This window comes from Arcobacter sp. YIC-80 (assembly GCF_044841725.1).
GTDB lineage: Bacteria > Campylobacterota > Campylobacteria > Campylobacterales > Arcobacteraceae > Arcobacter_B.
Genome location: NZ_JBJBSI010000009.1, coordinates 1 through 57,671, shown reverse-complemented (window position 1 = coordinate 57,671; position 57,671 = coordinate 1). Strand labels below are relative to the sequence as shown.

The window sequence follows — 57,671 nt, the reverse complement described above, 5'->3', positions numbered from 1 at the left end:
GTATAAACTAGATAAACCAATAGATGAAATACTTGATAATGTACATAGTGCATGGTTTGAAGATGGAAATACAATGGAAGTAAAAGTAAAGGTTTTACCAAAAGCAGCTTTCAATTTTAAGTTAAAAAAGCTATTGCCTTCTCAAGAAATACTAAAAGAGTATGATGATAAATCTTTATTAGTAAAGTTTACAGTATCAACACAAGAAGATATAGATAATATCATAAAAGCGTGGTTACCAGATATCCAAATAATAGAACCACAAAGTTATAAAGAAAAGTTTATAAAAGAGTTGCAGCAGTATCTAAAAGCTTATGAAGCTTAAGTCTAGTCTTTGAGACTAGACTGGATACTTATGACATTTTTTTTAGTTTTGAATAACCTGCTTTGATTAGTTTTAAAAGAGGTTTTCTATAAGAGCTAAATACATACTTTTTGATTTCGTAAGCAAGTCTTCCTTTTACATGGAATAAATCAGCAATATTACCAGCTGCGTATTTCCCACCTAGGGCAATTAGAATACCATCTAGTTTTGGATCACATTTTACTAATCTTTTTTTCTCGATCATTCTTAAAATATTTTTACCTGCATTTGTTCCACTGATTCTAGCAATAGTAACATTTGGAGGCATAATTTCGCCTTTTTTATTTTTGATTTCAGCTGCATCACCAATAGCAAAGATTTTAGGGTCTTTATCACTTTGCATAAACTCATTTACTATTATTTGTCCTTTAGGGTTTTTAGCTACATCAAGTTCTTCTGTGATTTTATTGGCTTCAACTCCCCCTGTAAAGATTAAAAATGAGTTATAGATTTTTGTTCCATTTGAAAGATAAGCAAATCCATCTTCACACTTTTGAAGTTTTGTATTAGTAATTACATTAATACCAAGAGATTTAAGTCTTTTATGAGAAATACTAACTAATTCAGGAGTAAGACCTGGAAGAATAGTATCAGAACTACTTACAAGGGAGATTTTTAGGTTATCACAAGAGAAATTACCTCTTTGAAAAAACATCTTTGAGTTATATGCCATCTCTGCTGCGATTTCTACCCCTGATAAACCAGCTCCAACAACTACGATGTGAGTATCATCACATTTTTTTGCTTCATCTTGGATTTTTTTGAAAAGTTGGTTTTCAAAACTTTGTTTAAAGAACATAGCCCAGTGAAGTTTTTTGATATCGTGGGCATTATTTAATCCAGGAATTTGTGGTGGGAAAAATGTTCTAGTACCTGCTGCCATGATTAAATAATCATACTCAACTATTTCTTGTTCTTCTGTGAATATTTTTTTTGATTCTTGGTCTATTTTTCTTACTTTTAAGTTTTTATACTCTAAATAGTTGTGATTAAATCCTAAACATAAAGTAGTTAAATCAATAGTAACATCAGCAATATTTGATTTGTTTGCGATAAGATCATAAACTTCTGGTTGAAGATTATGAAATGTATGTTTATCAATCAATGTGATTTTTATATTTTTATTTTTAACTAATTCTCTTAATGCATAAATACCCGCATAACCACCACCAATTATTACAACTTTTTCCATCAAATAAACCTTTTTTTCACTATTTTATTTGTAAGATAAACTTTTACAAATATATGTTTGAAATGTTACTAAATTTTTATAGCCCATATATAGCGAGCCTCAAACTTAAAATATTCAGTAATTCTATACTTAGCCATTTTAGGATATGATAAAAACTTAATAAAGATTGTAAATTTCTTAACTGGTGTTAATAAATGACACTTTATATAAGCTTATAATAATTCAAAAATCATGAAACAAAAATCACTTATTAAATTAAGCTTATATTATAAATCTAATAAGTGTAAATAATATTAAATTAATAGGACAAATATATGAAATACGTAGGAGCTCATGTAAGTGCAACTGGTGGAGTATTTAATGCCCCAATAAACGCAAGAGAAATAGGCTGTAAGGCCTTTGCTCTTTTTGTAAAAAATCAAAGACAATGGAGAGCAAAAGACTTTGAAACAAAGGTTTTAGATAAGTGGTTTAAAGAGATGGAAGAAACAGGAATTGAAGCAAAACATATCTTGCCACATGATTCATACTTAATCAACTTAGGTCACCCAGAAGAAGAGAAAAGACAAAAGTCACTTGATGGGTTTTTACATGAGATTGAAAGATGTGAAATTTTAAAGCTTGATAGACTTAACTTTCACCCAGGTTCGCATCTAAGAAAGATAAGTGAAGAAGAGTGTTTAGATAGAATCGCACTATCTCTAAACCAAGCAATTGATGCTACAAATGACATAAAACTAGTTATTGAAAATACAGCAGGTCAAGGAAGTAACTTAGGTTATAAGTTCGAGCATTTAGCATACTTAATTGATAAAGTAGAAGATAAATCAAGAATTGGTGTATGTATAGATACCTGTCACATGTTTACAGCAGGTTATGACATCAGAACAAGAGAAGCTTATGATAAAACATGGAAAGAGTTTGATGAGGTAGTAGGACGTGAGTATCTTATGGGAATGCATATAAATGACTCAAAACCAGAACTTGGAAGTAGAGTAGATAGACACCATAGTTTAGGTATGGGACAGATTGGATGGGATGCATTTAAGTTCATCATGAATGATGATAGAATGGATGATATTCCATTAGTACTAGAAACAATCGATGAAACTATCTGGGCTGATGAAATCCAAGCCTTATATGATTTAGTAGAGAAGTAGTTTTACTTCTTTGCTAGTGCTTTGGAGACTTTTTTTATAGTCACATCTCCATTTTCACAAACTTCCACTTGAACATCTTTTATCTTTGTAAAAATAAAATATAAATCAACTAACTCTTTTACTTCAATTGATGAGGGACATTTACTTAAAGATTTTTTCACAATAATAATGTCTTCTTTGAGTTCATAGCTTGTATAACAACAGTTTAAAGGAATAACTTTTATTTTTAAAATTGAAAGAATCTCTTGCATAATATAAACCTTATTATTTCATTTCTTCAAAATTTTTTGAATTATTGGGGTAAAAACAATATAGTTTCCCTATAGGGAGTGTTTTAATAATTCTATCTCTTATAAACTTATAATAAACTTCACTATAGGGAAAAGATGTTATTACATTTAGATGTTGATGAAAAAGAGATAGAAGAGTTTCACAGAAGAATTGCAGATAATGTTAAACAAATAAGAAAAGAAAAAAAGTTATCACAAACGGATTTAGCTTTGAGTATAGGTCATAAGTCTGTAAGTATGGTAAGTAAGATTGAAGCAGGTTTAGAAGATAAACACTATAATATTGAACAACTATATAAAATTGCCAAAGTATTAGAAGTAGACATAAAAGAATTCTTTAACTAACAAGTAAATAACAAACAATACGATAAAATAAAATCTAATTTTATAGATAAATAGAGAGTATATGACAGACTTCAATGACAAGATAAATTTAATATGGCAAATAGCTGAGAGTTTAAGAGGGGTTTATAAACCTGAAAAATATGGTGATGTGATATTGCCAATGTGTGTAATAAAAAGATTTGATGAAATAATAAGTGAAAAGAAAGAGGATATACAAAAAGCTTATTCTTTATATAAAGACATTCCACAAGAATCACAAGAAGAACTTATAAAAACTGAACTTGATGGTTTAGACTTTTACAATATTTCAGTATTTTCTTTTGATAACTTATGTGATGACCAAGATAATCTAAAAGAAAACTTTATAAATTACCTACAAGGTTTTTCTTCAAATATCAAAGATATTATAGCTCACTTTGATTTCAATAAAGAGATAGATAAACTAGCAAAAAACAATCAACTTTATCATGTAATAGAAGAGTTTAATAACGTAGATTTACACCCAAATAGAGTAGATAATCAAACTATGGGTTATATCTTTGAAGAGTTAATTAGAAAATTTAAAGAAAATGCAGAAGCAGGAGATCACTATACACCAAGAGAAGTGATTGAGCTTTGTATGAAAATGCTTTTTATGGGAAAAGAAAAACAAATCAAAACAAAAGGTAAAGTTATCTCAATAGCTGACTTTTGTTGTGGTACAGGTGGTATGCTTTCTGTTGGACACAAAGATATACTTAAGAAAAATCCAAATGCAAAAGTAGAGCTATACGGTCAAGAGATAAATGACGAATCTTACGCTATTTGTAAAGCTGATATGCTTATCAAAGGACAAGATACAAACAATATAGCCTTTGGAAACACACTTACAGATGATGGACATAAAGGTAAAAACTATAGATTTCTTATCTCAAATCCACCTTTTGGAGTGCAGTGGAAAAAAGAACAAGCTTATGTAAAAGCAGAACATGAGTCTTATGGTTTTGAAGGAAGATTTGGTGCAGGTGTTCCAAGAGTAAGTGATGGTTCTCTTCTTTTCTTACAAAATATGATAAGTAAGATGTATAAAGATGAAGAGGGAAGCCGTCTTGCTATCATCTTCAATGGCTCACCACTTTTTACAGGTGATGCAGGTAGTGGTGAGAGTCAGATAAGACGATGGATTATTGAAAAAGATATGTTAGAAGGAATTATATCTTTACCAACTGACCTTTTTTATAATACGGGAATATCTACATATATTTGGGTTCTTACTACATCAAAAAGTGATGAGAGAAAAGGCAAAATACAGCTTGTAAATGGAAGTGAGTTTTCAAAGCCTATGAGAAAATCACTTGGAAGTAAAAGAAAGTTTATAAGTGATGATCAAATAGAAGAGTTAGAAGCATACTATAAAGAGTTTGATAACTATAAAGATTCTAAATACTCTAAAGTTTTTGATAATAGTGATTTTGGCTTTACAAAAGTTACAGTTGAGCGACCAAAGAATCTAGCTGAAATACTTGATGATGAAAAAGACAAAGATAAGTTTTATACTATTGCTCCAACTGTAAGAGAAGTTGTAGAAAAAAAGTTATTGGAAATAGAAGAAAAAAGATTAGAGTTTAAATCTAAAAAAGAGTTTCTTTCTTTTCTTGGGGTGACTTTAACTGCTTCAAGGCAAAATGTACTAATAGCAAAAGATAGTGAGTCAATACCACTTAAAAAAGATATACAAGAGTACTATGAGCAAGAAGTAAAACCTCACTTAGTTTCGTCTTGGCTTGATGAAAGTACCTTTGATAACATAGGTTATGAAATACCTTTTACAAGACATTTTTATGAGTATAAAAAGCTAGATAGTTTTGAAAATATCATGGCAGATATTAAAGAGCTAGAGAAAAGTATAAATGATGATTTAAAAGAGTTATTAGCCTAATGCAATATAGAATAAGAGAACAAAGTGAGCTAACTTCTAGTAAGTTATATTGGATAGAGGACTATCCAAAGGCTTGGAAGAAAATGAGTTTAAAATATTTATTAAAGTATATTGTTGGTTCAACTCCTTCTACTTCAAAAGATAAATATTTTGAAGGAAAAAATATTTGGGTTTCCATTTCAGATATTAAAAATAAATATATTAGTGATTCTAAGCAAAGGTTATCTGACGAAGCTATAGTTGATTATAGTATGCAAAAAGTGCCAAAAGGTTCACTGTTATATACATTTAAGTTATCTGTAGGCCAAGTTAGCTTTAATGAAAAAGATTTATATACAAATGAAGCTATAGCCTCATTTTTAAAAAATAAAAATGTAAATCTAAATTTTTGGTATTATGCTTTGTCTAAGTATTTAGTATTTTATGCTAATGAAAATATTTATGGAGCAAAGTTATTAAACCAAGACTTAATTAAAAATGCAAAATTATTAGTCCCCTCAACAAATGAACAACAAAAAATAGCAAACTTTTTAGATGAAAAATCAAAAGTATTTGATACTGCTATCTCAAAAAAAGAAGAGCTTATCACTAAGCTAGAAATAGCAAAACAGTCTTTGATAAGTGAAGTAGTGACAGGAAAACTAAAAGTTATCAAAAAAGATGGGAAACTACAAACTATAAAAAGACAAAAAGAAGAATTAGAATCAAGTAAGGTTGATTGGCTTGGGGATATTCCAAAAAATTGGGAAATTAAGAAGTTAAAGTATGCTACTAAATTTAATACTTTAAAGTCTAATAAGTCTGATTTTAAAATTGCTTTAGAAAATATTGAAAGTAAAACAACTAACTATATTAGGACAAAAAATAATGTTTTTAATGATATGGGTATTGTTTTTAAATCTGGAGATATTTTATTTGGTAAGTTAAGACCTTATTTAGCAAAAGTATATATTCCGAATAAAAATGGAATTTGTGTTGGAGATTTCTTTGTATTAACATCAATATTGAATATTTCTATAAATAAATTTGTCAAATATCTTATGGTATCTGACTTATTTATTGATATTGTAAATGGCTCGACTTATGGAACTAAAATGCCAAGAGCAAGTTGGGATTTTGTTGGAAATTTAAAGTGTTATTTCCCAAATGTTGAAGAACAAAAACAAATATCAAAATACTTAGACGAAAAAATAAAAACTTTCGATAACACAATTGAAAAAACAAAACAAAGTATAACAAAACTAAAAGAAGCCAAAGAAACACTTATAAGTGAAGCAGTGACGGGAAAGATAGAAATTTTATAAAACATATTAAGGAAGCAGTTTATGAGCCAGATTTTAGAAAAAGATATAGAAAAACTTATAGAAGATTCACTTATTGATAATGGATATAGACAAACAAAAAGTGAAGAGTTTGATAAAAAATACTGTTTAAATAAAACTGATATGATAAAATTTTTAGAGAAAACTCAAAGTGAACTATTAGAAGAGTTTAAAAGTTCTCGTCCTCAAAACTGGCAAGATAAACTACTTGATTTAATAAGTTCTGATATTAAAAGAAAAGGTTTGATAAAAGTATTAAGAGAAGGAGTTGAGGACTTTTGTCTATCAACAAACCTAAAGCTTGTATATTTTAAACCAAATAACAAAAAAAATAAAGAGACAGTAGAAAAATATGAGAAGAATAGATTTTCTATCACTAGACAACTTTACTTTGAAAAAACTGCCAAAACTTCTATAGATTTAGTACTATTTTTAAATGGACTTCCAATAGTTATAATGGAGCTAAAAAACAAATACACAGGTCAAAATACAAAAGAAGCAGAAAAACAATTTAGACTTGATAGAAGTTATAAAAATACACTAACGCAGTTTAATCAAAGAGCCTTGATATATTTTGCTTTAGATAATGATGAGGTATCAATGGCTACAGAACTTAAAGGAAAAGATACTTTCTTTTTACCTTTCAATAAAGGTTTTGAAAATGGAGCAGGAAATCCAATAGTTGAGGGTAAGTTAAAAACACATTATTTATGGGAAGAAATACTTTTAAAAGACTCTTTACTTGATATTTTTAGAAACTTTTATTTTATTCAAGAAGATACAAAAACAGATAAAAAAATAGCAATATTTCCAAGGTTTCACCAACTAGATGTGGTAAAAAGCTTAGAGAAAACAGTAAAAGAAGAAAAATCAGGACATAAGTATCTTATACAACATAGTGCAGGAAGTGGAAAAACAAATTCTATTTCATGGCTGGCTCATAGACTTTCAAAACTACACGATGAAGAAGAAAATCCTATTTTTGATAGTGTCTTAGTTTTAACTGATAGAAAGGTTTTAGATAAACAGCTTCAAGACGCTATTTATCAACTTGATAAAACAAGAGGAATAGTAGTAAAAATAGATAAAAACAAAACCTCAAAAGATTTGGCAAGAGCTTTAAAAAAAGGCTCAAAGATTATTATTACAACTATTCAGAAGTTTTCACATGCATATAAAGAACTTGATAAATTAGATAAGAAAAAGTATGCCATTATCATAGATGAAGCACACTCTAGTACAAGTGGTGAAAACATGAACTATCTAAAGCTTTCACTTGCTGGAAAAACACTAAAAGAAGCAAAAGAGTTAGAAAAACAGTATGATGAGACAAGTGAAGATAGACTAAATAAAATCATAGATGCTATTACAAATACAGGGCATTTAAGTTTCTTTGCTTTTACTGCAACTCCAAAAGATAAAACTATGCAAATCTTTGGAAAAAAGGGTGAAGATGGCAAACCTCACGAGTTTCATCTTTATTCTATGAGACAAGCAATTGAAGAAGGCTTTATTTTAGACCCACTTAGAAACTATATGGTAAGTGATACCTATTTTAAAATAGGTAAAAAAATTAAAGATAATCCAGAGTTTGAAAAAACAGCAGCAAATAAAGCAATAGGAGCTTTTGTAAATTTACATGAATATAATATTGACCAAAAAGTTGAAACTATAGTTGAAGATTTTATGGCAAATAGACAAACTTGGTTAAAAGGGAAAGCTAAGGCTATGATAGTTACAAGCTCTAGACTTCATGCTTTAAAATATAAACTATCAATGGATAAGTATTTAGCTTCGAACTATCCTAATATCAAATCGCTTATAGCTTTTTCTGGTGAACTTGAGATAGATGAAGAAAAATACACAGAAGAGAGCGTAAATCATATAAAAGAGAGTGAATTACCTGAGGTTTTTGATGGTGTAAATGAAGTAAAGTTTTTAATAGTTGCTGATAAATATCAAACAGGGTTTGATCAACCTAAACTTTGTGCTATGTATGTTGATAAAATGTTAAATGGAGTAACAGCAGTACAAACTTTGTCAAGACTAAATAGAGTTACAAAAGGTAAAGATAATACTTTTGTATTAGATTTTGTAAATGAAGTAGATACTATAAGAGACTCATTTGCTAGATATTATACAGCTTCAAATATTCAAAAAGTAACAGATCCAAATATTGTATTTGAGTTTTATCATAAAATTGATGAGTTTCATATTTGTTATCAAGAGCAGATAAGTGAGTATTGTAAACTTTATTTTAAAGAGGATAGAGATTCCTTAGCTATAGCAAATATGGATAATCTTATAAACATTGCAATTGAGAGGTTTTTAAAGATTGAAGATGAAAATAAACAAGAAGAGTTTAAAACTTATGTTATTAAATATTTTAGGTCTTATAACTTCTTAATGCAAATTTACCCATTTAGAAAGATAAGTTTATATGAAATGTATATTTATTTAGGTTCACTAATCAAAAAGTTTCCTAAGGATAATACCTTTACAAAATTAGAATTAGATGAGTTACTTAGTCTTGATTTTTATAAACTAAAAAGAATGAATGGAACAAAAACTAAAGGTGAAGATATATCTCTTGAAAAAGGTGATGAAAAAGATTTAAAAGGTTTTTCTGATGGAGGAACTAGAAAAAAAGAAAAAGTTGAAGAGGATTTAGATTCACTTATTCAAAGAATAAATGATTTATTTGGATATGATTTGAGTGAAGAGGATAGACTAGCTTTCTATGACCAACCATTACAAGCACTTATGGCAAATGAAGAGTTAAAAGATATTGCAACTGTGAATAATTACGATGAGTTTGAAACACAAGTTAGAAAAGATTTTTTCTTAAAAACAATTGTTAGTAAGAAAAGTGTAAATGAAGAGATGTTCCATAAGATATTCACAGATAGTAGTTTTAAATCATATTTGATTGAGACAATGTCTAAAGAACTTTATCATCATTTTAACGCGTAGGAAAGTAAAGAAAATGAAAACATTAAAACAAATGGTTATAGATATATTAGTAGAAAGTGACAGTTCTTTAATTATAAAAGATTTGACAACAAAACTAATAAAAAAGTATCCTGAGAAATTAGAAGCAAAAATACTTCAGAAAGATGGTGATAAAAAGCAGGCTATTTCACAGTTAAAAGCTGAAATATCTTCATTAACAGTAGATAATGATAGTTTATTTTTTAGGGATAAAAGCTCAAAGCCTGTAAAAGTTGGATTAATAGAAGAAAATGAAGAAAGACTTGAGATCGAGTCTCAAGATGAGAATTTTGAAAGTGATTTGGGGATAGTCTATATCTTAGGTACAAACACATTTACAAAAGATGGATGTGAACTAGTAAAGATAGGACTTACTACTTTAAAAATACAAGAGAGAATAAAATCTCTTTATACAAGTGGTGTACCTTTTGAATTTACTGTTCTAAGAGAGTATAAAACACCACATTATGAAGAATTAGAAAAAGCAATGCATAAGTTATTAAATAGTTTTAGACCAAATCCATCAAGAGAATTTTTTATAAAAGAGTGTTTACTTTTTGCAGATGAGGTATATGAACTACATAAAAAAATAGAAAATCTTTAAACAAGTGATTTAAATTCTTATATAAATTTTATTGAAAGAGAAAACATGCAAAATATACTACTAGCACTAATACCAATTTTTTTACTTATATCTTTAGGATATTTTCTAAAGCGAATAAAGTTCCCTGATGAGCAGTTTTGGCAGTATGCTGATAAGTTTACTTATTATGTGCTGTTTCCTGCACTTTTGATTTATAAGCTTTCTACTGCTTCATTGGATGGTATAGATGGGGTAAACTTTGTTTTTTCAGCTCTTTTAACTATTGGAATTATCACAGTTTTACTTATGATAGCTGATAAAATTATGTTCTTTTTTGATGGCCCTTCTTTTACTTCTGTTTATCAAGGCTCGATTAGGTTTAACACTTATGTATTTTTAGCTTTAACAGATGCTATTTATGGAGATAGTGGCTTAGTTTTAGCAGCACTTTTAATGACTTTTTTAATACCAAGTATAAATGTATTTTGTATAGGAATTTTTTCTATTTATGCTTCAAGTGATAAGATTACATTTATATCTTTTATAAAGTCAATTTTTAAAAATCCTTTGATTGTAGGATGTATAATTGGAGGAGGTTTAAACTTTTTAGGTATTTCTTTAGTTTCTCCTCTTGAAAAAACACTTAGTATTTTAAGTGCTGCTGCACTTCCATTGGGTCTTTTATCTGTTGGGGTTGGTTTGCATATTACTCACTTAAAAGAAGTGAAATTTGAGCTATTTTCATCGGTGTTTATAAAACTTGCACTTTTCCCTGTGCTTATTTTCTTTGTGGCTATAAACTTAGGAGTTACAGGACTTCCATTGTTGGTACTTGTTCTTTTTGGAGCTATGCCTACAGCTTCTAGTGCTTATATTTTAGCAAGGGAACTTGGAGGAGATTTAAAGCTAATGTCTGCGATTATTACTATGCAGACACTGCTTTCGATATTTTCTATTTCAGCGATACTTATGTTACTTGAAAACTATCAAATACCGTAAATTTTCATCATAAAACTATTTGTTTTATTTTCAAATTTTTCTAGCCAAAAGATACTCTTTTGAGTATCTGGTTTTACTATTTTACCATTTGCGTAGATTTTTGATAGTTCTAGTTGAGCATTTTTTACATTGTTATTTGCTGCAAAAGTTAAAAGTTCAAGAGCATCATCATAATCTTTTTCATTAATATAATAAAAAGATAATTTATAAGCTGCCATTGGGTCAACTTTTTTTGTATCTTTAAGTAAATCAATTCCTAGTTTTTGATTTTGCTTAACACCTCTTCCTTTTAAATATAGTTCCGAAAGTAAAGCATTTGCATAAAAGTTACCTCTTTTTTGTGCTAAATCATAAAGTGTAAAAGCGTCTTGATATTTTCCTTCTGAATATTTTTTGATACCAAGTCTTAGAAGAGCGATAGTATTTTTATAAGAGATTAAATCGTAGCAATTCTCTTCAAACTCTTTATCTTGACTGATACATTGATTTGCTTGTGCTAATTCAGTTGGTAAAACTTTTAGTGACTGCTCATAGTTATTACATCCTGTTAAAAGTATAGAAGCTATTGCAGAAGTCACTAAAAGTTTTGTAGTGCTTTTTAACATATTTTTTCCTTGTAGATACAACTTGTAATTTTTGAATAATATTTTATCTAATTTTAGATAATTATATGAAGTTAAGAGTTATTCTTGTAATATTTATTTAGATTTACTTAGGAGATTTTATATGATTTTTATAGCTTTCTTTTTATTTATTGCACTTATTGCAGTATCTTTAAATATGATGAATTCTTCAAATTTAGAGCAAATACAAGAGCATTTAAAATCACAAAATTGTAATTCAATACTTTATTCAAAAGGTTCATATAAAGCCTTGTGTAGTGACAAAGTTTTGGAGATATCAAATAGTTTTACTATTGATTTAGAGAAAAACTCAAAAGAGTATAAATATAGTGATATTAAAAATCTAAGTGTTGAAAACTTGGATATTATAATAAATGACAATCAAAAGTTACAATTTAAGAAAAAAGATGAAGTGTATAAATTTTATGAGGCTTTAAAAAAGCAAATAAAGAAGTAAAATTACTTCTTTATTTTAAAAGTTTTAATTGCTTTTTAGAATCTTTTATATTAGCTTTTTCATACCATTGTTTAGCTAGTTTTTTATCTTTTTTTATACCACCTTTTCCATAATGGTATACAAGACCTATATTATAAGCAGCTACTTTATCATCATATTTATTGTATGCTTCTTTATAGTATTCTAAAGCTTTTTGAATATCAACTTTCCCTAAAACACCTCTTTCATACATAATTCCAAGTTTTACAATAGATCCTTTATGTCCTCTTTTTCTAGCTTTCTTATAAAGTTCTAAAGCTTTTTCGTACTCTTTTATATCATAATAATATTGCCCTAAATGATGTGCAGCAAACATATCATATTTATAAGCTTGTTTATAATATTCTACAGCTTTTTCTCTATCTTTTTTAACACCATAACCTTTTTCATAGAAAACTCCAATAAGATTAGTTGCTCTATAGTCTCTTTTTTTGTGACCTTTTTTTAAGTATTCTAAAGCTTTTTTGTAGTTAAGCTCTAATAGTGAATCCTTAGGTGATTCCTCATCTTGATAATATAACCATGCAAGATAATAATTAGCTGTGTTGTACCCTTTTTGAGCGGCTTCTTCGTATAACTCTTTTGCTTTTAATAAGTCTCTTTCTACGCCTTCTCCATATTGATATAACCAACCAAGACTAGCAATATCATAAGAGTAACCTCTTTTTACTAGTTTTTCAAGATAGTATTTTGCTTTTTTGTGATTAAGTTTTTTGTTTTCACATTTTCCACAAAGATAAATATCTACTAATTTTCTTGAAGCTCTAAAGTCATCTTGTTCTGCAAGTTTTTCATAAAGTTTTAATGCTTTATCTTTATCTTTGTATTCTTTAAATCCATAAGGAGGATTATAATATAAATCTGCAAGTTCTTTAGTAGCTTTTTTTTCACCTCTTTGCTCTAATGATTCTAAAAGTTCAACGGCTTTTTTAAAGTCTTTATTTTTTCTATCTCTTTTATAATAATTTATTAAAGAATAAGTACTTTTTACATCTCCAAAATTATGGGCTTTAGTTAAAGCTTCTAGTGCTAGTTTTTTATCTTTGTATTTGTATGCTCTATAGATTTCTCTTAGTTCAATGATATTGTTTGTATCAAGTTTATTTACTGAGTATTTTTTAAGCTCTTCTTTATAGTATCTTTTTGTATATGGTGAAGAGATTTTATCAATATATTTTTTCTTTAGTTCTTTATCTTTTGACTTATAGATATAATCTTGCCATTTTTTTGTTTGATTATGAATTTCAGGATTAAATCTATATGAAGAAGCTCTATTCATTGCTAACTCAATGATAGCTTCATGGTTACCTTCTTGTGCTACTTCTTCAAATAACTTATAAGCTTGAGGATATTGTCTTTGTTTTTTATAAAACTTCGCAAGGATTAGTTTTCCATCTTTTGAATCATTTAACTTTTGTTTTAATGAAAAGTATTTATCTAAATATTTCTTGTCAGATGAATAAATACTAAGAAGTGATTGTGTAGCTTCACTATTATCTAACTTTGAAGCTTTTTCAAAATACACTGCAGCTTTATCTTTATTCTTTTTAAGTTTTTCTCTATAGTTACCTTTATTATAAATAGCTCCAAGTTCAAGTATCGCGTTTATATTTTTAGGATCAAGTTCAAGAACTTTTTCATAATAAGGAATAGCTTTTTCAAATTTATATTTTTTATAATAAAGATTAGCTAGTTTGTAGATATCTTCACTTTTATTTTTTTCTAAAATCTTATTGATTAGTTCATTAAGTTTTTCTTCATCACTTTTTCTATAGCTATATTTTCTAATATTTTTTATAATAGCTTCTGTAGGTAGTTCAATACCTTTTTTTTCCATAATCTTTTCAAGATTTTTAGCTTGTCTTGAGTAATAGTTTTTATTATAGAATGAATACAATTCTTGCATTTCTTCATTGTTTAAACTATTAATTATTTTTTCTTCTAAAGCTTTAGCTTCATCTCTTTGATAGCTTTTTAAATATGATTTGATTAAAGCTATATTTGCACTATTATCACCTAAACTTGAAGCTAGTTTATAAAGTTTTTGTGCTTTTTGATTTTCATTGATAAACATTTTTGAATATTCATCATAAACTTTAGCAATTGCAGTTATATCTTTTGGATCATGTTGCTTATTTATATTTGTATACCATTTATTAAAATAGTATAAACCTTCTTTTGTTTCGGGAAACTTATAATGCTCATGTAGTTGAAGCATTGCTTTTATGTCACCAGTTTGTGAAGCTTTTATTAACTCTTCTTTTGAGCTTACACTGTTTTGGTTTAAATTAGAAACCGAACAAGCTGTAAAAAAAATTAAAGTGAATAAAGCCACTATTAAATTTCTCATCTGCATTCCTTATAATTATTATAATTTTAAAAAATAACATAATAGGGAAAACTATCTTAATAAATAATTTATGTGAAACAATTTTATAACTAATAGGTAATTTCATCGGCTCATTAATAGTTAAGAGAATTTAATGTATTATCAAAGATTACACATATATAATATAGGATATTTTAAATAAATGAAAGAATTAGTTAATTTTATAAAAGCTTCGGATATAACAAAAACAAATTTTTATAAAAGATTAAAATGTAAAAAAGAAGAAGGACATATTCTTCAATATTTAACAAAAGAGTATGTAAAAGGTAGAGACACTCTAGTTGTAATAGATGTTTTAGCAGAATTTTGTGATATTAAAGAGTATGAACACTTAGATAAATTAGATTTAATTAAATCTCTTTTAGAGTGTGGTTGGTTAGTTCAAGTTGCCTTTGATCAAATAAAATTAAATGAAGTTTCAAAACTTGAATTATTAAATTCAAATATTGCACTTTCAAGTTCATATTTAAAACTATTTGAAAATATTTCAGGTGATTTTGTTCTTCCTGAAATCAAAAGTTATAGTGATCATTTGGAGTATTTACAAGATCAATTTTTTAAAATAGATTTAGTACAACAGCTAAATGTAGTTAGAAAAAACTTTGATATAAATTCACCTAGTTCAAATAGACTAAAATCAAAATTAGTGATGTTGGAAAATAGAATTAAAGAAAGAGTAAAAGTTACAAACAGCTCTATTATGCTTGAAGATTTTTTTAAAGAAAATGATTTAGCTGACCAAGAACAAACACTATTTTTAGCATTATTAAAAGAAGAGTATTCAGGTGGAGATGGTTCAATAAGAGATATGAATGCCTTAATAGAACTTATTTCTTCAGATGATTATGAGAAAATTAAGTATAGAAGCTTACTTGAAGAAAGTTCAAATTTAGTGTCAAAATCTTTAGTTGATTATGATGAAGTATTAACTGCTTTTGGTGGAATAAATAGAAACTTTTATATTCCAGATGAAATTTTATATAAAATTTCTCATCCTACAAAAAAGAAAACTAGAAGAACAAAAATCAAACTTGATTCTGTTATAAAAGAACAAGATATGTTTGAACTTATAAATACTTCAAAAACTTTAGATGATGTGGTTTTAAATGATAAAACAAAAGAGACTTTAGATGCCCTTTTACAACAAGTTGATAAAACTGTAGCAAATAGACTTAAACAGTGGGGAATAAAAGATAAAAAAAGAGGAATAGATGCAAAGATAATTTTTTATGGGGTTGCAGGAACAGGTAAAACTTTAACAGCTTTAGCTATGGCAAAATCTCTTAAAAAAGAAGTTCTTAGTTTTGATTGTTCAAAAATTCTTTCTATGTATGTAGGTGAGAGTGAAAAAAATGTAAGAGCTATTTTTGATAAGTATTACGAGCTTAGAGAAATTTCAAAATCTGAGCCTATTTTACTTTTAAATGAAGCCGATCAATTTTTAAGTTCAAGAACTACAGGAGCAGGAAGTGGAAGTGATAAAATGCACAACCAAATGCAAAATATTTTCTTAGAACAAATTGAGAGATTTGATGGAATTTTAATAGCTACAACAAACTTGCTTGAAAATCTTGATAAGGCATTTTCAAGAAGATTTAACTATAAAATTGAGTTTATGAAACCAAATAAAGAACAAAGAATAACTTTATGGCAAAAGTTAATACCAGAAGCCTTACCTTTAGATGAAAACTTTGATGTTGAAGAATTAGCTAAATATGAATTAACAGGTGGACAAATAGAACTTATTATAAAAAATACTGCATATAAATTAGCAGTAAGCCAAGAGCCAATATTTAAAATAGAAGATTTTAAAGAACAGATTCAAAAAGAGCAAAAAGGGCAGTTTGATTCAGAAAATAAAGTTGGCTTTTTCTAGGAAGTATTTTACTTCTTAGAAATTATTATTTATACACTAAGTTCTCTCAATATAAAAAAATCCAATAAATAAAAAAAATAAATTAATCTAAAAATTTAATAAAGATATAAAGTTAGAAAAAAAACTAAATATGTGAAGTTTTGAAACACTAAGAATTTGAAAGGTAAAAAGTTCACTTTTCATGTTAATTAATTGTAAGTTTATCATACCAATTTTAGATACTTCTTTTATAATAATATTAAAAGCCTATAAAAAATTGGCATAACTATATAGTGTTTCATTTTGTGTCAATTTGTATAGTGAGGTAGCAAAAAAATAGCTAATAAGCTCTTTTTTATAGCGATAGAAATATCATTGCATAACTGTTAAAGTGGCTATTTATTACTATTTAGGTACTATATTTAAGCTTCAAATAAACTTTTTAAAGTTTTATAAAGGATATACGATATGACACATATGGATTTTGCACATCCTTATTTCGGTGCATTTGTTATGTTTGTGGTAACATTTGCTGCATTTGGTGCTACTGTATGGCTATCAAGATTTATTAGTAGAAAAATCGCAAGACTTGATACTGAAAAACTTAAAACAACACTTTATGAGTGTGGGCCAGAGGTTACAAAACAACCAAACACAATCTCAACACAATTTTACTTAGTTGCATTAATCTTCATTCTTTTCGATGTAGAAATTATTTTTATGTTCCCTTGGGCTATCAACTTTCAATTATTAGGTTGGTTTGGGTTTGTAGCAATGATTTTATTTATTACAATTCTATCAATCGGATTCTTATATGAGTGGAAGAAAGGAGCCTTAGAATGGCACAGCATAAAGTAAACTATTTACAAGATGGTGGAGCGCCAATAAAGCTAACTACTATTGATAAGCTTGTAAATTTTGGTAGATCAAACTCAATTTGGCCAATGACTTATGGTTTAGCCTGTTGTGCTATTGAAATGATGGCTACTGGTGCATCAAGATATGACTTTGATAGATTTGGTACTATTTTTAGAGCCAGTCCAAGGCAATCTGACTGTATCGTGATAGCAGGAACTCTTACTAAAAAACACGCAGAGTTCATGCGAAGATTATATGATCAAATGCCTGATCCAAAATGGGTAATCTCAATGGGATCATGTGCTAATACAGGTGGTATGTTTAATACTTATGCAACTGTTCAAGGTGCAGATAGAATAGTACCTGTTGATATTTACTTACCAGGTTGTGCCCCAAGACCTGAAACATTACAATATGCGTTAATGACTCTACAAAAGAAAATCAGAAGAGAATCGATTTTTAGAGCTAAGAAGAAAAAAAGGTTAGTTTAATGAGACAGTATAAACCAAAACATGACGTACAAAAAAAATCATACTTCTCAGATAGATTTTATGTAACACCAAGTTTAGCAAGACTTGATGTAAATAAAGATGAGCAGTTTGAAAAAGATTTTGAAGTATTTTCTTCAAAAATTGATGTAAAAGAAGCTTATATTGAGCATACTCATTTAGTAATACATATTGATAAAAACTCTATTGTTGAAGCTATGACTTTATTAAGAGAAGAATTAGAATATGATATGTTGATGGAACTATCAGCTATTGATTATTTAGCTAAAAAAGATGGCTATGAGTTATTTTATGAAATGTTGTCATTATCAAAACACAAAAGATTAAGAATCAAATGTTTCTTAGGAAAAGATGAAGCTATTGAGTCTGTAACATCTGTATTCAAATCAGCAAACTGGTCTGAGAGAGAAATGTATGATATGTTAGGAGTAAAAGTATTAAATCATCCTAATATGAAAAGAATTATTATGCCAGATGATTGGTATGATCACCCACTTAGAAAAACATATCCTTTACAAGGTGATGAAGCTGCATCTTGGTATGAAGTTGACAAAATTTTTGGAAAAGAAGCAAGAGATATCATAGGACCTGAACAAAGAGATCCAGCTGCAATTGATAGATATGATACTACAAGATTTGCTAGACTTGGTCATGAAGTACCTTATGATACTGATATTTCACAGTTTGAGCCTGAAACTGCAATTAACTATCAAGAAGATAATGCCACTCCAATTATGAAAAAATTAAAACCTGAAGATTCAGTTGTTTTAAAAAGAAGAAGGTAGTAAAGTATGCAAACACAACAACCAAATAGATTAAAACCTTTTTTTGAAAATATAAACTTCGAGAGAGAAGATAACACAATGATGGTGAACTTTGGGCCACAACACCCATCAGCTCACGGTCAATTAAGATTAGCTTTAGAGCTTCAAGGTGAGGAAGTTGTAAAATCAAGACCATTAATAGGATACCTTCACAGAGGTATGGAAAAAATGGCTGAAAATATGATTTATAACGAATTCTTACCAACTACAGATAGAATGGATTATATCGCTGCAACTTCAAATAACTATGGTTATGCTTTAGCTATTGAAAAGTTACTTGGTATTGAAGCACCAAGAAGAGCAGAGATTATTAGAACTATGCTTTTAGAATTAAATAGAATTACTTCTCATCTTTTCTGGTTAGCAACTCACGCACTTGATGTTGGTGCTATGTCTATGTTCTTATACTGTTTTAGAGAAAGAGAATACGCAATGGACTTAATTGAGGACTATTGTGGTGCAAGACTTACACATTCAGCAGTTAGAATTGGTGGAGTTCCTTTAGACTTACCTGCTAACTGGATTGATGATTGTGAGTCATTCTTAAAAATCTTACATGAAGAATTAGAAAAATATGAAGGTTTATTAACAGAAAATAGAATCTGGAAAATGAGACTTGAAAATGTAGGTGTTATTACACCACAAATGGCAAAAGACTGGGGATGTTCAGGTATTGCTTTAAGAGGTGCTGGTATTAAATGGGACTTAAGAAAAGAGATGCCTTATGGAATTTATGATGAGTTAGATTTTGATGTTCCTATTTCAGAAACTTGTGATTCTTATGGTAGATATAAACTATGTATCGCTGAGATTAGAGAGTCTGCAAAAATTTTAAGACAATTATTTCCTATGTATATGGAAAGTGAATCTCAACTTATGGCTCACGCTCCTGAGTATATCTCAGCTCCAAAAGAGCAAATCATGACTCAAAATTACTCTTTAATGCAACACTTTGTACTTGTTACACAAGGGATGAGACCACCAAAGGGTGAAGTTTATGTAGCGACTGAATCACCAAAAGGTGAGTTAGGATACTTTGTAGTAAGTGATGGAAGTCCTTATGCTTATAGACTTAAAATGAGAACACCAAGTTTCCAACATACAGCGATTTTAGAAGAAATTTTAGTTGGAACACAATTAGCTGACGTTGTTACTATTATTGGTAATTTAAATATTGTATTTGGTGAAATTGATAGATAGGGGAATAGAAGTATGAAAAGATTTGATTTAAGACCACTAAAAAATGACTTCTATGACAGAATGTTAGAGCTTATGGATACTCAAATTGCTGATGGTGAAACAGCTATTATAATGTTTGAAATTGGTGATTTTGAAAATATTCAAAAAAGTGCTGATGTTGTTTATGAGGCAGGTTATACTTTAATGAACTCTATTAAATTCAATGAAGTAGATTGGACTTTAGTTATAAAAAAAGTTAAACCTGAACCAAGAGAAGTTGAAGAAGCTTCACAGGATGCTGAATAATGAATAAACATGAGATTATTGCTAAAAGTGATTTTGTAATTACTTTAGGAACAATGCTTTCTAATAATAAGGAAGAATATAGAGATTCTATTATTGAATCAATTGCTAAAACAAATGCAAAGTTTGTTTATATGCACCCAATTGATAATATAGATATCAAACTTTACTATACTCAATTTATTAAATATGAAGTGGGAAGTGAAGAAGGAATTTGTGCTTTATTACTTGATTCATTTGTTAAGAATAGTGACGAAAAAATCCAAAGTTTTATAAATGATTTAGACTTAGGATATATTTCAGCTGAAAGTAGTGCTGGGGAAGAAGAGTTTGAAGAAGCTTATGAAGAATCAAAAGAGTGTTCTTTTAAAACTCTAATTATTGGAGATGATATCATTGAGCATGATAGAGTTGAAAATATCATTAAACTTTTAGCAGTAATAAAAAAATATTCTGATTTAAATGTTGTTGTATTAAATGATGAATTAGAAAATAAGATTAACTCTTGCGAAACTTTAGATTTAGAAGATATAGAAGAGTTGAAATCTTATAACGGGACTTTATTATATAGACTAATTGATGATGAGCAAAATGATATTTTATCTTGTAGTCAAACATTTGCAAATATTGCTAAGGTTCAAGATAATGATGAAATATATATTAACTTTGCAGGTGAAAAAATCAAAAGAGTATTAATAGTTGATGATAAGTTAAATGGTACTGTATCTGTAGCAAAAGTTTCTAACTGCGAGAGCGAACTTTTTAAAGGTTATAGATATAAGCAAGTAAAAATAGAAAAGGTTGATGCATAATGAGTGATATGATTACATTAACAATTGATGGAAAGTCTGTAGAGGCAAAAGAGGGTGAAACTATCTTAAACACAGCAAGAGCAAATGATATTTTTGTTCCAGCTGTTTGTTATTTAACTAGATGTTCACCAACTTTAGCATGTAGACTTTGTCTTGTTGAGGCAGATGGTAAGCAAGTTTATGGGTGTAATACTAAGATTAAAGAGGGGATGGAAATCTCAACTGTTACTCCTAATATTGCTAAAGAAAGACGAGCAATTATGGAAGTTTATGATGTAAATCATCCATTACAATGTGGTGTTTGTGATCAAAGTGGAGAGTGTGAATTACAAAACTATTCTTTATATATGAATGTAGACTCTCAAAGTTATAGTATTAAAGATATTCATAAACCTACACAACACTGGGGTGTAATGAACTATGACCCAGCACTTTGTATTGTTTGTGAAAGATGTGTGACTGTATGTAAAGATATGGTTGGTTCGAATGCACTTTCTACTGTAAAAAGAGGTGCTGATGCAATTGATAAGACATTTAAAGCTGAGATGCCAAAAGATGCTTATGCAATGTGGAACAAATTAAATAAATCTTTAATTGGTTATGATGCTGATGCCTGTACAAACTGTGGAGAGTGTATCTCTGCATGTCCAGTTGGAGCTTTAGTTTCTCATGATTTCCAATATACTTCAAATGCTTGGGAATTAAAGAAAATCCCAGCTGCAAACCCACACTCACCTGACTGTGCATTTATGTATTATGAAATTAAACAAGAATCTATTGATAATCATGCACAAAAGAAAATTTATAGAGTAACAAATGAACCTCATTTCTCAACTGTAAATGGTGCAGGAAGATTTGCTTATGATTTTGAAAACAAAGTTGAAGCAAAAGATGAAGTAGCATTTAATAAAGCTATTGAAGCTTTCAGTAAAGCTGATACAATTAAGTTTAACTCATATATCACAAATGAAGAAGCTTTAATCTTACAAAAACTTGCTAAACAAAGAGGTGCAAAACTTGTAAATGAAGATGCAAGAAGATACCAAGAGTTCTTAAAAAATTATGCTTTAACATCAGGAAGATCATTATATTCATCAACTTTAACACAAGTTCATGATTCAAACTTTGTAATTTCTGTTGGGTCTTACTTAAAATCTGATTTACCAAATGCAAGATATGCTTTTAATAACTCAGTTATTATGAATAAAGGTTCTGCTTTATATTTCCATCCTGTTGCAGATCCTGTGATGGAGAAAATTGGTAAAAAAGGTAAAACAACAGACTTTATTTATCATGATGCAATGGCTCAAGAAGCTATTTTATACTTTATTTTATATAAATTTGGAAAAGACTTACCATTATCAATCAAAGAGTTTATTGACTCAAAAACTGAAAAAAGAACTAAGACTATAGTTGAAACTATCAAAGAAAAAGTTGTTGAAATCGTAAAAGATGAAGAAACAGGTGAAGAAAAAGAAGTTTCAAAAATGGTTCCTAAAAAAGTAGAAAAAGAAGTTGAATATGAATATAACTTATTTGTTGAAGAGTTTGGAAAAGACGAAAGCTTCTTAGAATTAGTTGATTCAATGCTTGCTAAAAAAGATAAATTCTCATTAATTGTTGGGGAAGATTTAATCACTCATCCAAATGCAGCAAACTTAGCTAAATTATGTGGAATTATTGATAGATACACTGCTTTTGATATTGTAATTTTACCAACTCAAACAAATACTCTTGGAGTATCATTAATTTGTGATTTAGCAAATGAAGAAAGTGGCTTTACAGTTGGCTACAATGAAAAAGCTGACTTTGAATTATCAGCTTTAGGTGATGGGGATTTAGATATTCCTGCACTTAATCAACAAGAAGGGACTTTTACAAATGTAGATAAAAAAGTTATTCCTACAAATGCTGCTCTTGCACATAATGGTTATAACTTAAATGATATCGCAAATGTAGTGTTAAATGATGAGATTGAATATACTATTGAATATACAGAGCAATTACCTCTTTCAGGCGGATTTAAAGCAGTAGAATTTGATTCATTACCAAATGAATTTGGAAATGATAGAGTTGAGTATAGAGGATATGATTTATCTGTATTAGTTAGTGAACCAAGTGATGAAGTTGAAATAGGTTTAACAGCTAAGCTAGAACTTACAGAAGATGAAACTCTTATTTATAGAGCTAATCCAATTAATCAGTTCAATGAATTTACAGCAATTGCACACGAGTTTAAAGATGATTTAAAATCAGGTGTTTTCTTCTCTCAAAGTGCATTTGATAAGTTAGAATTAGCTACAGGAGATAAAGTAAAAGTTGAAGCAAATGGTGAAACTTTAGAATTAAATGCTTACGTTGATGTCCAAATTATGGAAGATGTAGCTTATGTTTCAACTTTTGAAAAAAACTCAACTTCAAAAGCTTTATTTAATACTTATAGATACAGCAAAGCAAAAGTAACAAAGGCATAATATGGAAACTGGAATTATTATAGAAACAATTGTAAAAGTTTTCACAGTAATCTTAGTATTCTCAGCATTAGCTGGATTTACTACGTATATTGAAAGAAAAGTTTTAGCATTTATGCAAAGAAGATTAGGACCTACAAATGTAGGGCCTTATGGTCTTTTACAAATTGCAGCAGATGGTATTAAACTATTTACAAAAGAGGATTTTATACCTGCAAATGCAAATAAACCTATCTTTATGATAGCCCCAATTATTACAGCAGCAACAGCATTTATTGCTATGTCAGCTGTTCCTTTTTTCCCAGAATTTGAAATCTTTGGATATACAGTAAGACCAATTATTTCAGATGTAAATGTAGGGGTTTTATTTGTAATGTCTGTTGGTGCTATTGGACTTTATGGACCACTTCTAGGTGGTATGAGTAGTGCTAATAAATGGGCCTTAATAGGTGGAGCTAGAACAGCAATTCAAATGCTTTCTTATGAAATCGTATCAGGACTTGCACTTTTAGCTCCTATTATGATGGTAGGTTCTTTATCTTTAATTGATATAAATAACTATCAAGCAGGTGGAGTTTCAAATTGGATTGTATGGTATCAACCAGTAGCCTTTATTTTATTTGTAATTGCAGGATTTGCAGAAACAAATAGAACACCTTTTGACCTTCTTGAGCATGAAGCTGAATTAGTTGCAGGTTATGCAACAGAGTATTCAGGTCTTAGATGGGGTATGTTCTTTATTGGTGAGTATGCTGCATTATTTACAATTTCATTTATTATTGCACTTGTTTTCTTAGGTGGATTTGAGCCATTATGGTTTATCCCTGGAGGATTAGCAATTGTATTAAAAGTAATGTTATTAATCTTCGTGTTCCTATGGACAAGAGCTTCATGGCCGCATATTAGACCTGATCAGTTAATGTGGTTATGTTGGAAAATATTAATGCCACTTGCAGTACTAAATATTTTAGTTACTGGTTTAGTGATGATGATATAAGGGGTAATTATGAGTTTTAAAGAGTTTAAAAATAGAAATATATCAGAAGATTACGTAACAGTTCAAGAAGATAATTATCCAAAAACGGAATGGGAATCTTTTAAACAAGTACTTACAAGATCTGTAAAAGGGGAACTTTTTACAGGTTTGAAGATTACTTGGAAGATGATGACAGGAGCACTTTTTAAAGGTGAAATGGCAACTGTTCAATATCCAGCTGAAAAGTTACCTATTGGTCCTAGATACAGAGCCGTACATAAATTATTAGTTTTATTAGAATCAGGTAGTGAAAGATGTATTGGTTGTGGTTTATGTGAAAAGATTTGTATTGCTAATTGTATTAGAATGGAAACTAAAATAGATGAAAATTCAAGAAAAGCAGTTAACGAATATACTATTAATATGGGGAGATGTATTTTCTGTGGTTATTGTGCGGAAGTTTGTCCTGAACTGGCTATCGTTCATGGAGGAAGATATGAAAACTCTTCAGAGCAAAGAGCACATTTCTCATTAAAAGAGGATATTTTAACACCATTTGATCAATTAAATCAACAAACAGAGTTTGCAGGTTTTGGTTCAGTATCTCCTGATGCTGATGAAAAAATCAAGAAAACTCCATTATCATACTAAGGAGCATGAATGTTTGAAATAGTAGCTTTTATAGTCTTTTCAGTACTAACAGTAGGAATGTTCCTAATAACAGTACTTACAAATAATGCCTTATATGCACTAAGTGCAATGGCAGCAGGAATGATTTTTATTTCTGCATTTTTCTTTTTACTAGGTGCAGACTTTTTAGGAGCAGTACAAATTGTAGTTTATACAGGTGCAGTTATGGCACTTTATGCCTTTGGTATGATGTTCTTTGACTCATTATCAGTAGTAAAAGAAAAAGTAAATAACCCAAGATTAGTATTTTTATTATCAGGAATGGTAGCTTTAATTGTTGTAGTTGTATTTATAGCACCAGTAATTGGAGAAAATGTTCAAGCAAATTATCCAATTCATCCAGAGTATGGAAATTCAGCTGATGTTGGTTTAGTTTTATTTACTAAATACTTAGTTCCATTTGAAGTTGCAGGTATTATGTTACTTGTAGCAATGATTGGTGGAATTGTACTTGCTAATAAAAAAATGAATGAATCTTATTCAGAAATGCATGAAGAAGAAATTGATGCACATATCGCAGCAGAAGCTAAAGCAGAGGCTCAAAAAGAATCTAAGGAGGCAAAATGACACTTAATGCCTATTTGATACTTTCAACACTTCTATTTTGTATAGGACTGATTGGAGTAATTAGAAGAAAAAATGTTTTAATGCTTTTTTTCTCAACAGAAATTATGTTAAATGCTGTAAATGTAGGACTTGCAGCAATATCTAAATTCCATGGGGATTTATCAGGTCAAATGTTTGCATTCTTTATTATTGCAGTTGCTGCTGCTGAAGTTGCTATTGGTCTTGGTTTATTAATTCTTTGGTACAAAAGAACTGGTTCTATTAACTTAGATGATATTCAAGGGATGAAGGGGTAATAATGGAAAAATTTATATATATAGCACTTTTTGCCCCACTAGTTGGTTCACTTGTAGCCGCATTATTTTCAATGCAGCCAAAAAATGCCTTTACAGGGTGGTTTACATCATTTATGTTAGCTGTTTCTATGATAGCTTCTATAAATCTTTTACAATATGTTTACACTACAGATGAGACATTAAATGTAATTTTATTTGATTGGATTGTTACAGGAAGTTTAAATATTCCTTTTGGGTTTGTAGTTGATCATGTATCAGTTGTAATGATGACAGTTGTAACTGTTGTATCTACTATGGTTCACGTTCACTCGATTGGATATATGGAGCATGATAAAGGGTTTAATAGATACTTCTCTTACCTATCAGCTTTTGTATTCTCAATGTTAGTGCTTGTTATGTCTGATAACTTTGCAGTTTTATTTATTGGATGGGAAGGTGTTGGTGTTTGTTCATGGCTATTAATTGGATTTTGGTATCACAAAGAATCAGCTTCATGGGCAGCAAATGAAGCCTTTATTATGAATAGAGTAGGAGATTTAGGTTTATTACTTGGGATGTTCTTAATTTATTGGAATTTAGGAAGCTTACAATATGATGTAGTATTTGCTAATGTTTCAACTTTAGAGACTTCAACACTTACATGGATTGGTATTTTATTATTTGTAGGTGCTATGGGTAAATCAGCTCAGTTCCCATTACATACATGGCTTGCCGATGCAATGGAAGGACCAACTCCTGTTTCAGCACTTATTCACGCAGCAACTATGGTAACAGCTGGTGTTTATTTAGTAGTAAGATCAAATGAATTATATGCTTTAATTCCAGAGGTTGGATATGGTATTGCTTGTTTAGGTGCATTTGTTGCGATTTTTGCGGCAACTATGGCTTTAGTAAACAATGATATGAAAAGAATTATTGCATATTCAACTTTATCTCAATTAGGATATATGTTCGTAGCAGCTGGTCTTGGTGCTTACTGGGTAGCACTATTCCACTTAGCAACTCATGCATTCTTTAAATCAGTATTATTCTTAGGTGCTGGTAACGTAATGCACGCAATGGATGATGAATTAGATATTAGAAAGATGGGTGGATTACATGAAAAAATGAAAGCAACTTCAATTATCATGTTTGTAGCTTCACTTGCTCTTGCTGGTATTTTCCCACTAGCAGGGTTCTTCTCAAAAGATAAGATTTTAGAAGCAGCATTTAATGCAGATGCTTATATTTTATGGGCTACATTATGGATAACTGCTGGTTTAACAGCATTTTATTCATTTAGACTTGTGTTTAAAATATTCTTTGGAAAACAAAACTATAGTGATGAACAATTCCATCCACATGAAGCAAAAGGTTTTGTAATAGCTGCAATGTTACCACTTGCAGTATTAGCAGTGATTGCTGGGTGGTTTGAGCATGGATTTATTGATTTTGTAACAAAAATTCTTCCAACATGGGAAGCTTCAAATACTCAAAGCTCAACAGTATGGATTTTAATTCTTGTAACATCTGCTATTGCTATTGGTGGTATTGCAGTTGCTTATGTGAAATATTATAAAGGTGATGGCTTTAATAAAGAATGGGAAAATAATGCTTTCTATAAATTATTAAGTAATCAATACTATATTCCACAATTTTATGACAAGTGTATTTCTAAACCATATTATGCAATGTCAGTATGGTTCTTTAAAGTGATTGAAATTAAAGTGATTGATAATACTATTGACGGTATTGCTCAATTTATTTATAAAACAGGTTCAAAAATCAGACCTATTCAATCAGGTAATTTATCAACATCATTAAGACTAATGGTTACAGGACTTATTATGGGTCTTGTATTTGCCTTAGTTTTAGCGGTAATATAAGGGGTTATGTAAATGGAAAATATTTTATCGATGCTGATATTCTTCCCAGCAGCAGCTGCAACAGTTGGATTTTTAATTCATAAAGATTCAATGAGACAATATGGTGTAGTTGTAACTGTTGTTGAGTTTGTTTTAGCTTTACTTTTATGGTATCACTTTGATCCAAGTATGGCAGGAATGCAGTTTGTTCAAAATTTACCAATAATCTCTTCTATGGGTATAGGTTATGTAGCTGGTGTTGATGGTGTATCATTATTCTTAATTATTATGATTACATTTATGACAATGATTGCTGTTATAGGTTTAACTGAAAAAAGAAATATTAAAAATCTAATCATTACAATGCTTTATTTAGAAATGACAATGGTTGGTGTTTTTGTTGCTCTTGATGTTATCATGTTCTATGTATTCTGGGAATTAACACTTATTCCAATGTTCTATATCATTGGATTTTGGGGAGCAGAGAGAAGATTCTATGCTGCTATGAAGTTTTTCTTATATACATTTATAGGTTCATTAATCATGCTTGTAGGTATGTTATATTTTGGATATATTTACCACGAAGCAACTGGAGTTTGGAGCTTCAACTTACTTGATTGGTATGGGGCTATTTTACCATTTGATGTACAATTATGGTTATTTATTGCATTCTTCTTTGGATTTGCAGTAAAAGTTCCTATGATTCCATTTCATACATGGCTTCCATTAGCTCATGGAGAAGCACCAACAATTGGATCTATTATCCTTGCCGCAGTTTTATTAAAAATGGAGACTTATGGATTTATTAGATTCTCTCTTCCATTATTCCCTGATGCAGCAGTTTACTTTATGTGGTTTATGGCAGCACTAGCTATTATAGCTATTATATATACAGCAATGCTTGCTTATGCCCAAGAAGATATGAAGCAGATGATTGCATACTCGTCTGTATCTCACATGGGTGTTATTACTTTAGGTGTATTTGCCTTAAATACTGAGGGTATTACAGGTGCTGTTTACCTAATGCTTGGACATGCAATTGTTTCAGGAGCACTGTTTATGTGTGTGGGTGTTTTATATGATAGAAGAAAAACTAAGATGATTAAAGAGTTTGGTGGATTAGCTCATAATATGCCAATGTTTGCACTTGTATATGCGGTAGTTTTAATGGGTTCTGTTGGGCTTCCTTTAACAGCTGGTTTTGTTGGTGAGTTTTTAGCTTTACTTGGATTCTTTAAAGCTTCTCCAATCTTAACATTTATTGCTTCTTTAACTATTGTATTAAGTGCGATTTATATGTTATCAATGTATAAAAGAACATTCTTTGGAGAATTACTTAATCCTAAAAATAAATCTTTAAAAGATATTTTTGGAAGAGAATTAGTAGCACTTGGAGCTTTAGTTGCTTTAATTATCGCTTTAGGTGTTTATCCAAAAGTAGTACTTGATCCACTTAACACATCAGTAAATCATTTAACACAAGTTATGCAAGTAAAAGCAGTAAATGAAGATACGAAAGAAAAGCTAAAAGCTTTAAATACAATAGGGGAGGTTAAATAGATGCTAGAGCCTATTTCAATTAGTTTAGAGAGTTTAAACCTAGGTACTTTAGCACCTATGGTTATAGCTATTATTGGTGCAATTAGTATTTTATTAACTGACTTATTTAATAAAAATAAACACAAGTCATTATATGTAATGCTTGTAATTTTATTCTTAGTATTTGATTTATTTACTTTATTGGCTTTTACAGGGGAAGAGAGAGGACTATTTGACATAATGCTTCTTGATGGTATTGCGATATTATCTCAATGTATTATTATTGGTGGTTCAATTCTATTTATTTTCTTAGGTCTTTCAAAGTTAAGGTTCCAAGATTTTAGACATGCTGAGTATTTTGCCTTATATTTATTTATGGTTGCTGGATTCCAGTTTATGGTAAGTTCTGATTCATTAATCTTAATTTTTGTTGGACTTGAAACAGCCTCATTAGCTTTATATACAATGATTGCTATGCATAATAGAATGGTATCTATAGAAGCAGCAATTAAGTACTTCACAATGGGTGCTTTAGCTGCTGCTTTCTTTGTTTTTGGTTCTATGATATTCTATGCAATAACAGGTTCGTTAGAATTAGCTCAAATTTCACAAGTATTAAGTGAACAAAACTATTTATCAGCTGATAACTTTTCTAACTATATTATGGTTTTAGTTGGATTTGTATTTATGTTTGCAGCACTTGGGTTTAAACTTTCATTATTCCCATTCCATACTTGGGTTCCAGATGTTTATTCAGGTTCAACATCTGCTTTAGCAGGATTTATGTCAGTTATTCCAAAAATGGCTGGATTTGTAGTTGCTCTTAGATTTTTTGATGTATTTGTTCATAGTGGAGATACAATTGTTCACTTTATGTTATATATCACTGTAATTTTAACAATGACTATTCCAAACTTAATAGCTTTACAGCAAACAGATATTAAAAGAATGTTAGCTTATTCTTCTGTTTCAAATGCAGGTATGGCTATGGCTGCTGTTTTAATTGGAACACACCAAGCAACAAATGCTTTATTTTTATACTGGGTATTATTTACAGTGACTAACTTTGGTGCTTTTGGTATGTTATGGCTTAATAGAGGTAAAGAGTATAAGGATTATAATTCTCCATATACATTTAAAAAGTTCTCAGGACTTGCACAAATTTCACCTTTTACAGCATCTATTTTGGGATTGTTTTTATTTGCACTTACAGGACTTCCACCATTTGCATTATTTTGGGGGAAAATGTACCTTGTTTCAAGTGCAGTAAATGCAGGTGAAATTGCATTAGCAGTTATTATTGTATTAAACTCAGCTATTGCAGCATATTATTACTTAAGACCAATTTCTTATATGTTCCTAAGAGACCCAGAAGAGGGTGCTAATACTAGATTTATGCAAAATGCTTCAACTCCAATGAAATCAGTTGTTGGTTTTGCAGTGTTTTTAGCTATTACTTCAATCTTCTATGTTCAACCACTTTTAGACGTAATATCTTACTACGTTTCAAGTGCAGGATTTTAGTATAAACTAGCCATTTAATTTTTAAATGGCTAGTAATATAGTAAAATCATTTTATGAAAGTTTTTTTTTATTTACTATTTTTTTCTACCTTACTTTTTTCAAATAGTTTAAATCTTGATTCTAAAGATTTAATTATTCTTAAAAAAATAAAATCACTTAGTACTGATAAAATGCTTGGATATTCTTTGATGGCAATAGCTATAAAAGAGTCTAATATAGGTAAATATGTAGTAAATGATAAAACAAATGATTATGGACTTTTTCAAGCAAATATAAAAACAGTTCTCTCAAGACAAAATGTAAAAGATACAAAAGCAAATAGAATGTTATATTCAAAAAAGTTAATAAATGATGTCTCTTTTGCTACTGCAAATGCAATTATAGAACTAGAATACTGGAAAAAAGTTCATAAAAATAATTGGGCAAAAACCTGGGCATCTTATAATACAGGATGGAGATATAAAGGAAAAACAGGTTTTAAATATGCAAATAGTATTTTTGAAATTATAAAAAAATTAAAACTAGAATATAAACTTTGAACTTGCTATAACCAAAAGATAAAGCAATACTTGCTAAAATCCAATTAATTAATCACAAGGAAAAATTTTGAAAAAGATTACCGTTGCACATTCACCAGATGCTGATGATATTTTTATGTATTATGCAATAAAGTTTGGTTGGGTTACACCAAAAGATGCAGTTTTTGAAAATATTGCAGATGATATTGAGACATTAAATCAAGCTACATTAAAAGGTCAATATGATATTTGTGCTATTTCTTTTGCTTTATATCCATTTGTGAAAAATGATTATGCTTTATTAAAAACTGCTGTTTCTTTTGGTGAGGGGTATGGACCTAAACTTATGAAAAGAAAGGGTACTAAACTTAAAAGAAATTTTAAAGTAGCACTTAGTGGAGAGTTTACAACTAATGCACTTTTATTTAAAATAGCATACCCAGATGCTAGAATCACATATATGAACTTCTTAGATATTGAAAAAGCTGTTATTGATGGAGAAGTTGATGCTGGTGTTTTAATCCATGAATCGATTTTAACTTATGATGAAGCCTTAGAAGTAGAAAAAGAGATGTGGGATGTTTGGGTTGAATTAAGTGGAGGAGATTTACCTTTACCACTTGGTGGAATGTGTTTAAGAAGATCACTTCCTTTACATAATGCAATTGACTATGAAAAAACTTTAATCAAAGCAGTTGATGTGGCAAATAAAAATAGAAAAGTATTAGCTCCAATGTTACTTGAAAAAGGTCTTATTAGAGTTGATGCTGATACACTAGATAATTATTTAGATTTATATGCAAATGATAATTCTGTGCAACTAAGTGAAGTACAATATAAAGCTTTAGATAAGTTATATGAACTAGGATATAAACACGGTTTTTATGAAAATTTTATAAAAGCAAAGGATTATCTAATTCCTGATGATTATGAAGAGTTAAGAGCAAGATAGTAAAGGTAAAAGTGGAAAATTATTTTAAACAAATAGATTTTAGTAAATACTCTTCTTTACATATAGGACCTACTTGTGAGGTTTTAGTAATCAATGAAATAGGCGAATATAAAGATTATCAAATCTTAGGGCGAGCTAATAATGTATTAATTTCAAATAATCCACCAAAATTTGCAGTTTTAGGTGAAGCTTTTGATTATATTGAGCAAAAAGATAATCTTTTATATGTAGGTTGTGCTACAAAATCTGGAAAGCTTTTATCTTATGCAAAGAGAAATAATTTAGCAAATTTAGAATTTTTAGGAAAACTTCCTGGTAACCTTGGAGGTCTTGTTAAAATGAATGCTGGATTAAAACAGTGGGAAATTTTCAATTATATTCATTCAATCAAGACAAATAAAGGTTATATTAAAAAAGAGAATATAGAATACTCTTATAGAAATACAAAAATAGATACAATAGTTTATGAAGTAGTATTTAATATAGAACATGGCTATTCTAAGCAAATGGCCGAGAAATTTAAAAAAATGAGAGATAATCAACCCCAATTACCAAGTGCAGGTTCTTGCTTCAAGAATCCAAAAGATGATTTTGCAGGAAGGTTAATAGAAGCAGTTGGGCTAAAAGGTTTTAAAAAAGGCGCAATGGGATTTTCCCAAGAACACGCTAACTTTTTAGTAAATTATGGTGGTGGAACATACGAAGAGGCTAGTTATATGATTGAGTTAGCCCAAAAAAAAATAAAAGAGCAGTTTAATATAGATATTCAAAAAGAGATAATTGTTTATTAGTAATATTAATTAATTTATGTTAGAATGCTCCGATTTTAAAAGTGAAATGAGGTTTTTTTAGTGAAGAATTTAGTAATAGTGGAGTCTCCAGCCAAAGCAAAGACAATATCAAAATTTTTAGGAAAAGATTTTAAAGTTATGGCTTCAATGGGTCATGTAAGAGATTTACCTAAATCAAAATTAGGATTTGATCCAGAAGATAATTTTAAGCCAAAGTATTTAGTATCAACTGATAAGAAAAAAGTAATAAGTGATTTAAAAAAAGAAATCACAAAAGATACAACTATCTACCTAGCAGCCGATGAGGATAGAGAGGGAGAAGCTATTGCATGGCATTTAATCCCCGCACTTAAAATTGAAAAAAACCCTATAAAAAGAATTGTTTTTCACGAAATTACAAAAGATGCAATCATTAAAGCTTTAGAAAACCCAAGGGATGTTGACCAAAATCTAGTTGATGCACAACAAGCAAGAAGAATACTTGATAGAGCTGTTGGTTATGAATTATCGCCATTACTGTGGAAAAAAGTAAGATATGGTTTAAGTGCAGGTAGAGTTCAATCTGTTGCAGTTAAAATAATTGTAGATAGAGAAAATGAAATTAGAGAATTTAAACCAGAAGAGTACTGGAAAATCAAATCTAATTTTATAAATCCAGAATTAAAAGCAGAATTAGCTAAACATAATGGTTCTAATATTAAAGTAAGAAATGAGCAAGAAGCAAAAGTTGTTGAAGCATCAGTTAAACAAGCTTCTTTTACATTAGTTGATATTGAAGAAAAAGATTCAAAAAGAAATCCGGCCGCTCCTTTTACAACATCTACTTTACAACAAGAAGCAAGTAGAAAACTTGGATATTCTGTAAAACAAACTATGATTATTGCTCAACAACTTTATGAAGGAAATGTTGGGAATATACCTGGACATACAGGTGGTTTAATCACTTATATGAGAACAGACTCATTAAACCTTTCTAAAGTAGCAACTAGTGCAGCTAAAGAAGTAATTGAAGCAGAATATGGGAAAGAGTTTTCATTAAGTAAACCAAGAGTATATAAATCAAAGGCAAAGGGAGCACAAGAAGCTCACGAAGCTATCAGACCTGTAAATTTAGCACTTAAACCAAGTGATATAAAAGCTTATGTTGAAGCTTCACAATATAAACTATATAGTCTTATTTGGAAAAGAACGCTTGCTACACAAATGGCACCTGCTCAAATTGCAAATACTACTTATAAAATTCAAGCTGGAAAAGATGGAGAATATGAGTTTCAAACAAAGGGACAAAGAATAGTTTTCCCTGGATTTATGAAAGCTTATACAGAAGGTAGTGATAATCCAGAAGCAGCACTTGATAGTAGTGAAAAAATTCTTCCAACGATTAAAAAAGGAACAGTTTTAGAACTTGATAAATTAGATTTAGAACAGTTATTCACAAAGCCACCTGCAAGATATACAGAAGCTTCACTAGTTAAAAAGTTAGAGAGTGAAGGAATAGGAAGACCATCAACTTATGCTCCAACAATTTCAACAATACAACAAAGAGAGTATGTTGTAAAAACAGAAGATAAAAAACTTGCACCTACTCCTACAGGAGAAATTGTAAACTCATTTTTAAATGATCACTTCTCAGATATTGTTGACTTAGGGTTTACAGCTAAAATAGAAGAAGAGTTTGATGAAATTGCAGAGGGTAAAATAGCTTGGGAACAAGTAATGACTGACTTTTATGGAAATTTCAAAAAAACAATTGTTGAAAAAGAAGAGAGTGTTAATAAAGAAGATTATCTTCAAGTAAGAGAAATAGGAACAGATCCAAAATCAGGTAAACCAATTAGTGCTAGAGTTGGAAGATATGGGCCTTTTGTTCAAATTGGTACTAAAGATGATGAAGAAAAACCAAAGTTTGTTGCAATTCCTGATCATTTAAATATGGATACAATTACACTTGAAGAAGCGCTATTTTTATTTACTTTACCAAGAGTTGTTGGACAAACAGAAGATGGGGAAGATATAAAAGCAAATATTGGAAGATTTGGTCCATATTTACAAGTAAAAAGTAAATATTATTCACTAAAAACTGATGATCCTTATACTATTGAAGAAGCAAGAGCTAAAGAGGTTATAAAAGAACTTGATGAAGCAAAAGCAAAAGCTACTATAAAAGAGTTTGCAGAAGATAAAATCCAAATTTTAAATGGAAGATATGGGGCATATATTAAACAAGGTAGAAAAAACTTTAAAATCCCAAAAGGAAAAGTAGCTGAGGATTTAACATTAGAAGAGTGTCAAGAAATAATTGCTAAAGATCCAAAATCAAAAACTACAGCTAAAAAAGCACCAGCTAAAAAAAGTACAACAGCAAAGAAAACCACAGCAAAAAAGACTACTACTAAAAAAACTACAACTAAGAAAAGCTCTTCAAAAAGCTAATGAAAATAGGAATTTTATCAGATAGCCACCATCAAGTTGGCTATACAAAGGAGGTCATAGACCTTCTTAAAGAAAAAGGAAGTGAGTATTTAATCCATGCAGGAGATTTATGTATGGAAGAAAATCTTAAACTTTTAGAAGAGTCAGGACTTATTTATGTAAGTGTTTTTGGAAATAACGATATGGGGCTTATTCCTTTCTCAAATAAATATAAAATCAAGCAAGAACCATACTATTTTAAAATAAAAGATATAAAATTTAAACTTATGCATTTACCTTATCATTTAACTCCTGATGCTGATGTAGTGATTTTTGGACATACTCATATATTTGAACATGACTATAAAAATAAGACACTTTTCGTAAACCCAGGTGAGGTTTGTGCAAGGGAAAAACCACTTATTGAGTGTGTCTTTTTAGAAATTAATGAAAATGAGTATATAATCTCATACTATTTTAAAAATATAAACGAACAATTATTTAAGAAAGAAGAGTATAAATATGAGCGAAAAATTTAAAGTAACTGATGAGATTTTTTTATGTGCAATTTGTAATGTAGAAAGCGGTACTTGTAATGAGGACTGTAAATTTTGTACACAAAGTGTAAGATATAAAGCAGATATTCAACGATATAAAATGAAAACTCAAGAACAAATCATTGAAGAAGCAAAAAGAGCAAGAGAAAATGGAGCTGTAGGGTTTTGTTTAGTAACTGCTGGTTTAGGGCTTACTGATAAAAAGACTGAATATATTGCTAAAGTTGCAAAAGCTATAAAAGCTGAGAATTTAGGACTTAGACTTATTGCCTGTAATGGAACAGCAACTGTTGAACAATTAAAAAAATTAAAAGCAGCTGGTGTTGATAACTATAATCACAATTTAGAAGCTTCAAAAGAGTATTACCCAGAAATTTGTACAACACACTCTTGGGAAGAGAGATACCAAACTTGTTTAAATGTAAAAGAAGCAGGTTTACAACTTGTATGTGGTGGAATTTTTGGTATGGGAGAAACACAAGAAGATAGAATTTCTATGTTAAAATCTATTGCTTCATTAGATCCAATGAATGTACCTTTAAACTTTTTCCATCCAAATGAAGCTTTACCTCTTGTAGAGAATTCAATCTCAAGAGAACAAGCTTTTGAATTAATTGAATTAGCAAGAGAAATGATTCCAAATGCACATAAAATAATGGTAGCTGGTGGAAGAGAGCTTATGTTTGGTGAGCAACAATATGAAATTTTCAATAGAGGAGCAAATGCTTTTGTTATTGGAGATTATTTAACAACTACTGGTAAAACACCTAAAGATGATGTTGCAGCATTAGAAGCCTTAGGTTTTAAAATTGCTAAACACGTAGTTAAAATGCCAAACGAAAAATAATTTAGAAATAAAGGTATAGATTAATGAGTGAAGAAATTTTAATAATTATAACAATATCATTGATTATTTTTTCTTCACCTTTAATAGGTAAACTTTTAAAATTACCTACTGTTACAGTAGAGATTATGCTTGGAGCAATTGCTTCTTATTTTGCATTTATTTCTGATCATGCTATCTTGGATTTAGCTTCTAAACTTGGGTTTTTATATCTAATGTTTTTAGCAGGATTAGAAGTAGATTTAAAAAGACTTGTGAATATTTCACCAACCATCTTGAAAAAATCCCTTATTTATAATGTCATACTTTTCTCTTTATCTACTTTGATATCTGTATATTTAGATTTAGGTAATATATTTATTGTTATTTTACCTTTAATCTCAATAGGATTATTAGCAGCTTTAAAAAAAGAGTATGGTGATGTAGAATGGATTAGATTATCTATTGTAGTGGGTCTTATAGGTGAGATTGTATCTATTTTTGCACTTACAACAGTTTCAGCAGCTTTAGAGTTTGGTATTAACTTTGAATTCTATAGAACAATGTTTTTATTTGTAGCTTTCTTAGTTTCTATGCTATTTATTTATAAACTTTTTCATAATCTTATCTGGTGGTTTCCTGAGATAAAAGCTTATTTAATGCCAGAACAGGATCATCAAGAACAAGATATAAGAGTTTCCATGACAATCTTCTTTTTAATGATTGCTGTAATGATGGCATTACATTTAAAAGTTGCTTTTGGGGCATTTATCGCAGGTACTTTTATTACAACTTTTTTTGAAAAGCATAATAAACAACTTTCACATAAATTAGAGCATTTTGGTTTTGGATGGTTAGTTCCAATTTTCTTTATTTCTGTTGGAGCTTCTTTTGAGTTAACAGCTGTATTACAAGATGGATTATTAGTAAAAGCATTATTAATCGTGGCTGCTATGGTAGGTATTAGATTTATAGCTTCAATGCTTTTTATAAAAGAAATGGGATGGAATAAATTTTTTATGATAGGACTTTCTCATTCTATGCCAATTACTCTTTTAATTGCCGTAACAACTTTAGCTTACAACAATCATTCAATTGATCAAGAGTATTATTATGCGTTTATTTTAGCAGCTATCTTAGAAGTATTAATAGTGATGGTATTAATAAGAGTTTTATCTCATTTCATCACTATTAAAGATCGTAATTAGATTGTTTTTGTAATCTACTTTATAAGATGATGGAGCTTTATTTAGTTCTATAACAACTCTAAAGAATCCATCTTTTTTATGATTTCCAACTGCAACTTTTTTAAAGTTTTTTGAGTTTAGGTCTTCTCTTTTTGTATAAAAATTAACATTTGCTTTGTAATCAATAATAAGTTTATTTTCTTTTTTAATGCTAAATTTTTTTGATACTTTGTAATCTGTATGAATATTTAGTTCTTCATCAGAATATTGCAGTTTTAAAAATGGAAGAATCTTAATTTCTTTAAAAGTTTCTTCAACTGCTTCTACATCAGCTCTTGGTTTTACAAATACTACTTGTTTTGGTTCAATTACTTTTGTTTGCTCAAGTTTTTTTTCTATAAGCTTTTTTGTTTTATATTCTGTTTGTTTTTGAGCTTTTTTAATAAGCTTTTCTACTTCATCTTTTGAATATTTAGTCTCTTTTTTAGGCATTTCTTTTTTTTCAGGAGCTGTAATATTTACTTGTTTCTCAACTATATTTTTATTTTCACCTTCAACTGCAAGTTTTTCTTGCATTCTTTGAGCATAATCTTCCTCACTAGGATTGTATAAGCTCTCTTCATTTAGTTCAATAATTCTAGCAGCTTCTTCTTCATAAGCAGCAGTTGTATCAAAAGGATTTTCCCTTGCTTCTAAGCTTACAGCTAAAATAAGCGCTGATGTAAATAAAGATATAGTTTTCATTGTTCTGGCTCCAAGTTTTTTAATTCAAAATACTCTTTTTGTAAATATGCGTTTTCTCTTTGCAATCTTTTTATTTCATTTTGAAGATAATCTCTTTTATGTTTTAAAGAGTTATAAACTTTTAAAGAGTTATCCCCAAAAAGAATATTTGCAACATGATAGCTTAAAAAGATTGTAATTATTGTTGAAATAAATACAATTACAATAAATTTTTTAATACCACGTTGCTTTTTTTTCATAAGCTAAATATCTAAATTATTTAGAAAATGGTTGATGACCTAGGTATTCTGCATAACCAATTTCTGCACCAATTTCTAGTAGTCTATTGTATTTAGCGATTCTATCAGATCTAGCTGTTGAACCTGTTTTAATTTGTCCACAATTTAATGCAACAGCAAAGTCAGCAATAAATGCATCTTCACTTTCACCTGATCTATGTGACATTACACAATTGTAGTTATTTCTTTGTGCTAATCTAATAGTTAGCATAGTTTCACTAACTGATCCAATTTGATTTGGTTTAATTAAAATTGCATTACCAATACCTTTTTGGATTCCCTCAGCTAAGATGTTTGCATTAGTAACAAATAAATCATCACCAACTAATTGTACTTTATCACCAATTTTTTCAGTTAATATTTTCCAACCGTCCCAATCATCTTCACTTAATCCATCTTCAATAGATACGATAGGATATTTTGAACAAAGGTCTGCATAGTAGTTTACAAGTTCTTCTGATGTAATTTTTCTATCTTCTGATTTTAATACATAAAGACCATCTTCATCAATTAATTCAGACGCTGCAACATCTAAAGCAATAGAAACTTGTTCTCCTGCTTTATATCCAGCTTTTTCAATAGCTTCCATAATTACAGCAATAGGTTCTTCATTTGATTTTAAGTTTGGAGCAAATCCACCTTCATCACCAACTGCTGTAGATTCACCCATACCATCGATTACTTTTTTTAAGTGTTGGTAAATTTCAGCAACTGCTCTTAATCCTTCATTGAAGTTTTCAAAACCTGTTGGCATAATCATATACTCTTGGAAGTCTACAGAGTTATTTGCATGCTCTCCACCGTTGATGATATTGAACATTGGAACAGGCATAGTCATTGCATTTGCACCACCTAAGTATCTGTATAATGGTACATTTAGTGAACTAGCTGCTGCTCTTGCAACTGCCATAGATACACCTAAAACTGCATTTGCACCTAAGTTTGAATAGTTTTGTGTTCCATCAATATCTTTCATAGTTGCATCAACTTCTGCTTGATTAAAAGGACTTAATCCTAATAATTCATCAGCAATAACAGTATTTACATTTTCAACTGCTTTTAATACACCTTTTCCTAAAAATCTATCATCACCATCTCTTAGTTCTAAAGCTTCTCTTTTTCCAGTACTTGCACCACTTGGTACAATAGCACTCTCTTTTGTTCCATCACTTAAGATTACTGTAGCTCTAACTGTTGGATTTCCTCTTGAATCTAATACTTCATCAGCATATACATTGTCAATAAATACCACTTAGGTCTCCTATATTCTTTATTCTTGTAATTTGCTACATTATAACTAAAATAAAATTTTTCTTTGCTTTGATAAATATATGGACATAAAAAAAGGGAAAAGAATAAAATCTTTTCCCTTTTTTTTAATTTATAGTATAAAATTACTCTTCTGTATCCTCTTCTGGTTCACCTTGAATAATTTCATCATTTACACCCATAGCTGTTAATATTTTACCTTCAATTTCATTAGCAATTTCTGGGTTGTCTTTTAAGAATACTTTAGAGTTTTCTTTTCCTTGTCCTATTTTAGAATCTCCATAAGAGAACCAAGCTCCTGCTTTATCAACAATATCAAGTTTTACACCATAGTCTATAAGTTCTCCTGTTTTAGAGATACCCTCTCCAAACATAATGTCAAATTCTGCTTGTTTAAATGGAGCTGCTACTTTATTTTTTACAACTTTAACTTTTACTCTATTTCCGATTGAGTTTTCTGCTTGTTTAAGTGTAGCAATTCTTCTAATATCAAGTCTTACAGATGAATAGAATTTAAGAGCATTACCACCTGTTGTTGTTTCAGGACTTCCATATCCTGTCATACCAATTTTCATTCTAATTTGGTTAATGAAAATTACAGTTGTATTCATTTTATTTAATAAACCAGTAATTTTTCTTAAAGCTTTAGACATAAGTCTTGCTTGAACACCAACTTGTTGGTCATCCATATCTCCATCAATTTCAACTTTTGGAGTAAGTGCAGCAACAGAATCCACAACTACTAAGTCAACAGCACCAGATCTAATAACTGTTTCTAAAATTTCTAAAGCTTGCTCACCAAAGTCAGGTTGAGATACAAGTAAGTTATCAATATCAACACCTAAGTTTTTTGCATATACAGTATCAAGTGCGTGTTCTGCATCAATAAAAGCACAAACTCCACCAGCTTTTTGACACTCTGCAATTGCATGAAGTGTTAAAGTTGTTTTACCAGATGATTCAGGTCCATAGATTTCAACAACTCTACCTTTTGGAATACCACCAACACCAAGTGCTAAGTCAAGACCAAGTGATCCTGTAGATATCGATTCAACTGGAACTACTTCTTTGTCTCCAAGTCTAATAAGAGTACCTTTACCAAATGCTTTATCAATTTGTTTAATTGCTAAGTCTAAAGATTTTTTTTGATTATCATCCATTGTTTTTTATCCTATGTAGATTTCATTTATTTAATTATGTTGGAATTTTAGCGAAAAAAATATAAAGTATATATTTTTATTGCATTTTGTAATGTTTTTCTTTTCTTTTTAGTATAAATTATTAAATATTAAAAAATAAATATTAATAGTTTATTTGATATGATATGAAATTAAAATATAAAAGGTTTAGGTATGTTTGATAATAAGGTCATTTTAATTACTGGGGGTACAGGAAGTTTTGGTAAGAAATATACTAAGTTATTACTTCAAAAATATAAACCAAAAAAAATAATTATTTATTCAAGAGATGAATTAAAACAGTATGAAATGGCACAAGAATATTCTCAAGCGTGTATGAGATATTTTATTGGAGATATTAGAGATGCTGACAGATTAAAAAAGGCTATGAAAGATGTAGATTTTGTTATTCATGCAGCAGCTTTAAAACATGTACCAATTGCTGAATATAATCCTATGGAATGTATTAAAACAAATATAAATGGAGCTCAAAATGTTATAGATGCAGCAATAGAATGTAAAGTTTCAAAAATAATTGCTTTATCTACAGACAAAGCTGCAAATCCTGTAAATCTTTATGGTGCAACAAAACTTGCTTCTGATAAACTTTTTGTTGCTGCAAATAATTTAGTTGGAGAACAAGATACAAAATTTTCTGTTGTAAGATATGGGAATGTTGTTTGTAGTAGAGGTTCAGTTATTCCTTTTTTTCAAAAACTTATCAATGAAGGGGCAAAAGAATTACCTATAACAGATGAAAAAATGACAAGATTTTTAATTACTTTAGAAGATGGAGTAAATTTCGTACTTAAAAATTTTGAGAGAATGCAAGGTGGAGAGATATTTGTACCTAAAATTCCTTCTATAAAAATTGTAGATTTAGCAAGGGCTTTAGCTCCTGAATTACCCCATAAAGTAATAGGAATAAGACCTGGCGAAAAATTACATGAAATTATGTGTCCTGCTGATGATTCTCATTTAACTTACGAGTTTGAAGATCATTATGTTATTACTCCAACAATAAAATTTAGTTCTCCTGTGGATTATAGTATTAACAATTGTAAAGAAAAAGGTTCTCATGTAAATCAAGGCTTTGAATATAATTCTGGTAATAATGATAGATGGTTTACAAAAGAAGATTTTTTACAGTTAATAAAAGAGATATAAATGAAAATTATTCCTTATGGTAAGCAAACAATTGAAGAAGATGATATTTCTTCTGTAGTTGAAATATTAAGGAGTGATTATCTAACTACAGGTCCTAAAGTAGAAGAGTTTGAAAAAGCTATAGCTAAATATTGTGGGGTTAAATATTGTATTAGTGTTTCAAATTGTACGGCTGCTTTACATATAAGTTCACTAATTCTTTTAAATGAGAATGATTTAGTTCTAACTACAGTAAATTCATTTTTAGCAACTTCTAATTCTATTGTTTATGCAAAGGCAAAACCTATTTTTGTTGATATTTGTAAAGATGGAAATATAGATTTAGATTTATGTGAAAAAGAGCTTTTAAAAAACAAAAAAATAAAAGCAATATATGCAGTTCATTTCTCAGGCAATCCAGTAAATCAAAATAAGTTAGCTTATTTAAAACAAAAATACAATATAAAAATTTTAGAAGATTGTGCTCATTCAATAGGGGCTAGTCAAGATTCGATAAAAGCAGGAAGTTGTAAGTTTAGTGATATCAGTGTTTTTTCTTTTCATCCTGTAAAACAACTAACTACAGGTGAGGGTGGAGCTATCTTAACAAATGATAAGAAAATATACAAGAAAGCTTTAAGTTTAAGAAATCATGGAATGATAGCTAAACCTAGTGTTGCTTCATGGCATTATGAAATGACAGACTTAGGTTTTAATTATCGTTTAACAGATATAGCTTGTGCTTTAGGTTTATCCCAATTAAACAAATTAGATTCATTTCTTCAAAAAAGAAGAAAAATAGCTAAAAGGTATGATAAATTTTTTGATGAAAATAAATTTATAAAACCATTATATAAATATACTCAAAATAGTGCTTATCATTTATATGTAGTTTTGATTGATTTTGAAAAATTTAATATTACAAAAAAAGAGTTTTTTTTAAAATTAAGAGAAAAATCTATTTATTTACAATATCACTATATTCCAATAAATCATCAACCATATTATAAGAAATTAGGTTATGGAAATGAACATACTCCTGTAATGGATGAATATTATGAAAAGGCAGTTTCTTTACCAATTTTCCCAAAATTAAGTAAAAAAGAACAAGAATATGTGCAAAAAACTCTAATAAAAGTTTTAATAGGAGCTTGAAAATGAAATATAAAACTGAACAAGAGAGGTTTTGGGCAGAAGAGTTTGGAGATGAGTATTGTAAAAGAAATACTTCAATTATCAAAAGTAATATAAACTTTTTTTCTAAGGTTTTTAATAGAGTTGAAAAAGTAAATTCAGTAATAGAATTTGGAGCGAATATTGGAATGAATTTACAAGCTTTAAATGCAATTTCTAATTTAGAATTATCAGCAGTTGAAATAAATAAGACAGCTGTAGAAGAATTAGAAAAGTTAGAATTTATTCAAGAAATATATAATGAATCTTTATTGAATATTGAACTTTCAAAAAAATTTGATATGACTCTTATTAAGGGTGTTTTAATTCATATTAATCCTGAGTATCTAAAAGTTGTTTATGAAAAACTTTATAATTATTCAAAAAAATATATTTTAATTGTAGAGTATTATAATCCAATGCCAGTTGAGATATCATACAGAGGACATGAAGGAAAACTTTTTAAAAGAGATTTTGCAGGTGAGATGTTAGATATGTATAAAGATTTGAGTCTTGTTGATTATGGATTTTTATATCATAGGGATAATAATTTCCCTCAAGATGATATGACTTGGTTTTTGTTGGAGAAGAAATGAATGTATATATAGTCATTCAAGCAAGAACTACAAGTACAAGACTTCCCAAAAAAATATTATTGCCTTTAGGAGATAAAACAGTTTTAGAAGTAATGTTAGAAAGATTATCTAGTTTTAAAGATAAAATCATAATTGCTACAACAAATGATGGAACACAAAATGAAATTGTAGATATATGTAAAAAACATAAAATAAGATATTATGAAGGCGATACAAATAATGTATTAAGTAGATATTATGAAGCTTGTTTAAAATATGATTTAAAAGATGAGGATATTGTAATAAGATGTACAAGTGACTGTCCTTTTATTGATTCTTTATTAATAAAAAAAGCAATAGCTTTATATAAAACTTCAAATGCAAATTATGTTAGTTTAGGAGTTCATAGTGGTTTTCCTAGAGGTTTAGATACAGAGATTTTTTCTTTTAAACTTTTAAAAGAAGCTTTTAATAATGCTACAACTGATTATGAGAAAGAGCACGTAACACCCTATATTCATACGACAATAAAAGATAAAATAAAAATAGAATACTTAAAAAGTTTAGAAAATAATTCGAATTTTAGAATAACATTAGATGAAACCGATGATTATAAAGCAATAAAACAGTTGTTTTCTAAATTAAATAATAGTGAAGATTTTACTTATGATGAATTAATTTTAGCATTAAAACAGAATCCTTCAATTGTTAAAATAAATAGTCATGTAGAACAAAAAAAGAGTTAATAATGAAAAGAGTTTTAATAAGAGCAGATTCTTCATTTGCTATTGGACATGGTCATATAATGAGAACTTTGGTTTTAGCAAAGAAGTATAGAAAAAAAGGCTATGAAGTATATTTTGCTACTTTGGATTTAGAAGGTAATTTAAATAAAAAAATTAAAGAAGAGGGTTTTTTTGTATATATTTTAGAAACAAAAGATATACAAGAACTTATTTTTTTAATAAAAGAAGAAAAAATAAATACATTAGTTGTTGATAATTATGAAATAAAGTATGAACAAGAAAAAGAAATAAAAAAGCAAACAAATATAAAGCTAGTTTGTTTAGATGATACTTATGAGAAACACTATTGTGATATTTTAATAAATCATAATATTAGTGCAGATGAAAAAAAGTATAAAAATTTAGTTCCTAAAACTTGTGAACTTAAATGTGGGGCTGAATTTACATTACTAAGAGAAGAGTTTTATAAGTATAAAAATAAAAATATTAAAAAAACAAGTATTAAAACAAATATCTTTTTAGCTATAGGTGGAACTGATCATAGCAATATAAATATTAAAATCTTAGAAGTATTAAAAGAATTTGATAATATCAATGTGTTTTTAGTAACAACAAGTGCTAATAAAAATTTAAATGAATTAGAAAAATATTGTAAAGACAATACTTTTATCAAACTTTTTATAGATACAAATAAAATGGCAAAACTTATGAGAAAAAGTGATTTTGCAATAGTTAGTGCAAGTGTAATTTTAAATGAGGTATATTTTATGAATCTACCTTTTATTGCTATAAAAACAGCAGATAATCAAAATGATATTTATAAATACTTAAAAGATAATTCTTATTTAGTATTGAAAAAATTTAATACAAAGAAGTTAAAAAAATGTGTAAAAATCTTAAAAAAGGTGTAAAATGAAAGTAGCGGTATTAACCTCTTTGAATCAATGGTTTATCCCTTATTCCAAAATATTAAAAGATAAGGTAGAAAACTGTGAGCTTTTTTTTGATCATAAAGATATAGATGAAAGTTATGATTTAGTTTTTATTTTAAGTTATCATAAACTAATAGAAAAAAAGTATTTAGACAAACATCTTCATAATATTGTAGTTCATGCTAGTGCTTTACCTCAGGGTAAAGGTTGGGCACCTATGTTTTGGCAAGTTTTAGAAGGTAAAAATAATATACCTTTTACTATGTTTGAGGCTACAAGTAATATAGATGATGGTGATATTTATATGCAAAAACACTTAAAGTTAACAGGCTATGAATTAAATAAAGAGTTGAGAAATAAGCAAGCATTGCTAATTATTGAGATGTGTATGGACTTTTTAGAAAACTATGACAAATATAAAATACCAAGTCCTCAAAAAGGGAAAGAGAGTTTTTATAATAAAAGAAGCCCTTTTAATAGTGAACTTGATATAAATAAAACTATAAAAGAACAATTTAATTTATTAAGAATTGTGGATAATGAAGAGTTTCCAGCTTTTTTCTATGTGCATGGTAAAAAATATATTTTAAAAATAGAAAAAAGTGAAAACTAAATTTATTTGTTGAGGTTAAAATGAGAATAAAAGATATAAAAGGATTGAAGTATCCTGATGAATATTTCATAAAATATTTTTTTAAAAATAGATTTCATGAAAGAAGTGGATTAAAGTTTTTTGAATTTGGTTGTGGAAATGGTAATAATTTATCTCTTCCTTACGAATATAATTTTGATGTAGTAGGTATTGATTTTGATGAAGAGTCTATATCTAATGCGAAGTTTAATTTTAGTCAAATGAAAGCTAATGCTTCTTATGAATTTATTAAAAGTGATATGTTGACTTTTGCCAAAAATAATAAGAATTTACAAATAGAAGTTTTTTTACTTCCAAATGTTGTAAATTATATAAAAAAACAAGATTTAATAGAGTTTTTTCAGATAATGAAAAACAATAAAAATATAAAAACTAATGCTTCTTTTTTTATAAGATGTAGAGAACCAAAAGATTTTAGATATGGAATTGGTGAACAAATTGACTATAATACTTTTCAGATGCCAGATGACTATACTGTAACATCAGAAGCTTCTTGTATAAATAAATTTTATAGTGAATATGAATTAGTTAATATGTTAAAAGAGCAACTAAAGTTAAAAGAGTATTTTGTTTTTCATAATGAATTTCAGAACTTACAAGAAAATAATACTTTAGTGTTTAACTCTGATATTATTTTATGGGGAAAGATAAATTGAAATTAGCAATAATGCAACCAACATTTATCCCTTGGATAGGATATTTTGATTTAATTGATTATGTAGATGAATTTGTTTTTTTAGATACAGTTCAATTAGCAAGAAGAAGTTGGCAAGTAAGAAATAAATTAAAAATTGAAGATAAAGAATATATGTTTTCCCTTCCTATTAAAAAAGATAAACATAGAAATGAAGCAATTTTAAAAGATATAAAGTTAAGTTTTGAAAACTATGATTTTATATTAAAGTTTAAACAACTACTTCTACATAGTTACAAAAAAGCAAAATATTTTGATGAATTAAGTGAAAATATTTTTAATATATTATCTTTTAAAACCGATTATTTATGTGAATATAATATAAATTTTATTCAAGAGGTTTCTAAATTACTTAACATAAAAACAAAATTCATTAAAGCCTCAAATTTGAAAGATATAAGTGGTTTAAAAGGGGACTTAATCTTAAATATTTGTTTAAATAGATCTTGTGATGAGTATATTTCAGCATCCGGTTCAAAAGAGTATTTAGATAAATATTTAGATAAATTCCAACAAGAAAATATAGAAATAGTCTATCAGTGTTATGATCATCCTATGTATAAACAAATAGGAGACAACTTTATTTCATATTTAGGAATTTTAGATTTACTTTTTAATGAAGGCTTGGAAAATACAAAAAACATAATTTTAAAAGGAAGAAATTTTGCCAATACTTAAAGCTAAATCTTTTCTTCATGAGTATAAATTAAGAGCGAAAGATGAGGATTTAAACTCTCTTTCTGGAAGGCAAGGAAGAAAAGAGTTAACATATTTCATAAATCAAACTATTTTTAATAAATTAGATATGAAAGATAATCAAAAGCTTTTAGATATAGGTTGTGGCGATCTTACTTTATTTAAAATTGCCGATGTTAAGTTGTCAAAGTGTGAATTTGTTGGTGTTTTACCTACTATTGAAGAAGTTCAAAGAGTACAAAAAGATATTGATTTTAAGGGTTTTAAAAATCAAGTAAATATACAAAAGGCCTTTTCTTCAAAGCTTCCTTTCTTAGAAGATACTTTTGATAAAGTAGTGATAAATGGAGTTTTATTACTTTTAAGTGAAGAGGAAGTAAATGCCACTTTAAAATATATAAGTAAAGTATCAAAACATAATGCTACTATTTATATTGGAGAGTTACCTTTTTTAAATGAGTTTGAAGATAAGTCTTATGGTAATTCTATTTTTAAGTGGTTAGTTTATGGCTTAAAAAATAGAGGGTTTAGCTATTTTTTTACTAGTTTATTAAGTGTTTTAAAGGCACTTTTTTCAAAAGAGCAAATGATATTGGGTGTAAAAGAACACTATTATATAAAAAAAGAAGATTTTGAAAAAAAAGCAAAAGAATATGGTTTAATTTTACAAAGTTGTTTTAAACAAGAACTAATTGATATAAACAAAAAAATATATACTTCACAAACAAGACAAGATTATATTTTTAAAGTTCATAAAGAAGAGAGTAAAAATGAAAATAGGAAAATTTGATTTAAAAAAAGATGGAACATTTATAATTGCGGAATTAAGTGCAAATCATAATGGAAGTTTACAAAATGCCTTAGATACTATAAAAGCTGCAAAAGAAGTTGGAGCAAATGCAATCAAGCTTCAGACTTATACAGCAGATACTTTAACTTTAGATTGTGATAGAGATGACTTTGTGATAAAAGGTGGTACTTTATGGGATGACAAAACTTTATATAATTTATATAAAGAAGCATATACTCCTTGGGAATGGCATAAAGAATTATTTGATTATGCTAGAAGTTTAGAAATTGATATTTTTTCTACGCCTTTTGATAAAAGTGCAGTTGACTTTTTGGAGCAATTTAACCCAAGTGCTTATAAAATTGCATCTTTTGAAATAACTGATTATGACTTAGTAAAATATACAGCACAAAAAGGTAAGCCTATAATAATCTCTACAGGTATTGCTACTTTACAAGAAATACAAGATGTAGTTGATATTTGCAGAAGTGTTGGAAATGAAGATATTGTTTTATTGAAATGTACAAGTGCTTATCCAGCAGCTTTAGAGGAAGCTAATTTAAATACTATACCAAATTTAGCTCAAACATTTAATACAATAAGTGGTTTTTCTGATCATACGTTAGGTTCAACTGCTCCAATTGTTGCTGTAACATTAGGTGCAAAAGTTATTGAGAAACATTTTATTTTAGATAAAAGTATTGGTGGTCCAGATGCAGAATTTTCTATGGATAAAGAAGAATTCAAACAGATGGTTAATTCAATAAGAGATACTGAAAAGCTATTGGGAAAAGTAACTTATGAAATGACAGAAAAAAAGAAAAAAAATAGAGTTTTTTCAAGAAGTTTATATGTTTCAAAGGATATAAAAAAAGGTGAAGAGTTTACTTTAGATAATATAAGAAGTGTAAGACCAGGATTTGGGTTGCATCCAAAATATTTAGATGAACTATTAGGTCAGAAATCAAAGAAAGATTATAAGTTTGGAGATAGACTAGAAACTAATTAAACTAATATTAAGAAAGTGAAAATATAATATATAAATATAAAAAATAGGATAATTTATGGAAAAAACTTATCAAAGAGAGACATGGGAAGATGAATTTGGTTCAAAATATCTTTCTCGTAATATATATACTCCTAAACAATTAGATGAATTTTATAAAAATAGATATGACTTTTCAAGAACAGATTTAAATAGTCGTTTTTTAAAAAGTATAAATAAAGACGCTAAAATCTTGGAAGTTGGAACAAATATAGGTAATCAGTTACTACATCTTCAAAGTATGGGATTTACAAACTTATATGGTATAGAAATTCAAGAAAGAGCTATAAATTATGCTAAAAAAAGAGCCGATAATTTAAATATAATAAAAGGTGATGCTTTAGATATTCCTTTTAAAGATGGTTTTTTTGATGTAGTATTTACAAGTGGAGTATTAATTCATATATCTCCTAAAAATATTAGCAATGCCATAGATGAAATTTACAGAGTCTCAAAAAATTATATTTGGGGGTTTGAATATTATGCACAAGAATATACAGATTTACTTTATCAAGGTAATAAAGATTTAATGTGGAAAGCTGACTTTATGAAACTCTTTAAAGAAAGAAAAAATGATTTAAAACAAATTGATGAATTAAAGGTTTCATATAGTGATGATAGTAGTTTAATTGATCAAATGTATTTACTCCAAAAATAGAAACAGTTATGAATATAAATATATCAATTGAAGCAAGAATGACATCTTCTCGACTTCCTAAAAAAGTATTAAAACCTCTTGGTGATAGTACGGTATTAGAAGTAATGATAAATAGACTTTTAAAATGTGAATATATTTCTAATATTATTGTTGCTACAACAATAAATAAAGATGATGATCCTATTGTTGAGTTATGTAAATCAAAGAATATTAAATATTTTAGAGGAAGTGAAAATAATGTTTTTGAAAGAGTTTTACAAGCTCATCAAGAATTTAACTCAGATATAATAGTGGAATTAACAGGAGATTGTCCTTTTATTGATCCTGTTTTAGTGGATGAAGCTGTACAAGTGTATTTGAATAATAGTTATGATTATGTTAGTAATAGTATTAAAAGTACTTTTCCTATTGGAATGGCAATACAAGTATATTCTCTAAAAGCCTTAGAGCAAATATCAAAAAAAGATTTAAGTGATATGGATAAAGAACACGTAACACCAGAATTTTATACTACAAATAAATTTAAGACTTTTAATATTGAAGCTTCTGAACAATTATATTTTCCTGAACTATCAGTAACCTTAGATACTAAAGAAGATTATAGATTAATAAATGAAATAATGAACTATTTTAAAAATGATTATTTTACTATTGAAGAGTTAATTTCTTATGTAAAAAGTAAACCAAGTTTATTGGAGATAAACAAAGAGATCAAAAGAAAAGGTCTTAGTTGATGTTAAATGTTGCTATTATTGGAATAGGTAATATCTCTTTACTGTTTGATTATAGTAAAGATTTAGAAACAGCATATTCTCACATAAAAGCTATATTCCTTCATAAAGATTTTACTTTAAAATATGTTGTTGATATAGATGATAGAAATTTACCTAAGGTAAAAACATTTTTTAAAGATGTGGAATTTTATAATGATTATTTACAATTGCTTGATAAAAAAGATATAGATATTTTAGTAATAGCTACTCCTACAAATACACATTTTAAGATTTTAAGTAGTTTTAAAAAATGTAATCATATAAAAAAATTTTTAGTAGAAAAACCCCTTTTTTATAATCTTAAAGATTATGAATCTTTAGATTGTTTTTTTAAAGATAAAATAGTTGTAAATTATATTAGAAGATTTCAAGAGCCACTTAAAAATTTAAAAGATAAAATTGAAAATGAAAGTTTAAAAAACTTACAGAAAATAACTTTGAATTATGTAAAGGGTTTAAAAAATAATGGTTCACATTTTATTGATTTAATTAATTATTTATTTGATAATCCAAAATTAGTTGAGTCAAAAATATTAGATGAAACAATTGGTTTAGGTGAAGATAAGTCTTATGATATTTTTTTTAAAATAGAGTATAAAAATAGAATTATTCCTATATATTTTATTGCTTTAAATCATACAAAATACAATATTATTGAGATGGATTTTTATTTTGAAAATCAAGTTGTAAATTATATAAATAGTGAACAAACGATTTATTATAAAAATATTGTAAATAGTGAAGAGTATAAAGAGTATAAGTTTGTAGATAAAAATATAAATGAGAAAGAAACAATATCAAAGAAGCTAATTTATAATGTTTATGATGATATATTTTTACAAATTAGTAAAAATAAACAAAATGATGCTTCTTTTGAGAATGAACTTAAGAATTTAGAATTAATAACAAATATTTTAAACAGCAAGGAATAGTAATGTCTAAGTTAGCTATAAATGGTGGAAATAAAGTAAGAACAAAACTATTTAAAAGATATAATAATATTGATCAAAGAGAAATAGATGAAGTAACAAAGGTTATGCAAAAAGGTGTTCTTTCTAAATATTTAGGAGCATGGCATGAAGATTTTTATGGGGGAGAAAAAGTTCAAGAGTTTGAAAAACTTTGGAGTGAATATTTTTCAGTAAAACATTCTATTTCTGTAAACTCAAATACATCAGGGTTAATTACAGCCTTAGGTGCTTGTGGTATTGGACATGGTGATGAGGTAATAGTCTCTGCATACTCAATGTCTATTTCTGCAAGTGCACCTGTGTTTTGGAATGCAACACCTGTATTTTGTGATTTAGAAGATAATACTTACTCTTTTTGTATTGAATCATTAAAAAAAGCTATAACAAAAAATACAAAAGCTATAGTTGTTGTACATATTTTTGGTTGTCCTTCTAATATGAAAGAAATAATGAGTTTAGCAAAAGAGCATGACTTATATGTTATAGAAGATTGTGCACAAGCACCTGGTGCAAAATATGATAATAAATATGTTGGTACAATAGCAGATATTGGGGTTTTTAGTTTAAATTATCATAAACATATTCATACAGGTGAAGGTGGAGTTTGTACAACAAATAATGATAAATTAGCTAATAAAATGCAATTAATTAGAAATCATGCTGAATCTGTAGTTGAAAATAAAGGTGAAAATGAACTTGAAAATATGTTAGGTTTTAATTTTAGACTTACAGAAATTCAAGCTGCAATAGGAATTGAACAGCTTAAAAAACTTGATGATGAATTAAAAATAAGACAAAAATATGCAAAAATGTATGATGATGCTTTTAGCAAATATCCTTTTATTAAAACAACTAAACTAGATAATAGAACACACTCTTATTATGTTCAAGCTTTTGAGTTTTTAGAAGATATAGCACAGGTTTCTAGAAATAAATTTATTACTGCTGTTAAAGCAGAACTTGAAGCAGTTGAAGGAAGAGAAAATGAGGGAGTGCCTATAGGTCAAGGTTATGTTAAACCTATTTATTTATTACCTATGTTTCAAAAGAAAATTGCATATAATAAACAAGGTTTTGCTTTTAAAGATGAAATATCTTATGAAAAAGGAACTTGTCCAAATGTAGAAAAATTTCATCATAAGACACTTTGGACACATGATTTTACAAGAAGTCCTTTAGATGAAGAAGATATAAATGATGTAATAAATGCATATATAAAAGTATGTGAAAATTTAGATGAACTTAAATAAAAAAATAAAAGTTTTTTCTTACGATGCAGGTGGTGCAAACCTGGTAATGGCTTATGCATATTTTATGTACAAAAAAGGTTATAAAGTGGAATGTTATCCACAAGGCCCTGCAATTAATATTTTCAATAAACATATTCCTTTTTTAGTGAATAAAAGTAAAGCAATTTTACAAAATAATGATAAGATTATAATATCTACATCTGGAATTCATTCTGATTATGAAATAGAAAAGTTAATTGAAGCAAAAAAGAAAGGCTTAGAGGTTTTTTGTTTTTTAGATTCAGTGTTAAATTTAGAAAAAAGATTTTGTCTTAATAATGTTTTTTTGGAAGAGTCTTTTCTTCCTGATGTCATTTATAGCCAAACCCCTGAAGAAATCATAGATAACAGAATTCGAAAAAGAGTTGAGTTTAAAGAAGACTTATATATAAAATATATAAAAGAAGTTTTTTATCCTCAATTGAAAACAAAAGATGAACTTATTTTAGAAAATAAAGGAAAGTATTTTTTATTTTTGTCAGAATATATTCTTGAGCTTTATGGTGATAAGTTTGGATTTAATGAATATGATTCTTTAAAACTATTTTTAGATAGTATGGAAGAAGAAAAAAACACTACAAAAATTTTCATAAAACTTCATCCTGCTGAAAATAAAAATAAATTTGATGATATAATAAATAATTATAAAAATTTAAATATATATTTAAAAGAGTTTGATCTTCATGAAGTTCTTTATAATTGTAAAGTAGTTTTTGGTATTAATTCTTCTGTCTTTAAAGAATCACTTTTATTGGGTAAACCAACAGTTAGTATTCAAGTAAAAGCAAATATTAAAATACCAAAGAATATAAAACTAATAGATTCAAAAAATAAATTAAAACAACTATTAAGGCAAATAAATGAGTAGAAAATTTTTAGAAGCAAGTAAAATTTATTTAAGACCTTTATCTTTAGAAGATGCAAAAAGTAATTATGTAAATTGGTTAAATGATGAAGAAGTTTGTAAATATAATGCTCATCATAGGTTTGTAAATACAGAAGAAAAAACAAGAGAGTATATACAAAGTATCAATAGTTCCAAAAATAATCTAGTTCTTGCTATTTGTTCAAAAGAAGATGATAAGCACATTGGTAATGTTAGTATTCAAAATATAAACTATATAGACTCAAATGCAGAGTTTGCCATAATAATGGGTGAAAAAGATTATCATGGTAAAGGTTTAGCTTATGAGGCTTCTAAATTAATAATTGATCATGCTTTTAATAGTTTAAATTTACATAGGATTTATTGTGGTACAAGTGAAAAAAATATTTCAATGCAAAAACTTGCTACTAAGTTAAACATGAAAAAAGAGGGTGTTTTAAAAGAAGCAATTTTTAAAGAAGGTAGTTATTTAGATATAGTTTTATATGGACTTATAAAAGACACTTAATTAAGTGTCTTTTATTGCTTGTTTAAGCTCTTTAAGAAGTTTTATTAAGGCATCTGACCAATAGTTCTTAATAGAATTTAGATTCTTAGGACTATTAAGTCCTTCTTGCTTTAAATTTAATGTGAAATTAATATAAATATCAATAAGTTCAATAAACTTTAGAAAAATATTACCAAATATATGTTTTGACATAATTTTATTTTGTTCTAATATCCAAATCATAATATCTAATTTCTTTTTTAAAAAATCATCTTTATTTGAAACTTTTTGTTTTTTAAATTTAGATACTTTATTTATGATTCTATTAATTATAAGAATATCATCTTCAAATTTAATATCTGATATATCAGATATTGAAATGGAATCTATAATCTCTTTAGCATTGAAATCTTTTTCTTTAAGTGATTTAGTATCAATTGATTCTACTTTTGTTGGGATTAATCCTTCAATATAAGCTCCATCTGATAAGTTATAAATATTAAAAACATTTTTTTCTCTATCAAAACCATGTAAATATGATTCATAATCTCTTTTGAATGTCAATAAACTTCTATTTGTTTTAACTTTTTCTCGTAGATTACCTTTTACTTCTAAAATATCATCAGAAGATATAATCCCTTCTTTAACTAAATCATTTGTACTTTTTAAATCATGAGTTTGAGAAACAGAACTTCCTTTTGAATATCTACTTCCTGTTTCTTGATCAAAAGCTGCATCACTACCAACTAGGTATAATTCATTTGCATTTAAAAATAGAGAAATAGCTAAAGAGAATGTTCCTACATTTGGTAGTGAGAATGAGTATCCAAGTTCTTCTGATAAATAAAATACTTGTGAAAAGTATACATTAAGATCTTTTACTGTTTCAATTACACTCTCTTCTTGTTGAGATAAAAATATAATAGCACTATTTTTTAAAAAATCTTTATCTTGCGTTTTAAAAAAGTCTGCAACTAAATGAGAAGGGTCTATTGATACAACAATATCAGGAGTAATTTTATGAGATTCAAGTTTTTTTAAAATAACATCTACACATAAAATGATAAATTTATCTTGATTTTCATAAATCCAATCAATATGCTTGTCAACAGATGGCCCACCACTTACAATTAAAACTTTTTTATCTTTAAGAGGTTTTACTTCTTCAACTAAATTTTTCTTTAAAAAATTAAACTTTCTATGCATAAAGTCTATTGTTCTTGTAAATACTTGAAGAATTATTCCATAAGAAAATGCTGCTGCATGTGTATGTGAATAAAAATCTATAATTTCATTTAGAATATATTCATATTCAATCCAAAAAAGATGATGTTTAATATTATAGTTCATGTAGCCATGATAGTTTGTGAATTCTTCTAAGTCTCTTTGTCTTTGTGTTTCAGAATGTCCTATTGAAATAAAAAGTTTTTTATTACCTTCTTCAAATATTGAGTAATCAATAGTAAATAAAGATAGTCTAAATAGTTCAATTTCAGGTTCAATTATTAAAGTGTTCATTGAATTGATTTTTTTATATATTTCGTGTATATGTACACCAACTCCTACACCAATAAAAATATATTTGAATATCTTTGAAAATGTAATATCTTTAAAATCAATTAATCCATTTAAATAAGTAACTAGTTCTGTTGTATCTCCCAATGAACCCATTAAAGCAAATTTTTGAGTGTTAGGGTCTACTCTTAGTAAATCTAAAGAGTGTGTCTTTTTAAAGTTGGCAAGATCCCTTCTTTTATCAGCTTCTTGATAACTATTAAATCCATAAATAAACTCATTTGTTTCTAAATTTAAAATATCAAAATAGCCTTCTTCTTTATACTCTAATGAATATTTTTCTTTATAAGTTCCATTTTGAATATTTTCAGATAGAAATTCTACTTTATCATATATTTTTTTATGGTTTTTCTTTAAAAATTCTAAATTTTTTAAGTACAAACTAATTAAGTTATTATTTAAATCTACTAATTCATCTTCCATTAAATACCCCTACTATAAGTATTTAGATTGTACATAAAATCAAATAAAATACGACATAAAAATAAGTTATAAAATGCAAAAGATCTAATTTTAGATCTTTTGCGAAGAGAAAAATGCTTATTGAAGTAATCTCATAACATTTTGTTGTACATTATTAGCTTGACTCATAGCATAAGTACCAGCTTGCGCAATAATATTTTGTTTGTTGAAATTAGCGCTTTCAGCAGCATAATCAACATCTCTAATAACAGATTCAGCAGCTTTAATATTAGTTTGCTGAGTCATTTGGTTTCTAATAGCTGATTCTAATTGGTTTTGAGTAGAACCGAAGTCTGCTCTCCATCCATTTAGAGTATTTAAAGCACTATCAACATCATCCAAAGAGTTTCTAGCATAAGCAGCATTAAAAGTAGCCGAAACTAAAACATCAGCAGCAATAGTATCAAGTGTTAAACCTGTTGTAGTAGATTGAACACCAGCAGTTGTTGCAATAGTATCAGTAGCTGTTTCACCCATTTGGAAAGTTAACGCA

Annotated in this window: 57 protein-coding genes (1 of these 57 running past the window's edge); 47 read left to right on the top strand and 10 right to left on the bottom strand. The window is 28.1% G+C overall.

All coding sequences use genetic code 11. The features are described from left to right. Positions 1–325: the 3' portion of a helix-turn-helix transcriptional regulator gene (locus ACH5BK_RS11895; protein WP_404307681.1), read on the top strand. It extends 659 nt beyond the left edge of the window; only the last 325 of its 984 coding nucleotides appear in the window; its start codon lies off the left edge, out of view; its stop codon occupies positions 323–325. A 28-nt stretch (positions 326–353) separates the two neighbouring features. On the opposite strand, the gene ACH5BK_RS11890 is transcribed toward ACH5BK_RS11895, so the two are convergent. Next, the gene (locus tag ACH5BK_RS11890) at positions 354–1,556 is read right to left on the bottom strand and encodes an NAD(P)/FAD-dependent oxidoreductase (RefSeq protein ID WP_404307679.1); all 1,203 of its coding nucleotides are present in this window, start codon (positions 1,554–1,556) and stop codon (positions 354–356) included. 314 nt (positions 1,557–1,870) lie between these two features. On the opposite strand from ACH5BK_RS11890, the gene nfo reads away from it, so the two are divergent. Continuing rightward, complete coding sequence (nfo, locus tag ACH5BK_RS11885; RefSeq protein ID WP_404307677.1) at positions 1,871–2,716, top strand: deoxyribonuclease IV; 846 nt, start codon at positions 1,871–1,873, stop codon at positions 2,714–2,716. A 2-nt stretch (positions 2,717–2,718) separates the two neighbouring features. Here the strand turns inward: nfo and ACH5BK_RS11880 are convergent, their stop codons facing one another. Then, complete coding sequence (locus ACH5BK_RS11880) at positions 2,719–2,967, bottom strand: hypothetical protein (protein WP_404307675.1); 249 nt, start codon at positions 2,965–2,967, stop codon at positions 2,719–2,721. A 135-nt stretch (positions 2,968–3,102) separates the two neighbouring features. Between ACH5BK_RS11880 and ACH5BK_RS11875 the strand changes: the two genes are divergently transcribed. From ACH5BK_RS11875 to ACH5BK_RS11850, 6 genes are all read left to right on the top strand, one after another. Further along, the gene (locus ACH5BK_RS11875) at positions 3,103–3,351 is read left to right on the top strand and encodes a helix-turn-helix domain-containing protein (RefSeq protein ID WP_404307673.1); all 249 of its coding nucleotides are present in this window, start codon (positions 3,103–3,105) and stop codon (positions 3,349–3,351) included. Between the two features lie 61 nt (positions 3,352–3,412). Next, positions 3,413–5,269, top strand: a complete 1,857-nt coding sequence (locus ACH5BK_RS11870) for an N-6 DNA methylase (RefSeq protein ID WP_404307671.1) — start codon at positions 3,413–3,415, stop codon at positions 5,267–5,269. Further along, positions 5,269–6,573, top strand: coding sequence for a restriction endonuclease subunit S (locus ACH5BK_RS11865; RefSeq protein WP_404307669.1), 1,305 nt, complete (start codon positions 5,269–5,271; stop codon positions 6,571–6,573). Before ACH5BK_RS11870 ends, ACH5BK_RS11865 begins: the two co-directional genes overlap by 1 nt. Before the next feature lie 21 nt (positions 6,574–6,594). After that, positions 6,595–9,564, top strand: a complete 2,970-nt coding sequence (locus ACH5BK_RS11860; protein WP_404307667.1) for a type I restriction endonuclease subunit R — start codon at positions 6,595–6,597, stop codon at positions 9,562–9,564. Positions 9,565–9,577: 13 nt separating this feature from the next. Then, positions 9,578–10,186, top strand: coding sequence for a GIY-YIG nuclease family protein (locus tag ACH5BK_RS11855; protein ID WP_404307665.1), 609 nt, complete (start codon positions 9,578–9,580; stop codon positions 10,184–10,186). Between the two features lie 45 nt (positions 10,187–10,231). Beyond that, positions 10,232–11,164, top strand: a complete 933-nt coding sequence (locus ACH5BK_RS11850) for an AEC family transporter (RefSeq protein ID WP_404307663.1) — start codon at positions 10,232–10,234, stop codon at positions 11,162–11,164. On the opposite strand, the gene ACH5BK_RS11845 is transcribed toward ACH5BK_RS11850, so the two are convergent. Continuing rightward, a complete protein-coding gene (locus tag ACH5BK_RS11845; protein WP_404307661.1) occupies positions 11,152–11,769 on the bottom strand; it encodes a tetratricopeptide repeat protein in 618 nt (205 codons plus the stop codon). The genes ACH5BK_RS11850 and ACH5BK_RS11845 overlap by 13 nt on opposite strands. Before the next feature lie 121 nt (positions 11,770–11,890). On the opposite strand from ACH5BK_RS11845, the gene ACH5BK_RS11840 reads away from it, so the two are divergent. Further along, positions 11,891–12,244, top strand: coding sequence for a hypothetical protein (locus tag ACH5BK_RS11840; protein ID WP_404307659.1), 354 nt, complete (start codon positions 11,891–11,893; stop codon positions 12,242–12,244). Positions 12,245–12,254: 10 nt separating this feature from the next. Here ACH5BK_RS11840 and ACH5BK_RS11835 read toward each other — a convergent pair whose 3' ends face one another. Beyond that, positions 12,255–14,633 carry a tetratricopeptide repeat protein gene (locus ACH5BK_RS11835; protein ID WP_404307657.1) on the bottom strand — a complete coding sequence of 793 codons (2,379 nt, stop codon included), beginning with the start codon at positions 14,631–14,633 and terminating at the stop codon, positions 12,255–12,257. A 181-nt stretch (positions 14,634–14,814) separates the two neighbouring features. Between ACH5BK_RS11835 and ACH5BK_RS11830 the strand changes: the two genes are divergently transcribed. The 22 genes from ACH5BK_RS11830 to ACH5BK_RS11725 all read left to right on the top strand — a co-directional run bounded on the left by ACH5BK_RS11830 (position 14,815) and on the right by ACH5BK_RS11725 (position 38,180). Beyond that, entirely contained in the window at positions 14,815–16,548 is a 1,734-nt protein-coding gene (locus ACH5BK_RS11830; RefSeq protein ID WP_404307655.1) for an ATP-binding protein, read from the top strand. 447 nt (positions 16,549–16,995) lie between these two features. Beyond that, the gene (locus ACH5BK_RS11825) at positions 16,996–17,385 is read left to right on the top strand and encodes an NAD(P)H-quinone oxidoreductase subunit 3 (protein WP_404307653.1); all 390 of its coding nucleotides are present in this window, start codon (positions 16,996–16,998) and stop codon (positions 17,383–17,385) included. Continuing rightward, entirely contained in the window at positions 17,367–17,876 is a 510-nt protein-coding gene (locus ACH5BK_RS11820; protein ID WP_404307651.1) for a NuoB/complex I 20 kDa subunit family protein, read from the top strand. Before ACH5BK_RS11825 ends, ACH5BK_RS11820 begins: the two co-directional genes overlap by 19 nt. Beyond that, entirely contained in the window at positions 17,876–18,679 is an 804-nt protein-coding gene (locus tag ACH5BK_RS11815) for an NADH-quinone oxidoreductase subunit C (protein ID WP_404307649.1), read from the top strand. The genes ACH5BK_RS11820 and ACH5BK_RS11815 overlap by 1 nt, the downstream gene beginning before the upstream one ends. Positions 18,680–18,685: 6 nt before the next feature. Then, on the top strand, positions 18,686–19,918 hold the full coding sequence (gene nuoD / locus ACH5BK_RS11810; protein WP_404307647.1) for an NADH dehydrogenase (quinone) subunit D: 1,233 nt from the start codon (positions 18,686–18,688) through the stop codon (positions 19,916–19,918). Positions 19,919–19,930: 12 nt separating this feature from the next. Next, positions 19,931–20,203, top strand: coding sequence for an NADH-ubiquinone oxidoreductase subunit E family protein (locus ACH5BK_RS11805; RefSeq protein WP_404307645.1), 273 nt, complete (start codon positions 19,931–19,933; stop codon positions 20,201–20,203). Then, positions 20,203–21,012 carry a hypothetical protein gene (locus ACH5BK_RS11800; RefSeq protein ID WP_404307643.1) on the top strand — a complete coding sequence of 270 codons (810 nt, stop codon included), beginning with the start codon at positions 20,203–20,205 and terminating at the stop codon, positions 21,010–21,012. Before ACH5BK_RS11805 ends, ACH5BK_RS11800 begins: the two co-directional genes overlap by 1 nt. Further along, positions 21,012–23,486: an NADH-quinone oxidoreductase subunit G gene (locus tag ACH5BK_RS11795; protein ID WP_404307641.1), complete on the top strand. Its 2,475-nt coding sequence runs from the start codon at positions 21,012–21,014 to the stop codon at positions 23,484–23,486. Before ACH5BK_RS11800 ends, ACH5BK_RS11795 begins: the two co-directional genes overlap by 1 nt. A gap of 1 nt (position 23,487) precedes the next feature. Then, positions 23,488–24,480, top strand: a complete 993-nt coding sequence (gene nuoH, locus ACH5BK_RS11790; protein ID WP_404307639.1) for an NADH-quinone oxidoreductase subunit NuoH — start codon at positions 23,488–23,490, stop codon at positions 24,478–24,480. Between the two features lie 9 nt (positions 24,481–24,489). After that, positions 24,490–25,110: an NADH-quinone oxidoreductase subunit NuoI gene (nuoI, locus tag ACH5BK_RS11785; RefSeq protein WP_404307637.1), complete on the top strand. Its 621-nt coding sequence runs from the start codon at positions 24,490–24,492 to the stop codon at positions 25,108–25,110. A gap of 9 nt (positions 25,111–25,119) precedes the next feature. After that, entirely contained in the window at positions 25,120–25,716 is a 597-nt protein-coding gene (locus ACH5BK_RS11780; RefSeq protein ID WP_404307635.1) for an NADH-quinone oxidoreductase subunit J, read from the top strand. Next, the gene (nuoK, locus tag ACH5BK_RS11775; protein WP_254576583.1) at positions 25,713–26,012 is read left to right on the top strand and encodes an NADH-quinone oxidoreductase subunit NuoK; all 300 of its coding nucleotides are present in this window, start codon (positions 25,713–25,715) and stop codon (positions 26,010–26,012) included. Before ACH5BK_RS11780 ends, nuoK begins: the two co-directional genes overlap by 4 nt. Before the next feature lie 2 nt (positions 26,013–26,014). After that, the gene (gene nuoL / locus ACH5BK_RS11770) at positions 26,015–27,877 is read left to right on the top strand and encodes an NADH-quinone oxidoreductase subunit L (RefSeq protein WP_404307633.1); all 1,863 of its coding nucleotides are present in this window, start codon (positions 26,015–26,017) and stop codon (positions 27,875–27,877) included. 12 nt (positions 27,878–27,889) lie between these two features. Then, complete coding sequence (locus ACH5BK_RS11765; protein ID WP_404307631.1) at positions 27,890–29,416, top strand: NADH-quinone oxidoreductase subunit M; 1,527 nt, start codon at positions 27,890–27,892, stop codon at positions 29,414–29,416. Next, positions 29,417–30,919, top strand: a complete 1,503-nt coding sequence (nuoN, locus tag ACH5BK_RS11760) for an NADH-quinone oxidoreductase subunit NuoN (RefSeq protein WP_404307629.1) — start codon at positions 29,417–29,419, stop codon at positions 30,917–30,919. A 53-nt stretch (positions 30,920–30,972) separates the two neighbouring features. Next, positions 30,973–31,458: a transglycosylase SLT domain-containing protein gene (locus ACH5BK_RS11755; protein ID WP_404307627.1), complete on the top strand. Its 486-nt coding sequence runs from the start codon at positions 30,973–30,975 to the stop codon at positions 31,456–31,458. 64 nt (positions 31,459–31,522) lie between these two features. Further along, positions 31,523–32,389: a menaquinone biosynthesis family protein gene (locus ACH5BK_RS11750; protein ID WP_404307755.1), complete on the top strand. Its 867-nt coding sequence runs from the start codon at positions 31,523–31,525 to the stop codon at positions 32,387–32,389. A gap of 11 nt (positions 32,390–32,400) precedes the next feature. Next, positions 32,401–33,180 carry a UDP-N-acetylmuramate dehydrogenase gene (locus ACH5BK_RS11745; RefSeq protein WP_404307625.1) on the top strand — a complete coding sequence of 260 codons (780 nt, stop codon included), beginning with the start codon at positions 32,401–32,403 and terminating at the stop codon, positions 33,178–33,180. Positions 33,181–33,240: 60 nt separating this feature from the next. Next, positions 33,241–35,613: a type I DNA topoisomerase gene (topA, locus tag ACH5BK_RS11740; protein ID WP_404307623.1), complete on the top strand. Its 2,373-nt coding sequence runs from the start codon at positions 33,241–33,243 to the stop codon at positions 35,611–35,613. Then, the gene (locus tag ACH5BK_RS11735) at positions 35,613–36,131 is read left to right on the top strand and encodes a metallophosphoesterase family protein (RefSeq protein ID WP_404307621.1); all 519 of its coding nucleotides are present in this window, start codon (positions 35,613–35,615) and stop codon (positions 36,129–36,131) included. The genes topA and ACH5BK_RS11735 overlap by 1 nt, the downstream gene beginning before the upstream one ends. Further along, positions 36,115–36,996: a biotin synthase gene (locus ACH5BK_RS11730; protein WP_404307619.1), complete on the top strand. Its 882-nt coding sequence runs from the start codon at positions 36,115–36,117 to the stop codon at positions 36,994–36,996. The genes ACH5BK_RS11735 and ACH5BK_RS11730 overlap by 17 nt, the downstream gene beginning before the upstream one ends. 23 nt (positions 36,997–37,019) lie before the next feature. Further along, entirely contained in the window at positions 37,020–38,180 is a 1,161-nt protein-coding gene (locus ACH5BK_RS11725) for a cation:proton antiporter (RefSeq protein WP_404307617.1), read from the top strand. Here ACH5BK_RS11725 and ACH5BK_RS11720 read toward each other — a convergent pair. From ACH5BK_RS11720 to recA, 4 genes are all read right to left on the bottom strand, one after another. After that, entirely contained in the window at positions 38,145–38,903 is a 759-nt protein-coding gene (locus tag ACH5BK_RS11720) for an AMIN domain-containing protein (protein WP_404307615.1), read from the bottom strand. The two genes, ACH5BK_RS11725 and ACH5BK_RS11720, sit on opposite strands and share 36 nt — an antisense overlap. Beyond that, positions 38,900–39,142 carry a septum formation initiator family protein gene (locus tag ACH5BK_RS11715; protein ID WP_404307613.1) on the bottom strand — a complete coding sequence of 81 codons (243 nt, stop codon included), beginning with the start codon at positions 39,140–39,142 and terminating at the stop codon, positions 38,900–38,902. Before ACH5BK_RS11715 ends, ACH5BK_RS11720 begins: the two co-directional genes overlap by 4 nt. 16 nt (positions 39,143–39,158) lie before the next feature. Beyond that, the gene (eno, locus tag ACH5BK_RS11710; protein ID WP_404307611.1) at positions 39,159–40,433 is read right to left on the bottom strand and encodes a phosphopyruvate hydratase; all 1,275 of its coding nucleotides are present in this window, start codon (positions 40,431–40,433) and stop codon (positions 39,159–39,161) included. 142 nt (positions 40,434–40,575) lie between these two features. Then, complete coding sequence (recA, locus tag ACH5BK_RS11705) at positions 40,576–41,610, bottom strand: recombinase RecA (protein WP_404307609.1); 1,035 nt, start codon at positions 41,608–41,610, stop codon at positions 40,576–40,578. A 192-nt stretch (positions 41,611–41,802) separates the two neighbouring features. On the opposite strand from recA, the gene pseB reads away from it, so the two are divergent. From pseB to ACH5BK_RS11625, 16 genes are read left to right on the top strand one after another with little or no spacing between them, the layout of a single operon-like run. After that, positions 41,803–42,795, top strand: a complete 993-nt coding sequence (gene pseB, locus ACH5BK_RS11700) for a UDP-N-acetylglucosamine 4,6-dehydratase (inverting) (RefSeq protein WP_404307607.1) — start codon at positions 41,803–41,805, stop codon at positions 42,793–42,795. Then, on the top strand, positions 42,796–43,929 hold the full coding sequence (pseC, locus tag ACH5BK_RS11695; RefSeq protein WP_404307605.1) for a UDP-4-amino-4,6-dideoxy-N-acetyl-beta-L-altrosamine transaminase: 1,134 nt from the start codon (positions 42,796–42,798) through the stop codon (positions 43,927–43,929). A gap of 2 nt (positions 43,930–43,931) precedes the next feature. Next, a complete protein-coding gene (locus ACH5BK_RS11690) occupies positions 43,932–44,543 on the top strand; it encodes a pseudaminic acid biosynthesis-associated methylase (protein ID WP_404307603.1) in 612 nt (203 codons plus the stop codon). Further along, the gene (locus ACH5BK_RS11685) at positions 44,540–45,268 is read left to right on the top strand and encodes a cytidylyltransferase domain-containing protein (RefSeq protein WP_404307601.1); all 729 of its coding nucleotides are present in this window, start codon (positions 44,540–44,542) and stop codon (positions 45,266–45,268) included. Before ACH5BK_RS11690 ends, ACH5BK_RS11685 begins: the two co-directional genes overlap by 4 nt. Before the next feature lie 2 nt (positions 45,269–45,270). Further along, positions 45,271–46,179: a UDP-2,4-diacetamido-2,4,6-trideoxy-beta-L-altropyranose hydrolase gene (pseG, locus tag ACH5BK_RS11680; RefSeq protein ID WP_404307599.1), complete on the top strand. Its 909-nt coding sequence runs from the start codon at positions 45,271–45,273 to the stop codon at positions 46,177–46,179. A 1-nt stretch (position 46,180) separates the two neighbouring features. Then, positions 46,181–46,813: a formyltransferase family protein gene (locus tag ACH5BK_RS11675; protein WP_404307597.1), complete on the top strand. Its 633-nt coding sequence runs from the start codon at positions 46,181–46,183 to the stop codon at positions 46,811–46,813. Between the two features lie 20 nt (positions 46,814–46,833). Further along, on the top strand, positions 46,834–47,508 hold the full coding sequence (locus ACH5BK_RS11670; protein WP_404307595.1) for a methyltransferase domain-containing protein: 675 nt from the start codon (positions 46,834–46,836) through the stop codon (positions 47,506–47,508). Further along, the gene (locus ACH5BK_RS11665; RefSeq protein WP_404307593.1) at positions 47,505–48,224 is read left to right on the top strand and encodes a WbqC family protein; all 720 of its coding nucleotides are present in this window, start codon (positions 47,505–47,507) and stop codon (positions 48,222–48,224) included. Before ACH5BK_RS11670 ends, ACH5BK_RS11665 begins: the two co-directional genes overlap by 4 nt. Continuing rightward, positions 48,211–49,032 carry a class I SAM-dependent methyltransferase gene (locus ACH5BK_RS11660; protein WP_404307591.1) on the top strand — a complete coding sequence of 274 codons (822 nt, stop codon included), beginning with the start codon at positions 48,211–48,213 and terminating at the stop codon, positions 49,030–49,032. Before ACH5BK_RS11665 ends, ACH5BK_RS11660 begins: the two co-directional genes overlap by 14 nt. Further along, the gene (gene pseI, locus ACH5BK_RS11655; RefSeq protein WP_404307589.1) at positions 49,013–50,041 is read left to right on the top strand and encodes a pseudaminic acid synthase; all 1,029 of its coding nucleotides are present in this window, start codon (positions 49,013–49,015) and stop codon (positions 50,039–50,041) included. The genes ACH5BK_RS11660 and pseI overlap by 20 nt, the downstream gene beginning before the upstream one ends. 55 nt (positions 50,042–50,096) lie before the next feature. After that, entirely contained in the window at positions 50,097–50,735 is a 639-nt protein-coding gene (locus tag ACH5BK_RS11650; protein WP_404307587.1) for a pseudaminic acid biosynthesis-associated methylase, read from the top strand. 8 nt (positions 50,736–50,743) lie between these two features. Then, on the top strand, positions 50,744–51,469 hold the full coding sequence (locus ACH5BK_RS11645; RefSeq protein WP_404307585.1) for a cytidylyltransferase domain-containing protein: 726 nt from the start codon (positions 50,744–50,746) through the stop codon (positions 51,467–51,469). Continuing rightward, on the top strand, positions 51,469–52,440 hold the full coding sequence (locus ACH5BK_RS11640) for a Gfo/Idh/MocA family protein (protein WP_404307583.1): 972 nt from the start codon (positions 51,469–51,471) through the stop codon (positions 52,438–52,440). Before ACH5BK_RS11645 ends, ACH5BK_RS11640 begins: the two co-directional genes overlap by 1 nt. A 2-nt stretch (positions 52,441–52,442) precedes the next feature. Then, complete coding sequence (locus tag ACH5BK_RS11635; RefSeq protein ID WP_404307581.1) at positions 52,443–53,729, top strand: DegT/DnrJ/EryC1/StrS family aminotransferase; 1,287 nt, start codon at positions 52,443–52,445, stop codon at positions 53,727–53,729. Beyond that, a complete protein-coding gene (locus tag ACH5BK_RS11630; protein ID WP_404307579.1) occupies positions 53,716–54,636 on the top strand; it encodes a hypothetical protein in 921 nt (306 codons plus the stop codon). The genes ACH5BK_RS11635 and ACH5BK_RS11630 overlap by 14 nt, the downstream gene beginning before the upstream one ends. After that, on the top strand, positions 54,629–55,162 hold the full coding sequence (locus tag ACH5BK_RS11625; RefSeq protein ID WP_404307577.1) for a GNAT family N-acetyltransferase: 534 nt from the start codon (positions 54,629–54,631) through the stop codon (positions 55,160–55,162). Before ACH5BK_RS11630 ends, ACH5BK_RS11625 begins: the two co-directional genes overlap by 8 nt. Here ACH5BK_RS11625 and ACH5BK_RS11620 read toward each other — a convergent pair whose 3' ends face one another. Together ACH5BK_RS11620 and ACH5BK_RS11615 are read right to left on the bottom strand one after the other, a co-directional pair. Beyond that, positions 55,163–57,139: a 6-hydroxymethylpterin diphosphokinase MptE-like protein gene (locus tag ACH5BK_RS11620; RefSeq protein ID WP_404307575.1), complete on the bottom strand. Its 1,977-nt coding sequence runs from the start codon at positions 57,137–57,139 to the stop codon at positions 55,163–55,165. A gap of 117 nt (positions 57,140–57,256) precedes the next feature. After that, on the bottom strand, positions 57,257–57,671 hold a 415-nt coding region (locus ACH5BK_RS11615; protein ID WP_404307573.1), incomplete at its 5' end, for a flagellin.

What these genes read in the sequence shown, in the direction of transcription:
- ACH5BK_RS11795 (WP_404307641.1), top strand. Translation starts at nt 21,012, where the DNA reads ATGAGTGATATGATTACATTAACAATTGATGGAAAGTCTGTAGAGGCA.
- ACH5BK_RS11865 (WP_404307669.1), top strand. Translation starts at nt 5,269, where the DNA reads ATGCAATATAGAATAAGAGAACAAAGTGAGCTAACTTCTAGTAAGTTA.
- ACH5BK_RS11755 (WP_404307627.1), top strand. Translation starts at nt 30,973, where the DNA reads ATGAAAGTTTTTTTTTATTTACTATTTTTTTCTACCTTACTTTTTTCA.
- pseC (WP_404307605.1), top strand. Translation starts at nt 42,796, where the DNA reads ATGAAAATTATTCCTTATGGTAAGCAAACAATTGAAGAAGATGATATT.
- pseI (WP_404307589.1), top strand. Translation starts at nt 49,013, where the DNA reads ATGAAAATAGGAAAATTTGATTTAAAAAAAGATGGAACATTTATAATT.
- ACH5BK_RS11880 (WP_404307675.1), bottom strand. Translation starts at nt 2,967, where the DNA reads ATGCAAGAGATTCTTTCAATTTTAAAAATAAAAGTTATTCCTTTAAAC.
- ACH5BK_RS11720 (WP_404307615.1), bottom strand. Translation starts at nt 38,903, where the DNA reads ATGAAAACTATATCTTTATTTACATCAGCGCTTATTTTAGCTGTAAGC.
- ACH5BK_RS11765 (WP_404307631.1), top strand. Translation starts at nt 27,890, where the DNA reads ATGGAAAATATTTTATCGATGCTGATATTCTTCCCAGCAGCAGCTGCA.
- nuoK (WP_254576583.1), top strand. Translation starts at nt 25,713, where the DNA reads ATGACACTTAATGCCTATTTGATACTTTCAACACTTCTATTTTGTATA.
- ACH5BK_RS11860 (WP_404307667.1), top strand. Translation starts at nt 6,595, where the DNA reads ATGAGCCAGATTTTAGAAAAAGATATAGAAAAACTTATAGAAGATTCA.
- ACH5BK_RS11815 (WP_404307649.1), top strand. Translation starts at nt 17,876, where the DNA reads ATGAGACAGTATAAACCAAAACATGACGTACAAAAAAAATCATACTTC.
- nuoN (WP_404307629.1), top strand. Translation starts at nt 29,417, where the DNA reads ATGCTAGAGCCTATTTCAATTAGTTTAGAGAGTTTAAACCTAGGTACT.
- ACH5BK_RS11735 (WP_404307621.1), top strand. Translation starts at nt 35,613, where the DNA reads ATGAAAATAGGAATTTTATCAGATAGCCACCATCAAGTTGGCTATACA.
- recA (WP_404307609.1), bottom strand. Translation starts at nt 41,610, where the DNA reads ATGGATGATAATCAAAAAAAATCTTTAGACTTAGCAATTAAACAAATT.
- ACH5BK_RS11620 (WP_404307575.1), bottom strand. Translation starts at nt 57,139, where the DNA reads ATGGAAGATGAATTAGTAGATTTAAATAATAACTTAATTAGTTTGTAC.
- pseG (WP_404307599.1), top strand. Translation starts at nt 45,271, where the DNA reads ATGAAAAGAGTTTTAATAAGAGCAGATTCTTCATTTGCTATTGGACAT.
- ACH5BK_RS11820 (WP_404307651.1), top strand. Translation starts at nt 17,367, where the DNA reads ATGGCACAGCATAAAGTAAACTATTTACAAGATGGTGGAGCGCCAATA.
- ACH5BK_RS11850 (WP_404307663.1), top strand. Translation starts at nt 10,232, where the DNA reads ATGCAAAATATACTACTAGCACTAATACCAATTTTTTTACTTATATCT.
- ACH5BK_RS11825 (WP_404307653.1), top strand. Translation starts at nt 16,996, where the DNA reads ATGACACATATGGATTTTGCACATCCTTATTTCGGTGCATTTGTTATG.
- nuoL (WP_404307633.1), top strand. Translation starts at nt 26,015, where the DNA reads ATGGAAAAATTTATATATATAGCACTTTTTGCCCCACTAGTTGGTTCA.
- nuoI (WP_404307637.1), top strand. Translation starts at nt 24,490, where the DNA reads ATGAGTTTTAAAGAGTTTAAAAATAGAAATATATCAGAAGATTACGTA.
- ACH5BK_RS11800 (WP_404307643.1), top strand. Translation starts at nt 20,203, where the DNA reads ATGAATAAACATGAGATTATTGCTAAAAGTGATTTTGTAATTACTTTA.
- ACH5BK_RS11830 (WP_404307655.1), top strand. Translation starts at nt 14,815, where the DNA reads ATGAAAGAATTAGTTAATTTTATAAAAGCTTCGGATATAACAAAAACA.
- ACH5BK_RS11730 (WP_404307619.1), top strand. Translation starts at nt 36,115, where the DNA reads ATGAGCGAAAAATTTAAAGTAACTGATGAGATTTTTTTATGTGCAATT.
- ACH5BK_RS11640 (WP_404307583.1), top strand. Translation starts at nt 51,469, where the DNA reads ATGTTAAATGTTGCTATTATTGGAATAGGTAATATCTCTTTACTGTTT.
- ACH5BK_RS11690 (WP_404307603.1), top strand. Translation starts at nt 43,932, where the DNA reads ATGAAATATAAAACTGAACAAGAGAGGTTTTGGGCAGAAGAGTTTGGA.
- ACH5BK_RS11855 (WP_404307665.1), top strand. Translation starts at nt 9,578, where the DNA reads ATGAAAACATTAAAACAAATGGTTATAGATATATTAGTAGAAAGTGAC.
- ACH5BK_RS11675 (WP_404307597.1), top strand. Translation starts at nt 46,181, where the DNA reads ATGAAAGTAGCGGTATTAACCTCTTTGAATCAATGGTTTATCCCTTAT.
- ACH5BK_RS11870 (WP_404307671.1), top strand. Translation starts at nt 3,413, where the DNA reads ATGACAGACTTCAATGACAAGATAAATTTAATATGGCAAATAGCTGAG.
- ACH5BK_RS11645 (WP_404307585.1), top strand. Translation starts at nt 50,744, where the DNA reads ATGAATATAAATATATCAATTGAAGCAAGAATGACATCTTCTCGACTT.
- ACH5BK_RS11840 (WP_404307659.1), top strand. Translation starts at nt 11,891, where the DNA reads ATGATTTTTATAGCTTTCTTTTTATTTATTGCACTTATTGCAGTATCT.
- ACH5BK_RS11890 (WP_404307679.1), bottom strand. Translation starts at nt 1,556, where the DNA reads ATGGAAAAAGTTGTAATAATTGGTGGTGGTTATGCGGGTATTTATGCA.
- ACH5BK_RS11875 (WP_404307673.1), top strand. Translation starts at nt 3,103, where the DNA reads ATGTTATTACATTTAGATGTTGATGAAAAAGAGATAGAAGAGTTTCAC.
- ACH5BK_RS11780 (WP_404307635.1), top strand. Translation starts at nt 25,120, where the DNA reads ATGTTTGAAATAGTAGCTTTTATAGTCTTTTCAGTACTAACAGTAGGA.
- ACH5BK_RS11835 (WP_404307657.1), bottom strand. Translation starts at nt 14,633, where the DNA reads ATGAGAAATTTAATAGTGGCTTTATTCACTTTAATTTTTTTTACAGCT.
- nuoD (WP_404307647.1), top strand. Translation starts at nt 18,686, where the DNA reads ATGCAAACACAACAACCAAATAGATTAAAACCTTTTTTTGAAAATATA.
- ACH5BK_RS11625 (WP_404307577.1), top strand. Translation starts at nt 54,629, where the DNA reads ATGAGTAGAAAATTTTTAGAAGCAAGTAAAATTTATTTAAGACCTTTA.
- ACH5BK_RS11635 (WP_404307581.1), top strand. Translation starts at nt 52,443, where the DNA reads ATGTCTAAGTTAGCTATAAATGGTGGAAATAAAGTAAGAACAAAACTA.
- pseB (WP_404307607.1), top strand. Translation starts at nt 41,803, where the DNA reads ATGTTTGATAATAAGGTCATTTTAATTACTGGGGGTACAGGAAGTTTT.
- nfo (WP_404307677.1), top strand. Translation starts at nt 1,871, where the DNA reads ATGAAATACGTAGGAGCTCATGTAAGTGCAACTGGTGGAGTATTTAAT.
- ACH5BK_RS11715 (WP_404307613.1), bottom strand. Translation starts at nt 39,142, where the DNA reads ATGAAAAAAAAGCAACGTGGTATTAAAAAATTTATTGTAATTGTATTT.
- ACH5BK_RS11805 (WP_404307645.1), top strand. Translation starts at nt 19,931, where the DNA reads ATGAAAAGATTTGATTTAAGACCACTAAAAAATGACTTCTATGACAGA.
- ACH5BK_RS11630 (WP_404307579.1), top strand. Translation starts at nt 53,716, where the DNA reads ATGAACTTAAATAAAAAAATAAAAGTTTTTTCTTACGATGCAGGTGGT.
- nuoH (WP_404307639.1), top strand. Translation starts at nt 23,488, where the DNA reads ATGGAAACTGGAATTATTATAGAAACAATTGTAAAAGTTTTCACAGTA.
- ACH5BK_RS11650 (WP_404307587.1), top strand. Translation starts at nt 50,097, where the DNA reads ATGGAAAAAACTTATCAAAGAGAGACATGGGAAGATGAATTTGGTTCA.
- ACH5BK_RS11725 (WP_404307617.1), top strand. Translation starts at nt 37,020, where the DNA reads ATGAGTGAAGAAATTTTAATAATTATAACAATATCATTGATTATTTTT.
- ACH5BK_RS11670 (WP_404307595.1), top strand. Translation starts at nt 46,834, where the DNA reads ATGAGAATAAAAGATATAAAAGGATTGAAGTATCCTGATGAATATTTC.
- ACH5BK_RS11685 (WP_404307601.1), top strand. Translation starts at nt 44,540, where the DNA reads ATGAATGTATATATAGTCATTCAAGCAAGAACTACAAGTACAAGACTT.
- ACH5BK_RS11845 (WP_404307661.1), bottom strand. Translation starts at nt 11,769, where the DNA reads ATGTTAAAAAGCACTACAAAACTTTTAGTGACTTCTGCAATAGCTTCT.